This is a genomic window from Pseudomonas defluvii (assembly GCF_001695625.1).
Lineage (GTDB): Bacteria > Pseudomonadota > Gammaproteobacteria > Pseudomonadales > Pseudomonadaceae > Aquipseudomonas > Aquipseudomonas defluvii.
In genome coordinates, this window is sequence record NZ_MBPN01000019.1 from 1 (window position 1) to 55,531 (window position 55,531).

General features: G+C 60.0%; 59 protein-coding genes and 1 tRNA gene (1 of these 60 cut by a window edge). 27 read left to right on the plus strand and 33 right to left on the minus strand.

What is annotated here, in order from left to right; all coding sequences use genetic code 11:
- Positions 1 to 984, plus strand: a 984-nt coding sequence (locus EKA13_RS07525; RefSeq protein ID WP_065758768.1) for an NAD(P)/FAD-dependent oxidoreductase, incomplete at its 5' end; no start/stop codon positions are given.
- A gap of 74 nt (positions 985 to 1,058) precedes the next feature.
- On the plus strand, positions 1,059 to 1,685 hold the full coding sequence (locus EKA13_RS07530) for a helix-turn-helix transcriptional regulator (RefSeq protein ID WP_065758769.1): 627 nt from the start codon (positions 1,059 to 1,061) through the stop codon (positions 1,683 to 1,685).
- Positions 1,686 to 1,714: 29 nt separating this feature from the next.
- Here the strand turns inward: EKA13_RS07530 and EKA13_RS07535 are convergent, their stop codons facing one another.
- From EKA13_RS07535 to EKA13_RS07560, 6 genes are all read right to left on the minus strand, one after another.
- Positions 1,715 to 2,494, minus strand: a complete 780-nt coding sequence (locus EKA13_RS07535) for an ABC transporter substrate-binding protein (RefSeq protein WP_065758770.1) — start codon at positions 2,492 to 2,494, stop codon at positions 1,715 to 1,717.
- Positions 2,495 to 2,678: 184 nt separating this feature from the next.
- The gene (gene moaE, locus EKA13_RS07540) at positions 2,679 to 3,137 is read right to left on the minus strand and encodes a molybdopterin synthase catalytic subunit MoaE (protein ID WP_065758771.1); all 459 of its coding nucleotides are present in this window, start codon (positions 3,135 to 3,137) and stop codon (positions 2,679 to 2,681) included.
- Between the two features lie 2 nt (positions 3,138 to 3,139).
- A complete protein-coding gene (locus tag EKA13_RS07545) occupies positions 3,140 to 3,385 on the minus strand; it encodes a MoaD/ThiS family protein (protein WP_065758772.1) in 246 nt (81 codons plus the stop codon).
- Entirely contained in the window at positions 3,382 to 3,855 is a 474-nt protein-coding gene (moaC, locus tag EKA13_RS07550; RefSeq protein ID WP_065758833.1) for a cyclic pyranopterin monophosphate synthase MoaC, read from the minus strand. The genes EKA13_RS07545 and moaC overlap by 4 nt, the downstream gene beginning before the upstream one ends.
- Positions 3,856 to 3,960: 105 nt before the next feature.
- The gene (locus tag EKA13_RS07555) at positions 3,961 to 5,355 is read right to left on the minus strand and encodes a PhoH family protein (RefSeq protein ID WP_065758773.1); all 1,395 of its coding nucleotides are present in this window, start codon (positions 5,353 to 5,355) and stop codon (positions 3,961 to 3,963) included.
- A gap of 328 nt (positions 5,356 to 5,683) precedes the next feature.
- Positions 5,684 to 6,814 carry a polysaccharide deacetylase family protein gene (locus tag EKA13_RS07560; protein WP_065758774.1) on the minus strand — a complete coding sequence of 377 codons (1,131 nt, stop codon included), beginning with the start codon at positions 6,812 to 6,814 and terminating at the stop codon, positions 5,684 to 5,686.
- A gap of 116 nt (positions 6,815 to 6,930) precedes the next feature.
- Between EKA13_RS07560 and yaaA the strand changes: the two genes are divergently transcribed.
- From yaaA to EKA13_RS07575, 3 genes are all read left to right on the plus strand, one after another.
- Positions 6,931 to 7,710 (plus strand): peroxide stress protein YaaA, encoded by a 780-nt coding sequence (yaaA, locus tag EKA13_RS07565; RefSeq protein WP_065758775.1) that lies wholly within the window; start codon positions 6,931 to 6,933, stop codon positions 7,708 to 7,710.
- 87 nt (positions 7,711 to 7,797) lie between these two features.
- Positions 7,798 to 8,262, plus strand: coding sequence for a multidrug transporter (locus EKA13_RS07570; RefSeq protein ID WP_065758776.1), 465 nt, complete (start codon positions 7,798 to 7,800; stop codon positions 8,260 to 8,262).
- A gap of 71 nt (positions 8,263 to 8,333) precedes the next feature.
- Complete coding sequence (locus EKA13_RS07575; protein WP_065758777.1) at positions 8,334 to 9,158, plus strand: SDR family oxidoreductase; 825 nt, start codon at positions 8,334 to 8,336, stop codon at positions 9,156 to 9,158.
- 35 nt (positions 9,159 to 9,193) lie between these two features.
- Here EKA13_RS07575 and EKA13_RS07580 read toward each other — a convergent pair whose 3' ends face one another.
- Genes EKA13_RS07580 through EKA13_RS07595 form a run of 4 tightly spaced genes read right to left on the minus strand, consistent with a single transcriptional unit; the run spans position 9,194 to position 13,973 of the window.
- Positions 9,194 to 10,063 (minus strand): efflux RND transporter periplasmic adaptor subunit, encoded by an 870-nt coding sequence (locus tag EKA13_RS07580; RefSeq protein ID WP_065758778.1) that lies wholly within the window; start codon positions 10,061 to 10,063, stop codon positions 9,194 to 9,196.
- A 10-nt stretch (positions 10,064 to 10,073) separates the two neighbouring features.
- Positions 10,074 to 10,274 carry a DUF1656 domain-containing protein gene (locus tag EKA13_RS07585; RefSeq protein WP_065758779.1) on the minus strand — a complete coding sequence of 67 codons (201 nt, stop codon included), beginning with the start codon at positions 10,272 to 10,274 and terminating at the stop codon, positions 10,074 to 10,076.
- Positions 10,264 to 12,450 carry an FUSC family protein gene (locus EKA13_RS07590; protein ID WP_065758780.1) on the minus strand — a complete coding sequence of 729 codons (2,187 nt, stop codon included), beginning with the start codon at positions 12,448 to 12,450 and terminating at the stop codon, positions 10,264 to 10,266. The genes EKA13_RS07585 and EKA13_RS07590 overlap by 11 nt, the downstream gene beginning before the upstream one ends.
- Complete coding sequence (locus tag EKA13_RS07595; RefSeq protein WP_065758781.1) at positions 12,447 to 13,973, minus strand: efflux transporter outer membrane subunit; 1,527 nt, start codon at positions 13,971 to 13,973, stop codon at positions 12,447 to 12,449. The genes EKA13_RS07590 and EKA13_RS07595 overlap by 4 nt, the downstream gene beginning before the upstream one ends.
- Positions 13,974 to 14,160: 187 nt before the next feature.
- Between EKA13_RS07595 and EKA13_RS07600 the strand changes: the two genes are divergently transcribed.
- Together EKA13_RS07600 and EKA13_RS07605 are read left to right on the plus strand one after the other, a co-directional pair.
- Complete coding sequence (locus EKA13_RS07600; protein ID WP_065758782.1) at positions 14,161 to 15,108, plus strand: LysR family transcriptional regulator; 948 nt, start codon at positions 14,161 to 14,163, stop codon at positions 15,106 to 15,108.
- An 84-nt stretch (positions 15,109 to 15,192) separates the two neighbouring features.
- On the plus strand, positions 15,193 to 16,164 hold the full coding sequence (locus EKA13_RS07605; RefSeq protein WP_065758783.1) for a 2-hydroxyacid dehydrogenase: 972 nt from the start codon (positions 15,193 to 15,195) through the stop codon (positions 16,162 to 16,164).
- A 4-nt stretch (positions 16,165 to 16,168) separates the two neighbouring features.
- Here EKA13_RS07605 and EKA13_RS07610 read toward each other — a convergent pair whose 3' ends face one another.
- Entirely contained in the window at positions 16,169 to 17,074 is a 906-nt protein-coding gene (locus EKA13_RS07610; RefSeq protein WP_065758784.1) for a DMT family transporter, read from the minus strand.
- Between the two features lie 135 nt (positions 17,075 to 17,209).
- Between EKA13_RS07610 and EKA13_RS07615 the strand changes: the two genes are divergently transcribed.
- Entirely contained in the window at positions 17,210 to 18,085 is an 876-nt protein-coding gene (locus EKA13_RS07615) for a helix-turn-helix domain-containing protein (protein WP_065758834.1), read from the plus strand.
- 21 nt (positions 18,086 to 18,106) lie between these two features.
- On the opposite strand, the gene EKA13_RS07620 is transcribed toward EKA13_RS07615, so the two are convergent.
- Positions 18,107 to 20,074: a ligand-gated channel protein gene (locus EKA13_RS07620; protein WP_065758785.1), complete on the minus strand. Its 1,968-nt coding sequence runs from the start codon at positions 20,072 to 20,074 to the stop codon at positions 18,107 to 18,109.
- Positions 20,075 to 20,399: 325 nt separating this feature from the next.
- Between EKA13_RS07620 and EKA13_RS07625 the strand changes: the two genes are divergently transcribed.
- Positions 20,400 to 20,804, plus strand: coding sequence for an HPF/RaiA family ribosome-associated protein (locus EKA13_RS07625; protein WP_065758786.1), 405 nt, complete (start codon positions 20,400 to 20,402; stop codon positions 20,802 to 20,804).
- 576 nt (positions 20,805 to 21,380) lie between these two features.
- Here EKA13_RS07625 and EKA13_RS07630 read toward each other — a convergent pair.
- Positions 21,381 to 21,851 carry a phosphate-starvation-inducible protein PsiE gene (locus tag EKA13_RS07630; protein ID WP_065758787.1) on the minus strand — a complete coding sequence of 157 codons (471 nt, stop codon included), beginning with the start codon at positions 21,849 to 21,851 and terminating at the stop codon, positions 21,381 to 21,383.
- Between the two features lie 276 nt (positions 21,852 to 22,127).
- Here EKA13_RS07630 and EKA13_RS07635 point away from each other — a divergent pair, with 276 nt between their 5' ends.
- On the plus strand, positions 22,128 to 22,394 hold the full coding sequence (locus EKA13_RS07635; RefSeq protein WP_065758788.1) for a YebG family protein: 267 nt from the start codon (positions 22,128 to 22,130) through the stop codon (positions 22,392 to 22,394).
- 6 nt (positions 22,395 to 22,400) lie between these two features.
- On the opposite strand, the gene EKA13_RS07640 is transcribed toward EKA13_RS07635, so the two are convergent.
- Entirely contained in the window at positions 22,401 to 23,420 is a 1,020-nt protein-coding gene (locus EKA13_RS07640; RefSeq protein ID WP_065758789.1) for a Leu/Phe/Val dehydrogenase, read from the minus strand.
- Positions 23,421 to 23,539: 119 nt separating this feature from the next.
- Between EKA13_RS07640 and EKA13_RS07645 the strand changes: the two genes are divergently transcribed.
- Positions 23,540 to 24,346, plus strand: a complete 807-nt coding sequence (locus EKA13_RS07645; RefSeq protein ID WP_065758790.1) for a SirB1 family protein — start codon at positions 23,540 to 23,542, stop codon at positions 24,344 to 24,346.
- Between the two features lie 18 nt (positions 24,347 to 24,364).
- On the opposite strand, the gene maiA is transcribed toward EKA13_RS07645, so the two are convergent.
- The 3 genes from maiA to hmgA are packed head-to-tail and all read right to left on the minus strand — an operon-like array spanning position 24,365 to position 27,604.
- A complete protein-coding gene (gene maiA, locus EKA13_RS07650; RefSeq protein ID WP_065758791.1) occupies positions 24,365 to 24,991 on the minus strand; it encodes a maleylacetoacetate isomerase in 627 nt (208 codons plus the stop codon).
- A gap of 15 nt (positions 24,992 to 25,006) precedes the next feature.
- Entirely contained in the window at positions 25,007 to 26,299 is a 1,293-nt protein-coding gene (fahA, locus tag EKA13_RS07655) for a fumarylacetoacetase (protein WP_065758792.1), read from the minus strand.
- Positions 26,300 to 26,302: 3 nt separating this feature from the next.
- A complete protein-coding gene (gene hmgA, locus EKA13_RS07660) occupies positions 26,303 to 27,604 on the minus strand; it encodes a homogentisate 1,2-dioxygenase (protein WP_065758793.1) in 1,302 nt (433 codons plus the stop codon).
- A gap of 172 nt (positions 27,605 to 27,776) precedes the next feature.
- Between hmgA and EKA13_RS07665 the strand changes: the two genes are divergently transcribed.
- Positions 27,777 to 28,556, plus strand: coding sequence for an IclR family transcriptional regulator (locus tag EKA13_RS07665; RefSeq protein WP_065758794.1), 780 nt, complete (start codon positions 27,777 to 27,779; stop codon positions 28,554 to 28,556).
- Here EKA13_RS07665 and EKA13_RS07670 read toward each other — a convergent pair.
- Complete coding sequence (locus EKA13_RS07670) at positions 28,528 to 31,590, minus strand: hypothetical protein (RefSeq protein WP_065758795.1); 3,063 nt, start codon at positions 31,588 to 31,590, stop codon at positions 28,528 to 28,530. The two genes, EKA13_RS07665 and EKA13_RS07670, sit on opposite strands and share 29 nt — an antisense overlap.
- 42 nt (positions 31,591 to 31,632) lie before the next feature.
- Here EKA13_RS07670 and EKA13_RS07675 point away from each other — a divergent pair, with 42 nt between their 5' ends.
- Positions 31,633 to 31,851, plus strand: a complete 219-nt coding sequence (locus EKA13_RS07675; RefSeq protein WP_125862918.1) for a hypothetical protein — start codon at positions 31,633 to 31,635, stop codon at positions 31,849 to 31,851.
- 744 nt (positions 31,852 to 32,595) lie between these two features.
- Here EKA13_RS07675 and EKA13_RS07680 read toward each other — a convergent pair.
- Positions 32,596 to 33,495, minus strand: a complete 900-nt coding sequence (locus tag EKA13_RS07680) for an alpha/beta fold hydrolase (RefSeq protein ID WP_065758797.1) — start codon at positions 33,493 to 33,495, stop codon at positions 32,596 to 32,598.
- A gap of 204 nt (positions 33,496 to 33,699) precedes the next feature.
- A complete protein-coding gene (locus EKA13_RS07685; protein ID WP_065758798.1) occupies positions 33,700 to 34,155 on the minus strand; it encodes a flavodoxin in 456 nt (151 codons plus the stop codon).
- A gap of 146 nt (positions 34,156 to 34,301) precedes the next feature.
- Between EKA13_RS07685 and EKA13_RS07690 the strand changes: the two genes are divergently transcribed.
- Positions 34,302 to 34,760, plus strand: a complete 459-nt coding sequence (locus EKA13_RS07690) for a PAS domain S-box protein (RefSeq protein ID WP_065758799.1) — start codon at positions 34,302 to 34,304, stop codon at positions 34,758 to 34,760.
- A gap of 69 nt (positions 34,761 to 34,829) precedes the next feature.
- Complete coding sequence (locus EKA13_RS07695; protein WP_065758800.1) at positions 34,830 to 35,438, plus strand: hypothetical protein; 609 nt, start codon at positions 34,830 to 34,832, stop codon at positions 35,436 to 35,438.
- Between the two features lie 11 nt (positions 35,439 to 35,449).
- Here the strand turns inward: EKA13_RS07695 and EKA13_RS07700 are convergent, their stop codons facing one another.
- Complete coding sequence (locus EKA13_RS07700; protein ID WP_065758801.1) at positions 35,450 to 36,400, minus strand: MerR family transcriptional regulator; 951 nt, start codon at positions 36,398 to 36,400, stop codon at positions 35,450 to 35,452.
- A gap of 218 nt (positions 36,401 to 36,618) precedes the next feature.
- Here EKA13_RS07700 and EKA13_RS07705 point away from each other — a divergent pair, with 218 nt between their 5' ends.
- The 4 genes from EKA13_RS07705 to EKA13_RS07720 all read left to right on the plus strand — a co-directional run bounded on the left by EKA13_RS07705 (position 36,619) and on the right by EKA13_RS07720 (position 38,644).
- The gene (locus EKA13_RS07705) at positions 36,619 to 37,194 is read left to right on the plus strand and encodes an antibiotic biosynthesis monooxygenase (RefSeq protein ID WP_065758802.1); all 576 of its coding nucleotides are present in this window, start codon (positions 36,619 to 36,621) and stop codon (positions 37,192 to 37,194) included.
- 87 nt (positions 37,195 to 37,281) lie between these two features.
- Positions 37,282 to 37,977 carry a dihydromonapterin reductase gene (gene folM, locus EKA13_RS07710; RefSeq protein ID WP_065758803.1) on the plus strand — a complete coding sequence of 232 codons (696 nt, stop codon included), beginning with the start codon at positions 37,282 to 37,284 and terminating at the stop codon, positions 37,975 to 37,977.
- A 36-nt stretch (positions 37,978 to 38,013) separates the two neighbouring features.
- The gene (locus EKA13_RS07715; RefSeq protein WP_065758804.1) at positions 38,014 to 38,310 is read left to right on the plus strand and encodes a DUF1244 domain-containing protein; all 297 of its coding nucleotides are present in this window, start codon (positions 38,014 to 38,016) and stop codon (positions 38,308 to 38,310) included.
- A complete protein-coding gene (locus EKA13_RS07720) occupies positions 38,303 to 38,644 on the plus strand; it encodes a HopJ type III effector protein (RefSeq protein WP_065758805.1) in 342 nt (113 codons plus the stop codon). Before EKA13_RS07715 ends, EKA13_RS07720 begins: the two co-directional genes overlap by 8 nt.
- 415 nt (positions 38,645 to 39,059) lie before the next feature.
- On the opposite strand, the gene EKA13_RS07725 is transcribed toward EKA13_RS07720, so the two are convergent.
- The 3 genes from EKA13_RS07725 to EKA13_RS07735 all read right to left on the minus strand — a co-directional run bounded on the left by EKA13_RS07725 (position 39,060) and on the right by EKA13_RS07735 (position 40,988).
- On the minus strand, positions 39,060 to 40,004 hold the full coding sequence (locus EKA13_RS07725; RefSeq protein WP_065758806.1) for an alpha/beta hydrolase family protein: 945 nt from the start codon (positions 40,002 to 40,004) through the stop codon (positions 39,060 to 39,062).
- Between the two features lie 38 nt (positions 40,005 to 40,042).
- The gene (locus tag EKA13_RS07730; protein WP_065758807.1) at positions 40,043 to 40,330 is read right to left on the minus strand and encodes a DUF3077 domain-containing protein; all 288 of its coding nucleotides are present in this window, start codon (positions 40,328 to 40,330) and stop codon (positions 40,043 to 40,045) included.
- A 319-nt stretch (positions 40,331 to 40,649) separates the two neighbouring features.
- A complete protein-coding gene (locus tag EKA13_RS07735) occupies positions 40,650 to 40,988 on the minus strand; it encodes a hypothetical protein (protein ID WP_065758808.1) in 339 nt (112 codons plus the stop codon).
- Positions 40,989 to 41,198: 210 nt separating this feature from the next.
- On the opposite strand from EKA13_RS07735, the gene EKA13_RS07740 reads away from it, so the two are divergent.
- Entirely contained in the window at positions 41,199 to 42,794 is a 1,596-nt protein-coding gene (locus EKA13_RS07740) for a sensor domain-containing diguanylate cyclase (protein ID WP_065758809.1), read from the plus strand.
- Here EKA13_RS07740 and chrA read toward each other — a convergent pair.
- Positions 42,777 to 44,141: a chromate efflux transporter gene (chrA, locus tag EKA13_RS07745; protein WP_065758810.1), complete on the minus strand. Its 1,365-nt coding sequence runs from the start codon at positions 44,139 to 44,141 to the stop codon at positions 42,777 to 42,779. The genes EKA13_RS07740 and chrA overlap by 18 nt on opposite strands.
- Positions 44,142 to 44,245: 104 nt before the next feature.
- On the opposite strand from chrA, the gene EKA13_RS07750 reads away from it, so the two are divergent.
- The 4 genes from EKA13_RS07750 to EKA13_RS07765 all read left to right on the plus strand — a co-directional run bounded on the left by EKA13_RS07750 (position 44,246) and on the right by EKA13_RS07765 (position 47,563).
- Positions 44,246 to 45,286, plus strand: coding sequence for a DMT family transporter (locus EKA13_RS07750; protein ID WP_065758811.1), 1,041 nt, complete (start codon positions 44,246 to 44,248; stop codon positions 45,284 to 45,286).
- A gap of 126 nt (positions 45,287 to 45,412) precedes the next feature.
- Positions 45,413 to 46,117, plus strand: coding sequence for a helix-turn-helix transcriptional regulator (locus EKA13_RS07755; protein ID WP_065758812.1), 705 nt, complete (start codon positions 45,413 to 45,415; stop codon positions 46,115 to 46,117).
- A 65-nt stretch (positions 46,118 to 46,182) separates the two neighbouring features.
- Complete coding sequence (locus EKA13_RS07760) at positions 46,183 to 46,485, plus strand: hypothetical protein (RefSeq protein WP_065758813.1); 303 nt, start codon at positions 46,183 to 46,185, stop codon at positions 46,483 to 46,485.
- 211 nt (positions 46,486 to 46,696) lie between these two features.
- A complete protein-coding gene (locus EKA13_RS07765) occupies positions 46,697 to 47,563 on the plus strand; it encodes an isocitrate lyase/PEP mutase family protein (protein ID WP_065758814.1) in 867 nt (288 codons plus the stop codon).
- Positions 47,564 to 47,669: 106 nt separating this feature from the next.
- Here the strand turns inward: EKA13_RS07765 and EKA13_RS07770 are convergent, their stop codons facing one another.
- The 8 genes from EKA13_RS07770 to EKA13_RS07810 form a co-directional block, all read right to left on the minus strand.
- Positions 47,670 to 48,284: a hypothetical protein gene (locus EKA13_RS07770; protein WP_065758815.1), complete on the minus strand. Its 615-nt coding sequence runs from the start codon at positions 48,282 to 48,284 to the stop codon at positions 47,670 to 47,672.
- An 807-nt stretch (positions 48,285 to 49,091) separates the two neighbouring features.
- Complete coding sequence (locus EKA13_RS07775; protein ID WP_065758816.1) at positions 49,092 to 49,598, minus strand: glycine-rich domain-containing protein; 507 nt, start codon at positions 49,596 to 49,598, stop codon at positions 49,092 to 49,094.
- On the minus strand, positions 49,595 to 49,906 hold the full coding sequence (locus EKA13_RS07780; RefSeq protein WP_065758817.1) for a ParE family toxin-like protein: 312 nt from the start codon (positions 49,904 to 49,906) through the stop codon (positions 49,595 to 49,597). The genes EKA13_RS07775 and EKA13_RS07780 overlap by 4 nt, the downstream gene beginning before the upstream one ends.
- A 60-nt stretch (positions 49,907 to 49,966) precedes the next feature.
- Entirely contained in the window at positions 49,967 to 50,590 is a 624-nt protein-coding gene (locus EKA13_RS07785) for a hypothetical protein (RefSeq protein WP_125862919.1), read from the minus strand.
- A 124-nt stretch (positions 50,591 to 50,714) separates the two neighbouring features.
- Entirely contained in the window at positions 50,715 to 51,059 is a 345-nt protein-coding gene (locus EKA13_RS07790) for a hypothetical protein (protein WP_083199765.1), read from the minus strand.
- Positions 51,056 to 51,592, minus strand: a complete 537-nt coding sequence (locus EKA13_RS07795) for a hypothetical protein (RefSeq protein WP_065758819.1) — start codon at positions 51,590 to 51,592, stop codon at positions 51,056 to 51,058. The genes EKA13_RS07790 and EKA13_RS07795 overlap by 4 nt, the downstream gene beginning before the upstream one ends.
- A gap of 538 nt (positions 51,593 to 52,130) precedes the next feature.
- Positions 52,131 to 52,206 (minus strand) — tRNA-Thr (locus tag EKA13_RS07805).
- A gap of 82 nt (positions 52,207 to 52,288) precedes the next feature.
- Positions 52,289 to 52,699: a pilin gene (locus EKA13_RS07810; RefSeq protein WP_065758820.1), complete on the minus strand. Its 411-nt coding sequence runs from the start codon at positions 52,697 to 52,699 to the stop codon at positions 52,289 to 52,291.
- A 212-nt stretch (positions 52,700 to 52,911) separates the two neighbouring features.
- On the opposite strand from EKA13_RS07810, the gene EKA13_RS07815 reads away from it, so the two are divergent.
- The 3 genes in view from EKA13_RS07815 to coaE are tightly spaced (at most 2 nt apart) and all read left to right on the plus strand, a layout consistent with a single transcriptional unit that may run on beyond the window.
- Complete coding sequence (locus tag EKA13_RS07815) at positions 52,912 to 54,075, plus strand: type II secretion system F family protein (RefSeq protein WP_083199766.1); 1,164 nt, start codon at positions 52,912 to 52,914, stop codon at positions 54,073 to 54,075.
- A gap of 2 nt (positions 54,076 to 54,077) precedes the next feature.
- Entirely contained in the window at positions 54,078 to 54,947 is an 870-nt protein-coding gene (locus EKA13_RS07820; RefSeq protein WP_065758822.1) for a prepilin peptidase, read from the plus strand.
- Positions 54,944 to 55,531: the 5' portion of a dephospho-CoA kinase gene (gene coaE, locus EKA13_RS07825; RefSeq protein WP_065758823.1), read on the plus strand. 36 nt of this gene lie beyond the right edge of the window; 588 of the gene's 624 nt are visible here — the first part of the coding sequence; it begins with the start codon at positions 54,944 to 54,946; its stop codon lies beyond the right edge, outside the window. The genes EKA13_RS07820 and coaE overlap by 4 nt, the downstream gene beginning before the upstream one ends.

Below are 55,531 nucleotides of genomic sequence, written 5' to 3' on the forward strand. Positions count from 1 at the left end.
TATGGCACGCCACAAGTACGCGCCCTGACACTCGCCAGCCGGGCATTTTTCGACGCCCCGCCAGCGGGGTTTGCCGAGCATCCGCTATTGACCCCGCGCGGGGAAATGACCGTCGACTTCACCGGTGATGCCGAAGAGCTGCAACGCCAGTACGACAGCGCCAAAGCCTGCGTGCCCGAGGTGCAGTTGCTCAGTGCTGAGCAGGCCTGCGAGCGGCTCCCGGTACTGCGCCGCGACAAGGTGCACGGCGCGCTCTACGACCCAAGCGCCAGCGATATCGACACCGACGCCCTGCATCAGGGTTACCTGCGTGGCATTCGCCGCCAACAGGGCGAAGTGCATAGCGACTGTGAAGTTCAGCTCATAGAACGCAGCGCCGATGGCCTGTGGCAGGTCCAAACCAGTCGTGGCAGTTTCAGCGCCCCGGTGTTGATCAACGCGGCAGGCGCCTGGGCAGACCAGATCGGCGAACTGGCGGGCGCACGGCCGCTGGGCTTGCAACCCAAACGCCGCGCCGCCTTCATCTTCGCCGCCCCGGAAGGCGTGGACAGCCATGACTGGCCGATGCTGGTCAGCCTCGACGAATCCTTCTACATGAAACCCGACGCTGGCATGCTGCTGGGCTCGCCCGCCAATGCCGACCCGGTGGCACCACACGATGTACAGCCGGAAGAGCTGGACATCGCCATGGGCATTTACCAGATCGAAGAAGCCACCACCCTGAGCATTCGCCGCCCTACCCGCACCTGGGCCGGGCTGCGCAGCTTCGTGGCCGACGGCGACCTGATCGCCGGCTTCGACCCTCAAGTACCCGGCCTGTTCTGGGTCGCGGCACAAGGCGGCTATGGCATACAGACCTCGCCCGCCATGGGCCAGGCCAGTGCCGCACTGGTGCGCGGCGAAGCACTGCCCGAGCCACTCAAGAGCTTTGGCCTGACGGCCGCCATGCTCTCGCCTGCGCGCTTGGTTGCAGCCCAAGGGTGACGCGCCACTGCGTTTGCGGCACACTCCCAGCGCCCTTTAGCCAAGGGCGCTGACAACCGCTGGAGCCCGCCTCAATGTCGACACCTCGCCCCGACCCGGCCCTGGACAACTTCCGGGCGATCGCCGATGCCATCGCCACGCTGTTCTTCCCGCATGCCGAAGTGGTCCTGCACGACCTGCGCAGCCAGAAGATCGACTACATCGCCAACAACCTCTCCAAGCGCGAGATCGGTGACGATGCGGCGCTGGAAGACATGTTCGAAGAAGGCACCGACGAAACCAATATCGGCCCTTACGAGAAACTCAACTGGGACGGGCAGAAGATTCGCTCGCTGAGCACGGTGCTGCGCGACGCCAACGGCAGCCCCTTGGCCGTGCTGTGCATCAACTTGAACATTTCCCTGTTCGAGAGCGTCAAGGCCGCCCTGGACCTGTTTCTCTCGCCCAGCAAGTTGATCCCGCAACCCGACGCATTGTTCCGCGATGACTGGCAGGAGCGTATCAATACCTTCCTGAACGGCTGGCTGCGCCAGCGCCAGCTCAGCCTGAACCTGCTGACCCGCGAGCATAAGCGTGAACTGGTGTTTGCCCTGCATGCTGAAGGCGCGTTTCGTGGCAAGAGTGCGGCCAACTATGTGGCCAATGTACTGAACATGGGGCGGGCGACGGTGTACAAACACCTGAAGGAACTCAAGGCCTGAGCAGCATCAGGCCCTGAGTCAGGCGCAGATCAGTCGCCGTAGATATCCGACTTGAAGTACTTGGCCTGGATCTTCTGGTACTCGCCATTGCTGCGGATTTCGTCGATGGCTTTATTGAGTTCGCTGACCAGCTGCGTATTGCCCTTGCGCACGGCAATACCAGCACCTTCGCCAACGTACTTCGGATCTTTCAGCTCAGGCCCGACAAAGGCATAGCCCTCGCCCTTGGGCGTCAACAGAAAGCCTTGCTCCAGCGGGATGGTGTCCGCGAACACACCGTCCAGACGCCCGGAAACCAGGTCCATGAAAATCTCTTCGTTACTGGTGTAGCGAACAATTTCTACACCTTTTGGCGCGAGCACTTCAGAGACATAACGGTCGGTAGTGGTCGCACGCTGTACGCCGATACGTTTGCCCTTGAGGCTCTGGTACTGGTCATCGACCTGGGCACCGGCCTTCATCGCCAGGCGCGCCGAGGTGAAGTAGTACTTGTGGGTGAAGTCCACGGAGCGCTTGCGCTCTTCGGTAATGGTGATAGACGACAGCGCGGCGTCGATCTTGTTGACCTTCAGCGAGGGAATCAGCCCGTCGTACTCTTGCTCGGTCCATTGGCATTTGACCTGCATCTGCGCGCACAGGGCATTACCGATGTCGTAGTCGAAACCGCTGATCTTGCCGTCCGGGGTCTTGAACGCAAACGGCGGGTAGGCGGCTTCGATACCGATACGCAAGGTTTTCTCGGCGGCGAACAGGTTGCTGCTGGCCAACAGGCTCAGGGCCAGACCGGCAATCAGTGTAGTGGTCTTCATGAGGGCTCTCTCGCTCATTATTGGAGGTGTGTTGCAAGACAGAGGAAAGTGACAAGCCTGAAATTATTTTGTACTTATAAATCCATACTGGACTTTTACGTACACAATTTCAACACCTGGATGCGCGCGAGAGACCGAGGCGCAGCATCGCCAGCCACACTGGCGACCACAGCGTTTGTGTCGTTTAGCGACCGTCCTCCCAGCGCTGCGCCGCCGACTGGTCACTGACCCGCCCTTCGACCCAACGCGGCCCTTCGGCAGTGTTTTCCTTTTTCCAGAACGGTGCCCGGGTCTTGAGGTAGTCCATCACGAAGTTGCAGGCATCGAATGCCGCCTGACGATGAGCGCTGGCCACCCCGACGAAGACAATCGGCTCACCGGGCTCCAACGCCCCGATGCGATGCAGTACTTCAAGGCGCAACAACGGCCAGCGTGACTCCGCCTCGGCGATGATCTTGCCGAGCGCCTTTTCGGTCATGCCTGGATAGTGCTCCAGGAACATGCCCGCGACTTCACGCCCCTCGTTGAAGTCGCGCACGTACCCGACGAAACCGACCACGGCGCCGATCCCCACATTGGCCGCATGCAGGGCATTGAGCTCGGCCCCCGGGTCAAAAGCGCCCGCCTGCACCCGAATCGCCATGATCAACCTCCGGTCACGGTTGGAAAAAACGCTACCTCATCGCCATCAGCCAAGGGCTCGCTGAGTGAACAGAGGTCCTGATTACGTGCGCACATGATGTTCTGCTCGGCCAGTACCTCCCAGGCTCCGCCGCGCTGCAGCAGGTGCTGGCGCAGGGCATCGACCGTGGCAAACACGCCCTCGAGCGTTTCGCTCTCCAGCCCCAAGGCTTCCCGGTAACGGGCGAAATACTGCACGTTCAAGCTCATGCATCACCTGCCTGGTAATCACCGCTCTTGCCGCCGCGCTTCTCTAACAGGCGCACGCTGTCGATGGTCATGCCACGGTCGACGGCCTTGCACATGTCATAGATCGTCAACGCGGCCAAACTGGCCGCCGTCAGGGCTTCCATCTCGACGCCGGTTTGCCCGGCCAACTTGCAGCGGGCCAGGATGTGCACCGTGTCGAGGCCTTCAGCACTGAGTTCGACCTTGACGCTGGTGAGCATCAACGGGTGGCACAGCGGGATCAGGTCACTGGTTTTTTTCGCCGCCTGGATCCCGGCAATGCGGGCCACGGCAAACACATCCCCTTTGGGATGATCACCGTCGACAATCATCTGCAGGGTTTGTGGGAGCATGCGTACGCGCGCCTCAGCAACAGCTTCACGCGAGGTCACGGCCTTTTCGGTAACGTCGACCATATTGGCCCGACCTTGAGAATCGAGATGTGTCAGCACAGCCATACTCCTGATCAGCGGACCTTGATTGTAAACCTGCAGGTCAACTTTTCGCACGGGCCATGCGACAAAGTTCGGGCGGCACATGGCCGCCCGAACGAGACGTCACAGATGCGATTCGGCGTATTCGGCCAGAATCGAACGAGGCACCCCTTGCAGGGTGATATGCACACCGTTGGGGAAGTCCTTGAAGCGCTCGGTCAGGTAGGTCAGGCCCGAGCTGGTCGCGGACAGGTAAGGGGTATCGATCTGCGCCAGGTTGCCCAGGCAGATCACCTTGGAACCGGAACCGGCACGGGTGATGATGGTTTTCATCTGGTGCGGGGTCAGGTTCTGGCACTCGTCGATCAGGATCAGGCTTTGCTGGAAGCTGCGACCGCGAATGTAGTTAAGCGACTTGAACTGCAGCGGAACCCGCTCAAGGATGTATTCGACACTGCCATGGGTGCTCTCATCGTCCATGTGCAGCGCTTCGAGGTTGTCAGTGATGGCGCCCAGCCAAGGCTCCATTTTTTCCGCTTCGGTGCCAGGCAGGAAGCCGATCTCCTGGTCGAGCCCCTGCACACTGCGGGTAGCGATGATGCGCCGGTAACGCTTGCTGACCATGGTCTGCTCAATGGCTGCCGCCAAGGCCAGAATGGTCTTGCCGGAACCGGCAGCGCCCGTCAGGTTGACCAAGTGGATGTCCGGGTCAAGCAAGGCGAACAGCGCCAGGCCCTGATGAATGTCACGCGGCTTCAAACCCCAGGCTTCCTGATGCAGCAGCGGCTCCTGGTGCAGGTCGAGCAGCAGCAGTTCGCTGTCCTTGATGCCTTTGATCCAGCCGACAAAGCCCTGTTCGTCAATGATGAACTCGTTGATGTGAACAGCCGGCAGGTTGTCGATCAATTGCACACGGTGCCAGGTGCGCCCGCGCTCCTGACGGGTCTCGACCTTGCTGACCCGATCCCAGAACGACCCCGTCACCGAGTGATAGCCCTTGGACAACAGGGAAACGTCGTCGACCAACTGATCGGTACTGTAGTCCTCGGCCGCGATGCCACAGGCACGGGCCTTGAGGCGCATGTTGATGTCTTTGGTCACCAGCACCACACTCAGTTCCTTGCGCCGGCTCCGCAGCTCAAGCAATTGGTTGATGATGATGTTGTCGTTCAAATGCTCAGGCAGCAGACGGTGCGGCTCAGTGCGCGGCGTCATCAAGATGGACAGGAAGCCTTTCGGGCCACTCTTGCCCCGCTGGATGGGTACGCCCTGCTCAACATCGGCAGGCGAGGCATCGCCCAGGGTCTGATCGATCAAGCGAATGGCCTGACGACATTCTGCGGCTACGGAGTGCTTGCCGTCCTTGAGCTTGTCGAGCTCCTCAAGCACGGTCATCGGGATGGTGACATGGTGCTCCTCGAAGTTCAGTAACGCGTTCGGATCGTGAATCAGAACATTGGTATCGAGCACGTAAAGGATTGGCAGGTTGGAAGAAGTGGTACGTCCTTGATCATCCATACTCGGTCACCTTTGTGGGAGCCTGACGACGCAATACCCAGACGGTGCTGCGCCGCGATGTGACCGCTGATGCTCCCCGGGGCCCGCGTCGTTACGGGTGGGCAGCTACAAACAAAGGATGGCGAGTAAGACGCCACCTGTGTTGCAGGGTTCGGCGGTCTGTCTTTGTAATACCGCAAAACCCATGACGGTAAAAAGCGTTTTTACGCATTCTTGAAGTTTATTTTTCAAGAGGGCAAAAACCGCTTGGCGTAGCCCCCATGCACCGTTAAAGTCAAAAATCCAGTCGACTCAACGGCTGCCTGCAATGTGCGCCCACGCACGCCCCTCAACGGCCTGCCGCGAAGTCCTTACACCCCTCCCAACCGATCCCGCTCTGCGCCGTATGTTGCAGCAGCCAGGTCAGTGACGCCTGCGCCTTGGGCTGGGTGTCATGGAACCGGATCAAGCCCTTGCGCCACAGCAACATCAGGCTCAGTACCCGCTGTGCCGACTGTTCGGCATCCAGTGCGCTCTGGTCCTGGGCATCGATATCCCACAACACCACCTGCATGTGCTGGCTGCTGAAGAACGCCTGCGCGTCGGCACGACGCTGGCCATAGGGGGGGCGAAACTGCGCAACATACTGCTCGGGCAGATCGCTACTGACCCGTGCCTGACTGCGCAGAATAGAGTCCTGCCAGTCCAGCCAATGGCTGTGAGAACGGTACTGCCAGCCTTGAATGCCCACGCACTGCCCGCGGTAAAGCGCCTGCAACGCGGCGACGGAGGTCTTGTCACGGCGTTTCTGCACACTGTCGCCGAGCACAAAGAACGTCGCTGACAGCTTCTGCCGACGCAAATAATCTGTCAGCGCATCACTGGCACCGCCGGCCAACGTAGGGCCACCCTCGAAGGTCAGCAGGAACATCCGGTCGTTCAGCTCGTCACCGTTACGCTCCAGGCTGGAGAAACGCTCGATCTCGCTGCTGGTCTGCGGAAACAACGCAGCCTTGCGCAGCAGTTCATCCAGGTAGCGCTCATGGAACATCCGGCTTGGCTCAACCCACGGGGCATAGAACGAGTCGGCGGCGACCTTGATCTGCCCGGCCTGAGCACGCAAATCCGCCAGGCTTTCAAGGGCATAACAGAACGAGGCGTCCTGCTCGCAGCTCTGTTGGGCCAGGTCATAGTTGCGCCACAACCGCTGCCACAGCCGCTCACGCAGGGCATTGACGGACAACAGGTTGATCTGCCGCAGGCCAAGACGTGCCGTAAGCTCGGCCTGATCCAGCGCCTCACTGTCATGCAGGGCTTTGGCGAACCCCAGAATCTCGGCGCGCGAGGCAACATCGAACAGTGCCGGAGAATTGAGCTGTTCAGGCCAACTGCTGCGATCATAGGTAGCAACCTCGGCAGCACCGGCCATGGCCGTCAACAGACTCAACCATCCCGCCAGCAATAAAAGGGCAATGCGCAAGACAACACTCTCCGTTTTGATCGCCGGCACTATAACGCAGGGACTATCGTGCCCATAGCTGGAGATCGACCGCCCTGCCCCGTAGAATCCGCAGCACGATTGAAGGAGCCTATGACATGCTGACGGTGATTTCCCCCGCCAAGACCCTCGACTACGAAACCCCGCCGGTGACCCAGCGTTTCACCCTGCCGCAGTACCTGGACGACTCACAGGTGCTGATTGCTCAGTTGCGGGACTTCACCCCGGCTCAAATCGCAGCGTTGATGCACCTGTCTGACAAACTGGCCGGGCTCAACGCCGCACGCTTCGGCAGCTGGACGCCCGATTTCACGCCGGCCAATGCCAAGCAGGCACTGCTGGCCTTCAAGGGCGATGTCTACACTGGCCTCGACGCCGAAAGCCTTGGCGAAGACGACTTCAGCTACGCACAGGACCACCTGCGCATGCTCTCGGGCCTGTATGGCCTGCTGCGCCCGCTCGACCTGATGCAGCCGTACCGGCTGGAGATGGGCACCAAGCTGGCCAACGCCCGCGGCAAGGACTTGTATGCCTTCTGGGGTACGCGCATCAGCGAATGGCTGAACCAGGCACTGGCCGATCAAGGCGATGACCTGCTGCTCAACCTGGCCAGCAACGAGTACTTCAGCGCGGTCAAGCGCAGCGCGCTGAATGCCCGTGTGATCAACACCGAATTTCGCGACCAGAAAAACGGCCAGTACAAGATCATCAGTTTCTATGCCAAGAAAGCCCGTGGCCTGATGAGCCGCTTCGTCATCCAGGAACGCATCGACAATCCTGACCGGCTGAAACAGTTCGATGTGCAGGGCTACTACTACAGTGCCGAGCAGTCCAAGCCGGACAACCTGGTGTTCCTGCGCGATCATCCGGTCGACTGAAGGCAATCGCCGGTAAGCCGCCCGCTGCTTGGTCGAGTGCCGTTTTATCGCTACGATGGTGATATCACGCACTCAAGGCAGCCCCCTATGCTTATCGGCGTCGTCCTGATCCTGTCCTGGCTGATCCTGCTGTTACGCTACCCAGCCAAGGCCCTGCCCATCTCCATGGCCGCGGTGTTCGGCCTCGGCCTGGTCGGCCTGTGGGTGCTCTGGCAGGACAACCGTGAGGCGGCTCAACTGGCACACCTGGACATGCGCCTGAGCTACGCGCCCGAGCATTGCCCGGCCGACCGGCCGTTGCAGGTCAAACTGACCAACACCAACCCGCAACCCCTGGTGGAGCTGCGCTGGCGGATTGCCGCGTATGCCCCGGGCGATCAGGTCAATCTGGCGGAAAACACCTACTCGGCGCCGCGTTATCGCGGCCCGGGGGATCTGCAGGCCGGCGCCAGTTGGGAAGCCTGCTTGCCATTACCGCCGCTGCGCTCTGGCTATCGCCCGCAAACGCTGGAGTTTCGCGCCGAACACCTGCAGGGCCGCTTCGCGGATTGAGCCCTGGGGTACGCCTGCCCTCTGCTTGATGACGTATGATCCGAGGCTCATCTACCGCCAAGGATCGTCCTATGCCCACCGTTCTGATCACCGGATGCTCCAGCGGCATTGGTCTCGCCCTGGCCGAAGCGTTCCAGTCAGCAGGCTTCGAGGTCTGGGCCAGCGCGCGCAAACCCGAGGATGTCGCCCGCCTGCAGGCCATCGGGCTTACCGCACGGCAACTGGATGTCAATGATGAAGCCGGCCTTGCAACACTGGCGGCAGAGCTGGAGCAGCGCGGCAACGGCCTCGACGTGTTGATCAACAACGCCGGATACGGTGCCATGGGGCCGCTGCTCGACGGCGGCGTCGAGGCGATACGTCGCCAGTTTGAAACCAACGTATTCGCCTTGGTCGGCGTAACCCGCGCCTTGTTTCCGGCACTGCGACGAGCACGTGGCCTGGTGGTGAACATTGGCAGCGTCTCGGGCGTGCTGGTTACGCCGTTCGCCGGCGCCTACTGCGCCTCCAAAGCGGCCGTGCATGCCTTGAGCGACGCCCTGCGCCTGGAGCTGGCGCCCTTCGGTATACGGGTGATGGAAGTGCAGCCTGGTGCAATTGCTTCCAGCTTTGCCAGCAATGCCGGTCGCGAAGCCGAACAGTTGTTGCACGAAGAATCGCCGTGGTGGCCGCTGCGCGAAGGCATTCGCGCCCGCGCCCGTGCCTCGCAGGACAAACCGACCCCCACCAGTGAGTTTGCCCAAGGCCTGCTGAAGGCAGTGCAGCAAGCAAAGCCCGCACCCTTGGTGCGCCTGGGCAATGGCAGCCGCGCACTCCCCCTGCTACAGGCATTGCTACCCCATGGGCTGCAGCAGTGGGTGCTGAAAAAACGCTTTGGTCTCAACCGCAGCCTCTGAACCCGTCAGGGCATTCGGCGCGCGACCAGCGCAGGTCATTGCGCCTCGGATTTACCCTGTTTGACCACCACCGTGCAGGTGGTACCCGCCGCCAGCAGGAAGCCTTCCGGTACTTCGTCGATGTGGATACGTACCGGTACCCGTTGAGCCAGGCGAACCCAGTTGAACGTCGGGTTGACGTCGGCGATCAACTCGCGGCTTTCCGGGTTGTCACGGTCGTAGATACCCCGCGAAATACTCTCCACATGCCCCTTGAGCACTTCACCACTCATCATCTGCAAGTCGGCCTGGTCACCGACACGCACATGCGGCAACTTGGTTTCCTCGAAGAAGCCGTAGACCCAGAAGGAGTTCTTGTCGACCACGGCCATTTTCGCCTCACCGGTACGCGCATAGTCGCCGCGATGAACGTTGAGGTTGGTGACGTAACCGTCGACAGTGGCCAGGATCCGCGTGCGCTTGAGGTTCAGCTCGGCAGCCGCCAATTGCGCCTGGGCATGCTGGTAATCAGCCATGGCCGAGTTGGCGATGTTGCTGGCGTCATCACGGTTTTCCTTGGAGATCACCAGGTTGTCCATGTCGGCCCGGCGGCTGGCATTGACCTTGCGCATCTCCCAGGTGGCCTTGCGCGAAGCGACGAGCGCTTGGGCCTGCTTGACTGCCAACTCGTAGTGCTCAGGGTCGATCTGCATCAACAGATCGCCCTTCTTCACCAGTTGGTTGTCACGCACCGGCACATCGACCACATAACCGGGTACGTCGGCGGCAACGTTGATGATGTCAGCACGCACCCGACCATCGCGGGTCCAGGGCGTGTTCATGTACTGGACCCAGAGCTGCCGGCCGATCACCACGGCGGTGGCCAGTACAAGCAGGGTGGCGATCAGGCTGAAAAACTTTTTCATCAACAAGGTCTCAACGGTAGACAGTCAGCGCCATGGCGCCAAAAAGGCAGATGAACAGGCACAAGCGCAGCAACGCCGGGTGCCAGAAAAAGCGGTAGCCGTCGTAGCCGGCGATAAAGCGATCCAGGCCCCACGCCAGCAGGGCAGCGATCAGGAACATCAAGGTCATGGTGGGCATGTAAATGCCATGGAAGGCAATTTCACGGGGCATCGGGCAGTCCTTTCACCGGAGCCAGTTCGGCCAGCGGCGATTGCGGGTCAAGCAGGGAGGTACGGATGAAATGCAGGTAACTCTGCACCCGGCGCAAGGCCGACGTGTCGAAGTGCCGGGCAAACGGCTCATCGGTTGCCTGGACGCGGCTGATGGCATGGTCCACCGCAACCAGTGCGCGCTCATGGTTGCTCGCCGAAGGCTGCAGGAACAATCGCGCCAGCGCCCGGCCCATCACCCTGATCGCCTGGCGCCAGGGTTGCGACTCGGCATAACACGGATGCACCGGCAGAACGGCCTGCTCCTTGCGCAACTCGATAATCGAATGCCCCACCTCCAGCACCACGAACATCCAGCGCAGCAGCGAGCTCTGCACCAGTGGCTTGCCGGCCGCCAGACCGTAGGCCTGGTGCAGCAGGTCACGGGTACGGCTCTCGAACGCCGAGCCCAGGCCGCGCAGGCGCCCGGTGATCGCAAACAGCACCTGGCCACGCAGGTCCTGCTCCAGTCGGCTCCACAACCAGCGGCTGTTCGGCGGCAGGATGATCGCCCCGGCCGCAGCGCAGACCAACATGCCGATCACCATGGCGATGTAGTCGTTGATGAAGTTGTAGGGGTTGTAGACCGTCATGTTGTCCGGTACTGAACCGGTGGAAAAGAAGATCAACAGGCCCACCCCGACCCCGAAATAGGCGGGGCGAGACGAGAGGAACGCACCGAGGATGTACACCGGTGCCAGTACCATGCAGAGCAACGGGAAACCATCAATCCAGGGGTACACGAAGAACATTTCGAAGAAGCCGATCAAGGCTCCCAACAAGGTGCCGCATGCCATCTGGAACGACATTCGCTTGGGGTTCGGCGTGGCCGCCGACAGGCCCACGGTAGCTGCCGCGATCAGGGTCATCATCGCCCCGCTGGGCCAGGCCGTGATGATCCAGTAGCTGCCCAGCACCAGCAGGATGAACGAAGCACGTACGCCTGCAGCAAGCGAGACCAGCCAGTTGGTCTGGGCCACATACGGCTCATCCCACTGCTCACGTGCATGGCTGTGATCAGCCAAGGACGCGTGGGTCAGGGCATAGCTGTGCATATCGTCGACAAAACGGTAGAGCAGTTCGTAGGCGGTATGGAAGTCGAGCAGGTCGGCGTCGCTTGGCGAGCTCTCGACAAAGGCCGCGCGCAAACTGCGCACCCGCTCCGGCAAACCCTCCTTGTAGATCGCCAGTTGCTGGGCCAGGCGCGCCGCGTCGGCGTCGGTCAGACCGCGCCCGGCGTAACTGTCGAGCAGTTCGGCGAGCGCATTCAGGCCGGGCTCGATGGCCGTGACGATCTGCAATGGCCCGCGCAGACGCAAGCGCTCAAGCAACTGGTGCAGGGCGTTGAAACGCGTGGTGATGGCCATGAACTCACTGTTCAAGCGGCCCAGGCGACCACTGCGCCGGCGCATGTGCGGGTCTTCAAAAGCGGTGACGCTACGCAGGCTTTCCAGGCCCACCGCTTCGGCGATGAAACGCACGTTGCTGCTCTCGAAACGCTCGCGCTGGCTTTCGCCACGCAAACCTTCGGCAACGAACCCGGCAAACACCCCAAAACGCTGGTACAGGGCGTTGCGCATCGAGGCACTGGCCGATTGCGGCAGGATCGCCGCACTGACCAGGGTCGACACCAGAATACCCAAGGAAATTTCCAGCACCCGCCACACCGCCGCCATGAAAGCGCCGTCGGGATTGGCCAGTGCCGGCAGACCAACCATCGCAGCGGTGTAACCGGCCAGCACAAAGCCATAAGAACGGAAGGTCCGATAACGCATGGCACCCGCCGAGCAGATACCCACCCACACGGCCAGGCTCGGCAGAAACAGCTCTGTGTTCTGCGGGAAGATGGCAATCAACGCCACCATCATCGACGATCCGGCCAAAGTGCCCAGGAAGCGATAAAAACTCTTGGCAAACACATGGCCGCTCTGCGGCTGCATGACGATGAACACGGTGATCATCGCCGTGCGCGGCTGCGGCAGCTCCAGGCGCATGGCCAGCCACAGGGTGAGGAACGCAGCGCACAGGACCTTGAAAATGTAGACCCAGGTGACCCCGTCGCTACGCGCCCATTCAAAGAACCCACGACGCCACTCCAGCGACGCCAGCCAGCGAAACGGAAAGGTCACGGCATTCATTCGGTGTGGCTCGGTTTGTCGAAGATCGCCAAGGTTTTAGGAGTCTTCGGTGCAGCCTGGCGGTCTTCGTCCGGTACGTCGTTACCCGCTCCCAGGCCACCACCCAGCGCCGTCACCAGCTCGGCATGGGCCATCAGGCGCGCCGCCTGGACCTGCTGCTGGATCTGCTGCTGACGGAACAGCAGGGTTTGCGCGTTCAGCACATTGAGGTAGTCGGTCAGGCCACGCTGGAACGCCACCATGGCGATGTCATAGGTCTTCTGCGCCGAGGCCACCGACTCTGCGGCAAAATGCTGCTGCTCGTTCATCGACTCGCGGCGAATCAACTGATCAGAGATCCCCTTGAGCGCTTCGACCACGGTCTGGTTGTAACGGGCCACCGCGATGTCGTAACCGGCCGAAGCCACACCCAGTTGCGAACGCAGGCGGCCACCATCGAACACCGGCAGGCTGATGGCCGGCCCGATGTTGTAGTTGAATTTCTTCCCGGTGAGGAACTCCATGGCCCCGCCACCGGTCGCCATGTAACCCAGGCTGCCGACCAGGTCGACGTTAGGGAAGAAACCGGCATGGGCGACATCAATGCCACGGGCTTGTGCGGCGACCTGCCAGCGGCTGGCAACCACGTCCGGACGCTGACCAACCAGCTCCGCCGGCAAGGCCGATGGCAGCTTGAGTGCAGCACTGAGCGACAGCGTAGGACGCTGCAGTTGTGCGCCCTCGCCCGGCCCTTTGCCTGCCAGCGCGGCCAACTGGTTACGCGCCAGGGCAATTTCTTCATGCAGCGCGTCCAACTGACGGTGGGTTTCCGGCAGTGGCGTCTGCGCCTGGCTGACTTCGAAGTGAGTGCCGATGCCACCGGCCAACCGTCGTTCGGCCAGGGCCAGGATCTGCTCCTGCTGCTCCAGGGTGGCCTTGACGATGTCGTACTGGGCGAAGTACAGCGACAACTGGATGTACACACGCACAATGTTGTTCTGCAGCTCAAGCTGGGCCTGGCGGGCCTGCGCAGCACTCATGTGGGCCATGTCCACGGCCTGCTCGCTGGCATTGCGCTCGCGGCCCCAGAGGTCCAGCGCGTAGCTGAAGCCCAACGCCGCGTTGTTGTCCCAGGTGTTGCTGCCCGACAAGGCGCCAGGGCCATAGAACTGGTCTTCCGGCCAGTTATGACGCTTGATCGTCGAGACCCCGTTGACCTGCAGTTTCTCGGCCGACTCGATGATACCCGCCATGGACTTGGCTTCACGGACACGTGCAGCCGCCATGGCCATGGTAGGGCTGTCCTTGACGGCGAGGGCGATCCAGCGGTCGAGCTGCGGGTCACCATAGGCATGCCACCATTGCTGGTCGGGCCAATGGGCATCGCGAGCGGCCTCGCGGATCGCCTCGTCGGTGGTCAGGGTATTGGCTTGCAGCGTCTTGCTTTCCGGGGCAATGCCCCAGGTTCCGATACAGCCGCTCAAGGTCAAGCTAAAGGCACAGACACTGAGCGCATTCAACGCTCTGATGATGCGACGCGGCACAGCTGCGAATTCCCGACATAGAAGGTGGATGACGCTTGGAGAACGCAATTCTAGGGGGCGACAGCACTGGCGATAAGCGTGTATTACTGCGAATCTTTGTTACGAAAACGGTGATAATCCGGCTTTAGTCTGAAGACCAACACTGTAACTTCGTGTCACAATTTGTCGTCTACTTTGAGAGCGACCCATGGACACCCTGCAAAATATGCGTGCATTCAGTTGTGTGGCCCAGGTTGGCAGTTTTACTGCCGCTGCCGTTCAACTGGATACGACCACCGCGAACGTCTCGCGGGCGGTTTCCAACCTAGAAGCGCACCTGCAAACACGTCTTCTCAACCGCACCACCCGGCGAATCGCCCTGACCGAAGCCGGCAAGCGCTACCTGATGCGCTGCGAGCAGATCCTCACGTATGTCGAGGAAGCCGAAGCCGAGGCCAGCGATGCCCACTCTCGACCGGCTGGCCAGTTGAAAGTGCACTCGATGACAGGCGTAGGGCAGCACTTCGTCATTGATGCCATCTCCCGCTACCGCGAGACCCACCCGGACGTCACCTTTGACCTGACGATGGCCAACCGCGTGCCGGACCTGCTGGATGAAGGCTATGACGTGTCCATCGTACTGGCCAGCGAGCTGCCGGACTCAGGCTTTGTCTCACAGCGCCTGGGGATTACCTACAGCATTTGCTGTGCCTCGCCGGACTACGTGAAACGCAAAGGTGGCGCGCAAAAGCCCTCCGACCTGCTCGGTCACTCTTGCCTGCGCATGGTCAGCCCGGTGATTCCACTGGAAAAGTGGCTGTTCGACGGCCCTGAAGGCCAGGAAGTGGTCAACATCACCCAGGCGCCATTCCAGGTAAACTCGGCCGACGCCATGAAAACCGCCATCCGTAGCGGCATGGGCGTTGGCGTACTGCCGATTTACTCGGCAATCGACGGCCTGCGTGATGGCTCGCTGGTACGGGTGATGCCTGACTACCGCCTGCAGGAGCTGAACCTGTACGCGATCTACCCGTCGCGCCAGTACCTGGATGCCAAGATCAAGACCTGGGTCGAGTACCTGCGCAGCTCTCTGCCGGAAATCCTCGCAGCCCACGAAGCCGACCTGAAGACCCACCAGCTGCGCATCGCGACGTAAAACCTGCAGCACGATCGGGGTCGAGAATGATAGCGTGCTACCCAATAGCCGCTTCATTCTTGACCGCCAGCAGAGATTTCACCGATGAAAAAGACTGTCCTTGCCTTCAGCCGCATCACCCCGCCGATGGTCGAGCGCCTGCAGCAGACGTTCAACGTGATTGTGCCGAACCCCAAGCTCGGCGATATCAGCGCACAATTCAACGAAGCACTGCCCGAGGCCCACGGCCTGATTGGCGCCGGGCGCAAGCTGGGCGAGGCACAACTGGCAACCGCAGCCAAGCTTGAGGTGGTCTCCAGTGTTTCGGTAGGTTACGACAACTATGACCTGGCGTACTTCAACCAACGCGGCATCGCCCTGACCAACACCCCCGATGTGCTGACCGAGAGCACCGCTGACCTGGGCTTTGCCCTGATCATGGGGGCTGCCCGCCGGGTGGCCGAACTGGACGCCTGGACCAAGGCCGGGCAATGGCAGGCCACCGTGGGCCCGGCACACTTTGGCAGCGATGTCTTCGGTAAAACCCTCGGTATCGTCGGCATGGGCAACATTGGTGCCGCCATCGCCCGCCGTGGCCGCCTGGGCTTCAACATGCCTGTGCTGTACAGCGGCAACAGCCGCAAACCGGCACTGGAGCAGGAACTCGGCGCACAATACTGCAGCCTGGAACACCTGCTGGCCGAAGCCGACTTCGTCTGCCTGGTCGTACCGCTCACAGCCCAGACCCAGCACCTGATCGGCCAGCGTGAGCTGCAACTGATGAAGCCCAGTGCCTTCCTGATCAACGTCTCCCGTGGCCCCGTGGTAGACGAAGCGGCACTGGTTCAAGCCCTGCAGAACGGCACCATTCGCGGCGCCGGCCTGGACGTTTATGAGAAGGAACCGCTGAGCGAGTCGCCGCTGTTCCAACTCAAGAATGCCGTTACCCTGCCCCACGTCGGCTCGGCTACTGCCGAAACCCGCGAAGCCATGGCCAACCGCGCCATCGACAACCTGTGCAGCGCCTTGAACGGCGAACGCCCACGTGACCTGGTCAATCCGCAGGTCTGGAAGTAAGCGACTACAGGCGCTGAGCCAGGGTGCCCAAGGGCACCCGAGGCTTGGGCTTGCGGAACACCAGCACGTTACCGAGCATCACCAGCAACAGGCCGAACAACGCCGGCGGCGTCCATTGATAGCCTTCGACGAACGCCGAAACGTTCAGCGCCACCAGCGGGAACAGTACCGTGCAGTACGCAGCACGCTCCGGTCCCATGCGCCCGACCAGGGTCAGGTAAGCGGTAAAGCCGATCACCGAGCCCGGAATCACCAGGTACAGCAGCGAGCCGATGTAACGCGTGTTCCATTCCATCGCGAAGGGAATGCCGCTGATCAGGCAATACACTGCCAGCATCGTGGCCCCGTAGAACATGCCCCACGCGTTGGTGGTCATCGGTTTCAGGCCGGCTTTTTGCTGCAGGCTGGAGAGCATATTGCCCGCCGAGAAGCACAAGGTGCCAAGCAAGGCGAGCGCCAGGCCGGTCAGGGTTTCACGGCTGGCGGCATGCCCCGACAGTTCTGGCCAGAACAACAGCGCCAACCCTGACAACCCCAGCGCACCACCGCCCATGACGTTGGCCGCGATCCGCTGCCCGAAGAACACCCTGGCGTTGAGCGCGTTCCACAGGGTCGCCGTGGAGAACACCACGGCAATCAGGCCACTGGGAATCCACTGACTGGCCGTCAGGAAGCACATGAAGTTCACGCAGAACAGGCACAGCCCCTGCGCCAGACAAAGGCCATGAGCCCGCCGGCTCATCGGTTGCAAACGGCGGCTGAGCAGCAGAATGGCGAACAGCAGCAAGGCGGCCAAGGCAAAGCGGTAGACAATCGATACCGGGATCGCGACCACGCCCAGTTGCAGTTTCAGGGCAATCCAGGTGGTGCCCCAGATCACAACGGTCAACAGGTACAAGAACAGGTTCATGACAAAGCTCCTCTGAACTGAGGTGCAGTGTCTGCCCAGAGCACTGGGCCGGGCTTGCACAAACTTGCGCTTTTCCATCGCCAACTGCTGTGTGCTGCGGTGGACAGCGGTAGGATGGCCACAGAGGTAACCACCATGACACCGCTGGACACCCTGCAAGTCTTCAACGCCCTGCATGATTCACCCAACACCCGCCTGGAACACAGCGCGCAACTGGGTGACGGCATGGTAGCGGCCTTGTGGAACAATCAAGACGACGCACGCGATTATCAGGCGCCCAGCCATCACACCCTGTCGTGCTACATAGACGGCGGCACGGGCACGTTTCGCCGCGAACGGCCCTCTGCCAAGGGAGGCCCGGACAAGCTGTGCATTCTTCCAGCCGGGCATGACTCGAACTGGGTGATCAACGGCAAGATCCGCCTGGTACACCTGTACATCACCCAGGAACAATTCGCCCTGGAGTGCGTGCGCCTGTTGGACCGTGAGCCGCGAGAGCTGCAACTGCAAGAGAACACCTTTCTGGATGATCCCGAGCAGGCCCGACGCTTTCGCCAACTGATCGCCCTGGACTGGGACGAACCTGCCGAGCGCCTGCTGACCAGCAGCCTGGCCCATGAACTGGTCAGCCATGCCCTGCTCAACCAGGTCGGCTTGCGCCAGGGGGTAAGGCTCAAAGGTGGCCTGGCGCCGCACCAACGCCGGCAGTTGGCCGACTTTATCGAGCAGCACCTCGACCAGCCGATCAGCCTGGGTGAACTGGCCACCCTGTGCAACCTGTCCGAGTACCATTTCGCACGCATGTTCCGCACCAGCTTTGGGCTGCCACCGCACCAGTACCTGCTGGCCCGGCGCCTGGCCAAGGCACGCCAACTGCTACGTTTCAGTGACCTGCCCATGCTCCAGGTGGCCCTGCTCTGCGGCTTTGCCAGCGCCAGCCACTTCAGTAACCGCTTCCGTCAGGCCCTCGGCGCGACACCGGGCGAGTACCGTCAGGCACTACGCAGCTAACCCCATATCGTCGCCCTTCGGTCAGAACGACAGGTCCATACCGACGGTGTAGCGACGCCCGTCCAGAACCGTTTGATACTCGGCGTAATCCACTTCCTTGTTGAAAACGTTGTACACACCCGCCAGCAGCTTGAGGTTCTTGGTCACCTTGTAGGTGCCGCCAACATCGACAAAGGTGTAGGACGGCGTGCCATCAGACATCGTGGTACGCCCCAGATAGTCGGAGGTCTTGCCACGGTAGTTCAGGCGCGTCCATGTGCCCAACTGATCGGTGTTCTGCCAGTCCAGGGTGGCGTTGAACATGTGCCGGGGCATCTGGTTCAACGCCTTGCCCTTGAGCGCCCCGCTCTTCTGCTCGGAATCGGTGAAGGTATAGTTGGTCGCCAATGTCAGGCGCTGGGTAATGGCCCAGTCCAGAGTGGCCTCGACGCCACGCATCTGCGCCTCATCGACGTTCACCCGATCACTGATGAACTTGTACGAAGTACCCGCGATCTGGCACTGCCCAGACGCATTGCCCGTGCTGTCGGTGCAACGACGCTGCTCGGTGATCTTGTCCTTGAAGTCGGTGTTGAACACCGTCAGGCCGGTCGAGAAGCCCTCCAGGTTGTCCCAAATGAAACCGATCTCCTGGCTGACGCTTTCCTCCGGCTTCAGTGCCGAATTGCCGACGATAATCGCCGGATCGCCACCACCGCCGGTGATCTGGCCCCAATCGTCAACAGCCGCACGGATGTCCGGCGAACGGTAGCCAGTGGACACCCCCCCCTTGATCGTCCACTGCTCGGTCGGGTGATACACCCCATACAGGCGTGGCGACCAATGCGTGCCGTAGTTCTCGTCACGGTCCATGCGCAAGCCGCCGGTCAGGGCGAACTGATCGGTCAGACGCCACTCGTCTTCAGCGAACAACGCCCAGGACCAGCGGGTAAGCTGATTGAGGGTAGCCGCCGAGGCAAGCTGGTTGCCTTGATCGCTCAGGTCTTCGTACTTGTACTGACCACCGAAGGTCGTGGTGTGCGAGTCACTGTAGAACGACGCCTGGGAGTTGAGCACAGTGTTCTCCAGCTCCATCTTGCGGCCGGGGTTCTCGATTTTCTCCCGCTGCAGGTAGCTGTCGGTGGTGACGCTTTCCCAGCGGCCCGAGTGGCTCACAGAGAAATGCGTACGGTCGTAATCGTTCTGCGAGGAAGAAGAACGCGCCGAGCGGCCCAGGGTGGCATTGCGTTCCTGTTCGGATTTTCCGGCTTCAACGGTGATGTCGTTGTTCGTGTCCGGGGTGAACGACAGTTTGGCCGTGGCACTGTCGGTACTCTGCTCATTGAAGCCGTTGACGATGTGGTCCTCGTCACGGCGTGAGCGCTGCCCATACAACTGCAGGCCCACCAGGTTCTCCACCAAAGGCCCGGAAATGAACGCGCTGGTGCTGGAGTAGTCCCCGGAATCGGAGCGGTCCTGGAACGTCGTCTCGGTGCGAACGCCGCCATACCACTGTGGCGTGACCTTGCGCGTGATGATGTTGATCACACCGCCCATGGCATCGGAACCGTACAACGACGACATTGGCCCACGCACCACCTCGATTCGCTCGATAGCTTCCAGCGGTGGCATCCAGCCCTGCTCGATCCCGGCACCATCACTGTTGGGACGCGTAGCGCGCGAGTCCTGGCGTTTGCCATCTACCAGCATCAAGGTGTATTTCGAGGCCATGCCACGAATACTGATGTCACTGGAACTGCCACCACCGGTTACCACTACACCCGGCACATCACGCAGCGCATCGGTGACATCACGGTAGGACTTGTTCTCGATCTGCTCACGGGAAATGACCGAAATCGACGCCGGGGCATCCTTGATCTGCTGGGAAAAACCGGAGGCGGTCACCACCATGTTGTCCAACTCCAGAGGCAGGCTCTGGGCCGAAGCCTGGGCGGTATAAAGCGAACACAAAGCGAGTGCAAGGCAGGACTTGGTGAAGCTGGGGGACATGGTGAACCTCTCCCTGGAAATGTAAATTTTACGTAAATAGAAACAGGGGGCGAATGATATTTATTCTCACCACCGAGTAAAGCGCCTTTACGCTTTTTTACACTTCCAGTAACAATCCACCCAGCACGCCAGCGATGAGGCCTCTTGATCCAGAGCAAGCCCACGGACCTTCCAAAGCCTGCTTTTTGCGACAAGATATTTTTCTTTCAAAAGGGCTTGAATTGTTTCGCCAACTGCCTGACCTTGTAGTCAAGAGGCGATGACTGCCACGGTCCATACCGGCATCATCGATTCTCTTGCGAGCTAGCTGAATAAGGATTGATCTATGCAAGTCCATGTCAATAGCGACAACCATATTCAAAGCAGCATCCGGCTGGAACAGTGGGTTCGCAGCACCGTCGAACAACAGCTCGACCGCTTCGAAGAGGATCTCACACGCATCGAAGTTCATCTGGGGGACGAAAACGGTACCAAGCCCGGCCCACACGACAAACGTTGCCAGATGGAGGCTCGCCCCAAAGGCCACCAACCGATCTCCGTAACCCACAAGGCCGCTTCGCTTGAGCAGGCGGTGGACGGTGCAGCCGAGAAGCTCAACCACGCGCTGGAACACTTCTACGGCAAACTGCGCAATAAACGTGCAGTGTCTCAGCAAAGCGCCGAAAGCGAACACACCGATCAGTTGCTACAGGAAGACTTCGAGGAAAATCAGCAAGCCCTCAATAGCTGAAGACGGCTAACCCCAGGTTGCTGACGAACCCCCGCTTTTAGCGGGGGTTCTTTTTTTAGCCAACGAAATTCTGGCGCTGATCACTGTGGGAGCGGGTCTTGCCCGCGATACAAACGCCGCGCACTCACTGGCACCCCGCCGCCCCCATCGCAGGCAAGACCTGCTCCAACAGAGAATGCAGCCTGTAGGAGCCGGGCTTGCCCGCGATGCAAACGCCGCGCACTCACGGTCACCGCGCCGAGGCCATCGCAGGCAAGCCAGCTCCAACAGAAAATGCAACCTGTAGGCGCCGGGCTTGCCCGCTATGCAAACGCCGCGCACTCACGGTCACCGCGCCGAGGCCATCGCAGGCAAGCCTGCTCCAACAGAAAATGCAACCTGTAGGAGCGGGTCTTGCCCGCGATGCAGTCGCCGCGCACTCACGGACACCCCGTCGACGCCATCGCAGGCAAGCCTGCTCCAACAGAGAATGCAGCCTGTAGGAGCCGGGCTTGCCCGCGATACAAACGCCGCGCACTCTCGGACACCCCGCCGACGCCATAGCAGGCAGCCTGCTCCAACACAAACCGAGCAGCCCTATTTGGCCTCTTCGATTTCCTTGCCACTGGCGTCAATCGCCTTGGTCGAGGGGTAGCGGGACGAGGCGAAGCGCACCACCAGGATCGAGAACGACAGCAGCAGGATACCGCCGCACACATACAACAGGCCTGCGTCGGGGGCCTTGTGATGCGATACATCGCCGATCAGCAGACGGGTCAAGGCGGTGATCGCCACATACAACAGGAAGCGGATTGGCATGTGGTTGGTCTTGAAATAGATACCGACCATCGCCCCCAATTCCAGGTAGATGAACAACAGCAGGATGTCATCGACACTGACACCGCCCTTGCCCAGCATCTCCAGGAAGGTCACTACAGCGGCGTAAGCCGTGATCGCACCGATACCGAACAACGCCAGGTAATGGAAGGCCTCAACGCACAAGTTACCCAGTGAGTCGGCAGAGCCATGCAGGCTTTTTCGCAGTTTGTCAGCCCAATTGTTATTCACGGTACAGATTCCTTGATACGGCTTGAAGGAGAATGCGGCAAGTACATGACGCTTTATCTGCATGCAGTAAAAAGGCCAGGCACTGGGTTTGAGAAGGCGGCAGATTGCCGCAAGGCACGTGCGCGTGCACCCGTTCAATGCGACCGGGGGCTAAAGACCGAGGCAGGGGCTGCAAAAATGCCACTATTCAAAGCCGAGGGATTGCCTTATCCTCTTTACTGTACAAAAATACAGTATTCGTATTATTCAATTATCGAAAGGCATGTGAGGTGATGAATGGCCGTCGAAGTGGTGTACCGCAGCAGCCGAGACCTGGAGCGCTTGTTCATGGATAAAGCCGAAGCAGACCGTCACGACAAGATGCTCGAGCTGGCTGAACTGCTGGCCGAAGTGCTGAAGAAAGCCGTGCCGTCACTGAGTGAACAGCAGGTTGAGGACGCCGGTATCTACATGGCGAAAAACCGCGACGTCTTCGCCAAGGCCTTCAAGAGCCAACCCGACGCGCTCAGCGAACTGCTGGGTGACGAAAGCCCTGCCGAGTAACCCAACTCAAGGGTATAGCAGCCGCTCGGCCAAGGTTTGCGCAACGCGCGCTGGCGAGCGCTTCTCTGCCTGGGCATGGGCAAAGACCTCTGTCAGCCGCGACGGAATGCGCGCCAGGTGCTCGGTAATGGTCGGCAACTCTTCACCTTGGTGCTTGAGCGCCACATAAATCAGGCCGCCTGAGTTGATGATGTAATCCGGTGCGTACAGGATGCCGCGGTTTTCCAGCTGATCGGCCACCTGCAGGGTGGTCAGTTGATTGTTCGCCGACCCTGCAACGGCAGCACAACGAAGCTGCATTACACTCTGTCCTGTAAGAATCGAACCCAAACCGCAGGGCGCAAAGATATCGCATGGGGTACTGATCAGCGCCTCAGACGCAATCGGATGGGCATTGAACTGCTCCATCGCCAATTGCACCCGCCCAGGATCATGATCGCTGACCAGCAGTTCGGCGCCCGCCGCATGCAACTGCTCCGCCAAGGCGAAGCCCACATTACCCAACCCTTGCACCGCCACACGCAAACCTTCCAGGTTGTCGCTGCCCAAGCGCGCCATTGAAGTCGCACGGATACCGGCAAACACGCCCATGGCCGAATACGGCGAGGGATCACCTGACGCGGTGGTGCTCGTGACATGCTGTGTTGTTTGCGCAATGCAGTCCATGTCCAACGTCGACGTACCGCTGTCGATGGCCGTGATGTACCGCCCCTCGAGTGAGTCGACAAAACGACCGAAAGCCTCAAACAGCGCGGCTCGGTTTTCTACATGCGGGTTTCGAATGATCACCGCTTTGCCCCCACCCAGCGGCAAGCCGGCCAATGCAGCCTTGTAACTCATACCCTGAGCCAGACGAATGGCGTCGATCATCGCACTGTCATCGTCGGGGTAGGCCAGGTAGCGACACCCGCCCATGGCGGGGCCACGCTGCTCATTGTGAATAGCAATCACGGCCTTGAGCCCGGTCGGAGGATCGATACACAGGTGCAGCGAGTGGGTGCGCGTGCTTTGCATCAGCGAAAACATCGACAAGCTCCCGAATTGCTGGGTGCTGATGCAAGTATAGGCACGCTCCGGGCAACTGATAGCGCTACTGGACGAAAGCCACGCAGGGGGCTAAAAAATAAGCGTAAGCGGAGACTTTCATGAACCCACGCAAAGCCTGTCTGGCCTGCCTCGAACGTGACCCTGTCGCGCTGTTTGAAGCGGGGTTGTGGATCGCCGCCGAGCATGACCCCGGCGTGCAACCTGCCGACTGCCTGGCGCAGGTGCAAACGCTGCAACGCGAGGTCAGTGTTGGCCTGCCCATGTTGTCTGTGAACGAACTGGCCCAGCCTCTGCTGCGGCAGCTCTGCGCGCTGGGGTTTCAGCAGGATGAGTATTACCCCTTACGCCCTCAGGCAGCCTTGCTGGACAAGGTGCTGCTGCGCCGTCGCGGCCAGCCGTTGGCCTTGGCACTGTTGAGCCTCGAACTGGCCCGCAGATTGTCCATTCCACTGGAGGGGGTGAACTTTCCGGGATACTTCCTGCTGCGAGTACCGGGCGCCGACCACCTGCTCGACCCGTGTGGTGGACGTCGCCTGTACCCTGCCGACTGTCGCGAACTGCTCGGCCGGCAGTTCGGCCCGCAAATGACCTTGAGCGCAGAACACCTGCTGACCGCCAGCCCACGCCAGATGCTGCAACGCCTTTCACGCAACCTGCGGCAATTGCACACCACCCATGACGACGACCTGGCAGCACTGAAAGATGCTGAACGGGTCGTCGAACTAGGGGCAGCCAATGCCAGTGACTACCTGGCCAGAGCCACGCTCTACCAGCGACTGGATTGCCCACAGGCCGAACGTTTCGACCTGGAGCATGCCTTGTTGCTCAGCGAAGACCCGATCCAGCGTTTACGCCTGACCGAGCGCCTGAGCCACCTGCCCCCCAAAGCGACATCGATTCATTGAGCCTCATCACCTGCCGCGTCATGGGGTATCCGGTTGGTTAGACGGGTGTGCCTGGATGAACGCCGGGTGTTGCGCGGCCAGCGCCGCTACCCGATTGATGCGAGGATAAGCGCCGAGATCGATACTGAACCGCTGCGCGGCATACAACTGGGGAATCAAGTAGACATCCGCCAAGCCCGGTTGCGCGCCGAAGCAGTAGCCACTGTCACCGATCAACTGCTCAACCGCCGCCAGCCCTTGGCTGATCCAGTGGGCGATCCACTGGTTGACCTGCGTTTCGTCATGCCCTAGCTGACGCAGTTGGTTGAGCACACTGACATTGTGCAACGGGTGGATGTCACAACCAATCAGCGCCGCCACCCCACGCACTTGAGCGCGTTGCTCAAGTGCAGCAGGCAGCAGTGCCGGCTGTGGATAACGTTCTTCCAGATACTCGATGATCGCCGGCGACTGTACCAGCAACGCCCCCGAGTCGACCCTCAGGGCCGGTACACGGCCCTGAGGATTGAGCGCCAGAAACGCAGGCTCACGCTGCTCGCCTTTGAGCAGGTTGACCGGCAGGGACTGGAAATCCAGCCCCTTGAGCGCCAGGGCAATCCGTACCCGGTACGACGACGTCGAACGAAAGTAGGTATAGAGTTCCATGCCCTGCCCTCTTTTTTAGTGTGCTGGCAGGATCTTGCCGCGGCACTCACCAAAACCGATGCTGGCAACACCGTCGCGGATGCAACGGGCACGCAGGATGATCTCGTCACCGTCTTCAAGGAAGCGGCGCACTTCGCCGGATGCCAGCTCGATCGGCTCCTTGCCGCCCTGGGTGATCTCCAGCAGGCTGCCGAACTGACCGGGTTTAGCGCCCGACAGGGTGCCAGAACCGAACAGGTCGCCCGATTGCAGCTGGCAACCGTTGACGCTGTGGTGCGCGACCATCTGCGCCACGGTCCAGTACATGCTCAAGGTGTTGCTCAGGGTCAGGCGATGGGCCGGCAGGTTCTGCTCACGCATGCGCTCGGTCACCAGCAGCACTTCCAGCTCGATGTCGAAGGCGCCCAGCGCCTGATCGCGCTTGTCGAGCAGGTAAGGCAGTGGCTGCGGGTCGCCTTCCGGGCGTGCCGGTTGGGCGCAACGGAACGGCTCCAGCGCTTCGGCCGTCACCACCCACGGCGAAACCGTAGAGATGAAGCTCTTGGACAGGAACGGGCCCAGTGGCTGGTACTCCCACGCCTGGATGTCACGCGCCGACCAGTCGTTGAGCAGGCAGAAGCCGGCGATATGCTCAGCTGCTTCGGCCACCGGAATGGCCTCGCCCAACGCGTTGCCCTGGCCGATCCAGATGCCCAGCTCCAGCTCGTAATCAAGCCGTGCGCAAGGGCCGAAGGTCGGCTCGCTCTGCCCGGCAGGCAGGGTTTGGCCCTTCGGCCGACGGACATCCGTACCCGACGGACGAATGGTCGAAGCACGGCCGTGATAACCAATCGGCACATACTTGTAGTTCGGCAGCAAAGGGTTGTCCGGACGGAACAGTTTGCCAACGTTCTTGGCGTGTTCGATGCCTACGTAGAAGTCGGTGTAATCGCCAATCCGGGCAGGCAGGTGCAACTGGCACTCAGCAGCCGGATACAGCAGTGGTCGCAGTGCGGCCTGGTGCTCGCTGTGTTCACCCAACAGCGCCAGCAGACGCTCGCGCAGGGCAACCCGGGCACCACGGCCCAATGCGAAGAACGCATTCAGCGCACCGCCACGGGTAGCCTCGACAGCAGCACGGGCTTGGCCCTCGAACAGGCCCGCGGCCAAAGCGCCTTCCAGGTCGAGGATGGCATCGCCAATGGCAACACCACAGCGTGGCGTCTGGTCGTTACGGCTGAAGATACCCAGGGGCAGGTTCTGCAGCGGGAAATCGCTATGCCCGTTGGCGTGATCGACCCAACTACGGGCAATGGCGGACTGATTCATGGGTTATCTCCGATTCGGGGTGAAGGTGCTCGGCAACGATGCCCAGCAACTATCGTAGTCGGCCTGCAATTGCGGGCATTCCAGTGCATGGCGCGTCGGTCTCAGCATCTGGCTGGTCTCGAACATGAAGGCCATGGTGTTATCGATCTTGTTCGGTGCCAGGTCAGCGGCAATCGCCTTGGCACAGGTTTCAGCATCCGGGCCATGGGCGCTCATGCAGCTGTGCAGCGACGCACCGCCAGGCAGGAAACCTTCGGCCTTGGCGTCATAAGCCCCCTGGATCAGGCCCATGAACTCGTTCATCAGGTTGCGGTGGAACCATGGCGGACGGAAGGTGTTCTCGGCCACCATCCAGCGTGGCGGGAAAATCACGAAGTCGATGTTGGCCATGCCCGGTACGCTGGTCGGCGAGGTCAGTACGGTGAAAATCGATGGGTCCGGGTGGTCGAAGCTGACGGTGCCAATGGTGTTGAAACGGCGCAGGTCGTACTTGTACGGCACGTTGTTGCCATGCCACGCCACCACATCCAGCGGCGAATGCTGCAACACACAGCCCCACAGCTCACCCAGGAACTTCTGCACCAACGGCACAGGGCCCTGGTGCTCTTCGTAATGGGCCACCGGCGCCAGGAAATCACGCGGGTTGGCCAGGCCGTTACTGCCAATCGGGCCAAGGTCCGGGATACGCAGCGGCGCACCGTGGTTCTCGGCGATGTAGCCGCGCGCGGTACCGTCGAGCAGTTCGACACGGAACTTCAAGCCACGCGGCAGCACGGCGATTTCCAGTGGTTCGACCTCCAGCACACCGAGCTCGGTGGCGATACGCAGGCGGCCCTGCTCCGGCACCAGCAACAGTTCGCCGTCGGCGTTGAAGAACACGCGCTCCATCGAGCGATTGGCGCAATAGCTGTAGACGCTCACACCCGCTGGCTTGTCAGCAGCCGAGTTGGCCGCCATGGCGACCCAGCCGTCGATGAAATCGGTCGGCTCGGCGGGGATATCCAGCGGGTTCCAGCGCAGCCGGTTTGGCGTCACCGCGCCCAATGGGCCACCGGCCAACTGACGCTCCAGGCGCTCGAACGCCGGATGCAGGGCCGACGGCCGGATACGGTACATCCAGGTGCGGCGCAGTTCACTGCGGGTCATGGTGAACGCGGTGCCGGAGAACAGTTCGGCGTACAGCCCGTACGGGGCCTTTTGCGGAGAGTTTTGCCCGACAGGCAGGGCGCCCGGCAATGCTTCGCTGGCGAATTCGTTACCGAAACCGCTCTGGTAGCTGAGTGAGGACGTGGAATCGAGGTTCATCGAGACTCCTGGCCATGAGGCCGGTTACGGGCAGTTGGCTGCGAACCGACCAGGCGGTGACAGCACGTCTGCATTATTTTTATCGTAATCACATTACGCATAACGTAATTTGATTGCCAAAGTCCGTCAAGCTATAAAGACGCCCTCCTGTCTCTCCCGGATCGAATGCCCCATGGCCAAAGCCAGCTCCACCGCCGATAGCACCGGCAAACAGAAGGTTCGCTCGGCAGAGGTCGGCACCGACATCCTCAAGGCCCTGGCTGAACTGTCGCCCGCCACGTCACTGTCACGCCTGGCCGAACACGTTCAAATGCCCGCAAGCAAGGTTCACCGCTACCTGCAGGCGTTGATCGCCAGCGGTTTTGCCGAACAGAACCCGGCGACCAACCACTACGGGCTGGGCCGTGAAGCGCTGCGCATCGGCCTGGCCGCACTGGGTGGCATCGATGTATTGAAGGTCGGCGCAATGCCGCTGTCGCAATTACGTGATGAGCTTAATGAAAGCTGCTTTTTGGCCGTATGGGGCAATAAGGGCCCAACCGTGGTCAGCATTGAGCCGGCCGTGCGTGCCGTAACTGTGGTCACGCAGATCGGCTCGGTACTGCCGCTGCTCAGCTCATCCACCGGGCTGGTGTTCGGTGCCTACCTGCCGGAGCGCGAAACCCTCGAGCTGCGCGATCAGGAACTGGCGGCCCTGAAGCAGACCGCCAGTGAGTACGACGCCTTGTTTGCGCAAATCCGTGAACGTGGCCTGCACCATATCCACGGCCTGCTGATGCCCGGCGTCGATGCGCTATCAGCGCCCGTGTTCAACGCGGTCGGCAAGATCGCGGCGGTTATCACCGTGGTCGGCCCGACCTCGATCTTTCATGCCGATGAACAGGGGCCAGCCGCTCAACGGCTGCTGGCCACTGCAAAAACCATTAGCTGGCGAATGGGGCATGACCTTTAGGGAGAGCCTGCGCGCTGGCTTCCAGGCCACCAAGGAACAGTGTCAGCTCTTCCTTGAACACCTTGTAGGTAGGGCTCGCGGCCTTGGGCGCGACGGGTGCTACGAGCTCCTTGCACAAGTTTTTGAGCAACGCCACCTGGGCAGAACTCTGCCCACTCGACGACTTGGAAAGGGCAGCAAGCAAGCGCCCCCATCCCCCTGCCATCGAGAATACCCCCAACCCTGACAACGCAAAGGAAACCAGCGCTGAAGCCCGGTCACCATCACGGTAGGCCAGCGCCCCCCTCGTGAATGCTCGCAACGTAGTAAAGGCCGATATCGTCATTGACGCCGGTGGAAACGGCATCGAAAGAATGGACGCGGTACTGAGCACCACCTCAAACAACAACCGCGATATCCGCTCGGCAACGCTGGTCGTGTCGTGATCGACATCGTCGATGATGCGCAGCGTCATGGCATCGAACTCATCACCAAGATCACTGATCCGGGTGTACTCACCGTAGGCACTGACGATCAGATCGGTGGGGTCACCCGCGCGCGCGATATCGTTAATCAAGGTACCGATGATCCGCTGATCCTTGATCGCCACTCGGCGATAGAAGTAATCACCGAGGCCATACGCCTTCCATTGACTGATCAGGTCTTCCCGACTGCGCAACCAGCGGCCATCAGGGGCATCCGGGGTGTACAGCAGGTCGTCCGCGGCATTGCCCTGCATGTGCCGGAGAATATAGACACCTTCGATACGCTGGCCGCGCAAGGCAAGCTGGTACACACCGTCCTTTTGGTAGGTTCTGTCGCCACCCACCACGGGCGGTTCGAGTTCCAGCAGCGATTCGACCGTCGCCTTCATCCAGCGGCGCTGCGCTGACGAAAGGTTCCCCTGCAACACTTCGCAGAGCGCGGTCCGCGTGATCTGCAGGCGCAGCAAGTGGCCATGCAATGCGCGATACAGGCCGTATTTCGCATCGGTCTTCACCAGTGTCTGCTTGGCCTGCGCGATATAGCGCTCCCCCAACTTTGCCGAACGTATGTAGCTCGCCACACGTCGACGATCAAGCCTCGACAGATCCTGCCCGCGGGTTGAGGCGAACCTGGCGAACTCCTCGAAATTGAAACTGCTGCCGTATCCGCTTATCACCACTTGAGTCAGCGTCATCTCGGCGCCCGCCTCAAGTGTTACCAACACCGTGTCAGGGTCTACCCAGCCACCCGTTGAATTCGAACCGAGCAACGTGTTGAGCCATTGCCCGACTTCATGGTGGGCAAAGCTTCGGAAATGGGGAAGGCTGTAGTTTTTTTCATATTCCTGGCCAAGTGCCTGCAACATGAAGTCCAGGTTGCTCAGCGCCTGACGGTCGTTGGGGGTAGCATCGCGGTACCATTTCGGCGTGACGGCCTGCAGCTCATCCAGCAGACCCTCCACTTTCATTGAGGCAATCTTGGACAGCGCGTCGCTCCATGTGCTTGCCTCCCAAGGCTTCAGCACCATGCTGTTACGTATCCAATGCGTGGTGGAGCGATGCTGTTGCTCAAGATGGCGCCTGAAGCCGGACCGCTCTGCAAAGGCAACCTGGCCGACCAGATAATCACAGCCTGGCGCTGTAGCTGACCACCCAGCCATGGCGTCGCTCAGATGATGCACAGCGTCAAACACCCTGACATCACCCCCTGGCGCACCCGGCGCGTAAACGATATAGCGCCAGTCATCACCCTGGGGATAACGCACATAGAACAGATCCTTCAGTACCACCCCTTGCTCATTGAGCAACACACATCCCACCTCGACACCCAGCGACGCCAACGAGCCGTTGTGCTGACCAAGGCGTTCAAACACCTCAAATGCCGTTGGGTCCATGCCCTGATAACGCGCACTCAGAAACGACAACGACAAGCGCGCCTGCAGGGCGTCGGCCATCGCAGCTGTTCCCTCCTCTGTCAGGTAAAGGGCTCGCACGGCATCGATGTAACCCATGCGCAGATTCAGCTCGGCAATCATCGCAGCAATGAACTGCGCCGAAAGGTCTGGCCCTTGGACAACCTGCACAACGACCTGAGCCTCTTGCCCTTGATAGCCTCCCGAGAGCACCCATTGGCCAAGGCTCAATTGCCGGCTGCCGGTTTGTACATGGCCATCGAGGTCTATTGAGTACGCGACATTGAGCACAACTTGCTCAGCGTCGATGGTCAGCCCCAGGTGCTTTTGCACATATGCCTGGATTTGCAGGCGGGCATAATCCTCATGGCTGGCATGCCCCTCAAGCAACGTATCTACACGCAGTTGGGCATCTTCGAGCGTTTTTTCACGCTGCTCATAAGCGACTTTTTCGTCACCGACCAGAAACCGCAACCAGTCTGGTTGACGGGAAACACGGTACTGCCTGAGGCGATCGGCATGACGCGCCTGAAGCGTTGAAACCAGTATGCGCTGCTGCTCCATCGCAGCCAGCGCTTCCCACACCTGAGGTGCAGGCTGCGAGTGAGCACGTGCGTTCTGCAGGATGTCGAGAAACCACTGTCGCTGAGTACGCTGCAGATCAGCAACGTGTTGTTTGAACACGTCTTCAGCAAAAGGCTGCTCGACAACCGTGAGCGTCTGCCCCTGAAGCAGGGCCTGTTGCGCAGGCGCCAAGTGCTGTAACAGTGGTTGACGCGTTTCAGTTTTTTGCAGGCGCCACGTCACGTCACCCAGCAGCGACTGAAGATCACCATACAGCCCCAGCCCATCCCAGGTGCTGTACAAACACACCACTGTGTCGGCGGGATGCTCGGCAAAATCACCTGATACGAAGGCCTGCGAAAGTGGAGTGGCCTGCCCGCTATCGTCAACCAGCGAAAGTGCCCTGAGCGTCGTACCACTATTAACGATGCTCTCCTTCAACTGCTTGCAACGGGCGGCTCTTTCAGGGCGTCCCTTGGCCCACAAATTAATATCGAGAAAGAACAGATAGGCCAGCAGTTGGTTAAGGGTGTCTGGGCCAAACGCTTCATCGGGGCTTAACGCGCCCGCCCAAAAATCTTGAAGTTGCTCCAACCATGTATCAGCCCACTGGGGAAGCAGTTCGCCAAGCACCTGATGAATAAGGTTTACATCGGCATTGATGGGCTGAGTTGCACCCGCCGCGAAAAGCTGCGGGCCCATTTGCTCAAGCGACAGTGCCTGCTGATCAACCATGGCCTGCAGCGCAAGGTCGATCAGCGGTACGCCCTGTTGAACCCGCAAGGCCTGAAGATCAACATCGCAACCCAACGCAGCCATTCGCACCTGAAACTGTTGACGTATGACCTGCGCTAAAGAAGGGGCCGTGCTTAAAACCGACTGTATCTTCAATACGGTATTGGTCATTTCAAGTAGAAGTTCTTGCACACTGAAGTTCTCCAGTCGTTCAGTGGACAATGTAAACGGTGTAGAGGTATTCATTCGCCATCCTTGTGAATGTGGTTATTAGCGGCCAAGAAACTACCCACAAGAACGTGCAAACCCAAGAGGAGAAAGTGCCTGAAAAGTATCAAAATTAATCAGAACTAATGGATCCAATTAATGCGCCCAGTACTTAAAAGTGTTTTCCTTCAGCGCGCTTATTTACAACCCACTTACTGCCTGTTTTCCGACATAAAAAAACACCCCAAAACAAAACACCAACACGCCGTCTTGCCTGCGGTGAAAGTGCTGCATAACCTAAAACTATTACAGCCTGCGTAAAAGAGAATGTCAGAAACCACTATTTTTCCTGAAAGATCAGCGCCTTATTCTAAGCCCACCTGCCCAGTAGAGCCGCTCAACAAGCAACTCCTGGCAGGCTTGTAGGCTTACTCAATAGCGGAGTACCTACCCAGTTCACCGACGTTGATTTTGAAGCTCCTTGATCTACGTCTTACTTGGCCGCTGCTTTGCAGCGGCCTTTTTTATTCTGTACCGCTGCGGGCTTCAGTCGGCCGCGTCATCGCAGTGAAGCGATGAGCGATCGGTGCCAGAATCAAATCATTTGTGGCAGCGTCACCGGGCCCACACCAACAGGAACATCCTCAACATTCAGGATCAGGCCTGTTTCAGTGGCCGCCCCAGCCGGGAGTAAGCGCGGAACGCCAGGTAGTGATACAGCACCTGGACCGGTGATTCGGTGTGTGGGTAATGCCCAACTCCCGGCAGCAGCACCGTATCGGGCTCCGGCACCAACTGCCGGTAACGCTCAACCACATGGCCTCCGCAAACCGGGTCCACCAGGCCATTGATAAACCGTAGCGGCACACCGCCCACCAGCAACGCCCCGACCCAGCGCTCGCGATAGGTCATGCACTCCAACGGGTAGGTACTGAGCTTGTGCAATACCCGCATGCCACGGTTGGCAACCATCAGGCTCCAGCAGTCATCCAGCGCACTTTCACTGGGACGGGTGCGAGGCCCGTAGATCTTGCTGACGCAATTGACCAGATCATCACGCCGAAACGAGCGTGCCACCAGCCAGCCAAGCCGACTAAGCAGCAGCTTATGAATCAGCAGAGGCCGATGGCACTCGGGGAACAGCGCTGCATTGAGGAACACGCAACTGGCGATCTGCGCCCGCCCTTCATGGTGACGCGCCACCAGCTCCTGAGCGACCGTAGCCCCATAATCATGCCCCAACAGATGCACAGGCTCAGTGACCTGCAGGTGCTCAAGCAACGCCTGCTGGATATCCGCCTGCTCCAGCAGGCTGTAGCTGTAGTGCAGGGGCTTTGAGGAATCGCCAAAACCGAGCATGTCACAGGCAATCACCTGATAGCGCTGTGCCAGAGGCTGCCAGAGATAGTGCCAATCCCAACTGGCGGTTGGAAAGCCATGGAGCAACAGCAGTGGTTCGCCATGGCCGGCGGTCCAGTAACGGAGGGTTTGGCCCCGGAACGAAAAATGATGCCCCCGGGTGCGCCAGACACTTAACGGTATCTCGGCAAGAGGCATCTGCGCAGTCCCCGTGGCGTGGTCGAAGTCCTCTTGAGCAAGGTATTGGCGCTATTCATTGCAATCACCTCGGCACATTCATGTGCGCTGCTGGCAAACAGTCTAGCCAGCTTTGATCAACCCGAGAGTTGCATTGCCAGCCAGCCTATTGACCGTGTGAGTCATTGCGCAAAAAGGTCAGGACAAGGCGACCAACAGCACCGCTCAGCCGCGCAGGGCAGCAGCAAACCCGGCCAACCAGGGTTCGGCATCGGCCTCCGGGGTAACGGTCTCACTGGCATCCAGGCGCAGCATCGGCTGCACTTCCTTCAGGCCCATCTCGGCAAACAATTCGCGTAATTGTTCACCGCCAGCACAGAAGGTATCGCCGTAGCTCGAATCGCCCAGACCGATCACGGCACCTGGCAATCCACGCCAAATTGCCGGCAAGGCATCGCGGATTTCACAGAACAGTGGCATCAGGTTGTCTGGCAATTCGCCCATGCCGGTGGTCGACGTCACGGCCAGAAAAGCCTCTGGGGCAAAACCTTGCAGGTCTTGAAGGGTCGCCCGGCCAGCATGCCAAGCCTCAAAACCAGCGGCTTTGAGCAACGACTCGGCGTGGCGAGCAACTTCGTCGGCAGTACCATAGACCGAACCGGAAAGGATGGCGACTTTCATAGTAGATTCCGAAACTGAGTAAAAACGTAGGATACTAACACCGCAGGCTGGCAAATGGCCCCACGCCAAAGGTGTAGGGCTACGCGCAATCTTCTAGAATCAGCCATCCTGTCAGGTCGTTCTTCCCATTTTGCAGGCCCTTGTCCATGATCAACGCCAAACTGCTGCAACGCATGATTGACGCCTCCACAGACGGCATTGTGGTCGCGGAACAGGAAGGCGACGACACCATCCTGATCTACGTAAACGCCGCCTTCGAGCGTATCACCGGCTATACCGCCAACGATGTGCTCTACCGTGACTGCCGTTTCCTGCAACAGAACGAGCGCGACCAACCGGCACGCGCACGTATCCGCCAAGCCATCAAGGAAGGCCGCCCCTGCCGAGAAATCCTGCACAACTTCCGCAAGGATGGCACCGCCTTCTGGAACGAACTGTCAATCACGCCCGTCTACAATGAAGCCGATCAGCTGAAGTACTTCATTGGCATTCAGAACGATGTCAGCCGCCAGGTGGAAGCCGAACAGCGTGCGGCACAGCTGGAGCAGCAGTTGGCCGAGGCCTTGGCCCGTATCAAGGTACTGGAAAGCGACCAACGGTCGTAAACAAAGCGGGCAGATTGTTGTCAATCAATTTACCGCCTCGCAGACCGATCACGACTTCCGGGTTTGACCATGCAAACAGACGCCCTACTCACCCAGGATGAGCTGGACTTCATTCAGAACATGCAACATTCGCCGCAGTTCGATGTGGCGGATGCGACCGCCAGCCTGCTGCTCAACAGCGACAGCCAACTCAAGAACCTGCTGACCCGCCTGATCGCCCACGAACAGGTCACCCTGCAAGCGCAGTTCGAAAACCACCAGATGAGTTTTCCCCTGCAGTTGGTCGAAGACGAGTTCCACGCCACGCACCTGCAAGTGGGCGCGCCGAGCATCTACGAAGACGGGCCGATGGTACGCCCCTGGCGCCTGACCCTGGACACGCCGGCTGCGCTGGAAGACGACATGGGCCTGAGCACGGATCTATGGGTACGGGAGATATCGTTCAAAGGGGTACTGCTTGAAGTGCGCCAGCCAGAGCCACCTGCGCGATTCTCGCTGTGGTTCAACCCCGGGAGCGCAGAGGCACCCATTGCACTTGAGGGCACCCTGCAACGGCGTGCGGCTGACGGCCTTGCAGCCTATCGCCTGAGCCAGCGCCACCCTGCCGAGACCGAGCGCCTGCGCGAGTACATTCTGCAACAACACCGCCGCGCGCATCCGGATGTGCACGCGGCCTGAAGGCCGCACCTTCAGGTATCGAGGTGCCCCGCCAGATACTGCTGCAGCCGCCTGCGCATCAACCGCCCTTCACTGCCCAGACACGCCACCTGCGAGCCGATCAACAGGTCTTGGGCGAGGTCTGCGGCTTCGCCGGCAAACAACAGCGGGCACTCCAGGCCCAATGCCAGGCGCGCCAGACGCTTGGGCAGGTCAGGGGCCGGCGGATGATTGGAAAACAACACCAGAGCATGAGGCTTGATACGCTCGCACACCAGGCTCAACTCCTCAAGCGGTTGCCCCAGCGACAGCACGCTCACGGCGACCTCGCTGCTGCCCAGCAACAACGCGGCCACCAAAAGCTCCAGCTCACGGCATTGCCCGGGGATTGCCGCCAGCACGACATGGAGCTCTTGCTGCTCACGCGCCAACTGCAAACGTTGCAAGGCGCGGGCCCGCAGGAAACCGTCGAGGAACAGCCACTCGCTAAGCTGGCCAAACACCTCCTGGGCCGTGCGCAGTTCCTGCCACACGGGCATCAGAATGTCCTGGAACACCACCACCAGCGGATAACTGGCAAACACCTGCCCATACACTTGCTCAAGCTGGCGCTCATCGAACGAGCGGACCGCTTGGCGCAACTGAACCTGCCACTGCGCCCAATCGTTCTGCACGCCTTGTGGTGGTGCCTGCAGCGTCTGTGCCTTGATGACCTGGCTCTTGGCAAGCAGGCTACCGACCTTGCTCACCGCCACACCGCGTTCGATCCAGCCGAGGATATTACGGACCTCGTCAATATCGGCCTGGGAATACAGCCGATGCCCACTTTCGGTGCGTGTTGGCTGGATCAACCCATAACGGCGCTCCCAGGCACGCAACGTCACCGGGTTGATACCGGTTAATCGGGACACCTCACGGATAGGAAACAGCTCCTCGTGATCGAGGGCAGTGGAGCTCAGGGAGGGATGAGCGGATTCAGTCATCGCCGGGACAGCCGCATTTTCAGAAGGTGGAGGCCATTCTACTCCGCTATTGCCGCCAAGGCACAAGACCGATCTGAACCCACCCGGCGTAGATCAGCACTGACGCGCCAGCCCATTTACGGAATAATCCTTGCTTGTGTTCAAACGCTGCCCACCACCCCGGGCAGCGTTCCATGGGCGCGGCTACCCGCCGCCTCCATAAAGCCAGGAGATACACGATGTCTACCCCACCCGTTACCTTGATGGTGGCGCGCCGCGTTGCCAATGGCCGCTACCAGGACCTGATCGCCTGGTTACGTGAAGGCGAACAACTGGCCACCGACTTTCCCGGTTATCTGGGTTCGGGCGTGCTGGCCCCGCCGCCGCAAGACGATGAATTCCAGATCATCTTTCGCTTTGCCGACGAAAAAACCCTGCATGCCTGGGAGCACTCGGCCTCACGCACGGCATGGCTCGCCCGCGGCAACGGCCTGTTTCAACAACCGTCGGAACACCGTGTCAGTGGTATCGACGGCTGGTTTGGCAGCAATGCCGCACAGCGCCCACCTCGCTGGAAACAAGCCGTGGCGATCTGGCTGGCGTTCTTCCCGGTATCGCTGGCCTTCAACCTGCTGTTCGGCCACTGGCTCGCCGAGTTGAGCCTGCTGCCACGCGTGCTGCTCAGCACCCTGGCCCTGACGCCGATGATGGTCTACGTCTTCATCCCACTGTCGACCCGTTGCCTGGCCGGTTGGCTCAACGCCAGCAGCACACACCCCGCCACGCCCACGGCCCCCACACTGGAAAGCCGCTAGCCGGCTCAGGGCGCGTGCAACACTGCGCAGTTCGGGTATGCTGGGCACTAACCCTGCGAACACGTAAGAAAAGTTGACCGCCCTTACATGAACAGCCCAATTCTAGTCACCGGAGCCAGCCAACGTGTTGGCCTGGCACTGGCTCTGAGGCTTGCGCAAGCCGGCCATACCGTCGTCAGCGCCAGCCGTAGCAAGAGCCCAGAGGCCGCGCACCCGAACATCATCCAGTTCCAGGCCGACCTGTGCGACGAGCAAGATCGCCTGGCGCTGATCCAGTTCCTGCAAGACAACTTCGACGGCTTGCGCGCTATCATCCACAACGCCTCGCTGTGGCTGGACGACAGCCTGGCCAACCTCAATACCATGTTCAAGTTGCATGTAGAGGCGCCCTACCACCTCAACCTGGCCTTGGGCGAACACCTGCTGAAGCTGGACAAGTCAGACATCATCCATGTCTGCGATGAAACCTCCTCACGCGGCAGCAAAAGCCATATTGGCTATGCCGCAACCAAGGCGGCGCTGCAGAACATGGTGCTGTCCTTTGCAGAAAAGTACGCACCGCGCGTACGCGTCAACGCGATCCTTCCGGGCTTGCTGATCCTCAAGGAAAACAGCGACGAAGAGTACCGCCAGCAAACCCTGAAAAAGGCCCTGCTGGAGTTCGAGCCCGGGGCTCAACCGTTGATCGACGCGGTGCTCTTCCTGCTGGAGAGCCAGTACAGCACGGGCAGCAGCGTGGTGATCAACGGCGGTCGCCACCTGAAAAAAGCCGTATCGCGGTAAACTGACCCACTGCGCCACACCTTCACGAGACTAGCCATGACGCCTCAAGAGCAACTCGAACTCGAAGCGGCGGCCTTTCGCCGCCTGGTCGAACACCTGCGCAAGCGTACCGACGTGCAGAACATCGACCTGATGAACCTCTCCGGCTTCTGCCGTAACTGCCTGTCCAAGTGGTACAAGGCCGCTGCCGACGAGCGCCAGATCGACCTCAGCCTGGATGACGCCCGCGAAGTGGTGTACGGCATGCCTTATGCCGAGTGGAAAAGCCAATACCAGAAAGAAGCCAGCCCAGAACAACAGGCGGCATTTGCCAAAGGAAAAACCCATGACTGACCTGACCACCCTGCGCGCCAGCCTCAACAGCGGCGAACACGTCTTTGCCGACACCCTGGCGTTCATCGCGGCGGGCTACGACTACCAGCCACAGGCGTTCAACAATGGCGGCGTCGAAAACGCAGCCGGGCAGAACGAAGGCTCGTGCAAAACCCTGGGCCTGGCCCTGCTGGAAGGCCTGAGCGACCAGGAAGCCCTGCTGGCGTTCGGCGAACACTACCGCAGCGTAGTGGCTACACCACAAGGCACCGACCACGCCAACATTCGTGCCCTGATCGAACACGGCCTGGCGGGCGTGAAATTCAGCGTACAGCCGCTGAAGCGCAAAGCCTGACCCAAACGGCATCGCCCACAGGGATCTTTGCAGAACACTGCATTTCCTGTTGGAGCAGGCTTGCCTGCGATGGCCCCGGCGCGGTGCCAGTGGATACGAGGCGTCTGCATCGCGGGCAAGCCCGGCTCCTACAATCCCTGTTGGAGCAGGCTTGCCTGCGATGGCGTCAGCGGGGTGCCAGTGGCTGCGCGGAGTCTGCATCGCGGGCAAGCCCGGCTCCTACAATCCCTGTTGGAGCTGGCTTGCCTGCGATGGCCCCGGCGCGGTGCCAGTGGATACGAGGCGCCTGCATCGCGGGCAAGCCCGGCTCCTACAATCCCTGTTGGAGCTGGCTTGCCTGCGATGGCGTCAGCGCGGTACCAGTGGCTGCGCGGAGTCTGCATCGCGGGCAAGCCCGGCTCCTACAGGCTGCATGTCAGGCGTAGGGCGGGACCACCCGCCCCGGTGCGCACGCGGTCAGTTCGCCACGCTTCAACCACCCCAACGCAATCGGCCATAAACGCCCTTCGTAGCGGCTACGAAAAAACGCAAAATGCCCCACCTGCGCCTCGTCGATATCTTCAGGGACAATACGCAGGTGCACCCGTGGGCTGGCCTTGAAATACGCCAGCAATCGCTCAATCGCTGGTACGGTACCAAACGGATCATCGCTCAGGCTGATGGCCAGGGTTTTCGCCGTTACCCGGGCAAAGTGCAACTCGGCCAACGCCTGACCACTGGGCCGCGTTTCATAGCGCGCACTGGATCGGCTCCAGTCACGCACCACGCCAGCCGGCGTGTCTTCCAGCCAGCCCAGCCGCTTGCCCGGAAAATAGCCACACAACCGTGTCAGCAACGGCATCAACACATGCCATTTGCACACCAGTTGCCAACGGCTGGCCGCGGCGTAATCACGCCAGTAGGCAAATTGCGCCCCCACCGTGACCAAATGCCGAATCACCGCCGACGAAGGCGCCAGCCCCGCGGCACACCCACCAAAACTGTGGCCGATGACATCAATGGGCTGACCGGGAAACACACGCATCGCCCGCTGCAGCATCGCCTCGAAATCCAGTACGCCCCAGTCGGACCAGGACGCCTGAAACCCGCGCATCGACGCTGGCCGCGACTCACCGATGCCCCGGTAGTCGTAGACGATCACATCGAAGCCATTGGCAAACAGGTACTCGGCGAAACGGAAGTAGAACCGGCAGCGTACCGAGGTAGCCGCGTTGATGATGACCACCGCCCGCGCGCTATCAGCCTTGCCATGACGCCAGGTAAAACCGCCGAGGCTGAAACCATCGGCGGCCTGCTCACGAAACGCCTCGCCTGAGGCACCGGCAACCGGCGCCGGGTGCTGCTGAAGGATGATCGACATGCGCCCCCCTTTTTATAGTGGGGTCAACGCTAGCACCTTTACGGCGGGTTGAGTGTGCCGATCAGGGCATCCACCACGGCTTTGGCGCTGTCGAGGCTATGGTGCACCAGCCAGGCGCTGTCTCCGGCCAGCACCTGCTCACCCATGGCAGCGGCATACACCGCCGCTCGCGCGGGGGCCAGCAAATCGGAAATGCTGCTCAGCGCATCGGCTATCGGTACACCGTCAACCACGCAGAACAGCGCGCGCTGCTGGTGTGCATCGCCCGTGCAATGGAACACCACACCTTGTGCGGTCGTAATCGGAGGGGAATCGGAGGTGTGCATAGGAACTCCTTGATTAGAGGAGCCGTCACCGCTTGCGGCCAAGCAAGTGAATGGTGGCGACTGTACGCAGGTTGGCCGACCGGGAATCAAGGCACCCGGCACACCCGAAGGTGTCCCGCGCACAGCCGCCATAGCACGACATGCAAGCGCCAAAAAGCGCCTGCATTCGGATGGTGGGCGCTGTGCGCCTTGATTGATTCGACCGGCCAAGGTCGGTCACGGGATTGACCGTGACCGCGCAACCATACCGGCGGCCCCCGGTGCACGCAACAGCAAAGCGTGGCTCTCTGCGCGAAAGCGCTTCACCTGCGCGCGGGCACTAGTTGTGGTAGGTCATCCACCAGGTTTCGCGGCACGTCGAATTGAAGGTCATGTGTGCGGGTGCAACCGTAAACTGGTCGACCGGGCACTCCAGCACTTCATAGATGATCCAGCACTCGGGGCAGGTGTCCGCACTGACCGGCAAGCGGTCTTGTTCAAGGGTGCGCCGAATGACCACACCATTGGTAAACGTCGCGGTCAGGGTGTCTTCCCTGACCTCAAGCCCTTCGTCCACGGTGCTGTTTGAGCTGACGGTGTAGTCGCGAACACACACCGTACTTTCTGCGCCGTGCAGCGCGCGAACATACAGTGCCAAGTGCTGCGTTGCCTCTTTCATGCGATATGCCACCTGGGTAATGCAGGGAATATTGACCCGCACCGCACCTGCTGACAGGCGCGGGCGCTGCCCAGAATGAGCGCGCACAGTGCATGGGTACAAGCACAGATTGCAAAAATGCTCAGCCAACTTAGACAAAAAGCCACGGCCAATCGATTAGGAAATGACGTATGATAATCCCGCCCAAATGCAAATATCGGTTCGTTTTAGATGAGTGGCAAGTCGCTTTTCAAGATTGACCTTCGTGGTTTGATACTGCTTCTCGCTATTGCGACTGCACTTATTACGCTAGGCAACGCGCTCTATTCAAGTTATCGCGTTCAGCGCCAGCAATTGATCGACAACACACTCGAATCAAACCGCATTTATGCGGCGAAACTGGCTGCCAGTACCGATCAGTTTCTGCATTCGGCCCAACAACAACTCGCCTACAGTGCGGGCATGATGAGCAAGCCGGATGGGCTGGGCCGGGCATTCGAAGAAGTTGAACGCTTAAAATCCCAAACCGACAGTTTTAATTCGGTAACCGTTGCCGACGCGACGGGAAAAGTTGTTGCCATCTCACCTGAAACGATTCAGATCGTTGGAAATACGCTAACTTCGGTGAATGCTCAACGCGCACTGACTGAACAGAAGCCCTTTATCAGCCAACCCTTCGTCTCGTTCGCCGGCAACTTGGTGGTGTTCATTTCCCATCCGATTTTTTCCGACCAAGGCGTCTACCTCGGGTTTATCGGCGGCACTATTTACCTCAAGCAAAAGAGCATGCTGCACAGCCTGCTGGGCAGCCACTTCTACACCGACAGCTCCTACATTTACGTCGTCGATGAAAACCGCAAGCTGCTCTACCACCCCGACCCCAACCGGATCGGCGAGGCCGTCGGCCCCAACACGGTGATTGATGCCGTGATTCGTGGCGAAAGCGGAAAAAGCCAGGTCATCAACACCACCGATGTCGAGATGCTGGCCGGCTACGCGCCCATTACCTCGGCGCATTGGGGCATCGTTTCTCAGCAGCCGATCGAGACATCGCTGCTGGCGTTGAACACACTGATGATCAACATGCTCAAGGGCATTCTGCCGGTTGGCTTGCTGGGAATGCTTGCTATCTGGTGGCTGGCACGGCTGATCTCGACGCCGCTGGGGCAACTGGCCGACTGCGCCAAGAACATGGACAGCCCGGAAGCGCAGGGCAAGATCCGCGCGGTAAAATCCTGGTACTTCGAGTCAACCCAGATCAAGCGCGCCTTGCTGTTAGGCATCTCCTTGCTGCAAAGCAAGATCGGCAAGTTGAACAAGGACGCACAAACCGACCCGCTGACGGGCCTGCTCAACCGGCGGGCCATGGCCCAAGTACTGGAAACCTACCGCAGCGAGCAGACAGCCTTCTCCGTCGTGGTGCTCGACATCGATCACTTCAAGCGGGTCAACGACACCTATGGCCATGACACTGGCGACAAGGTTCTGGTGCAACTCTCGAAAATCATGCAGAAGTATTCGCGCGAAGCGGACAGCGTATGTCGCGTGGGTGGCGAAGAGTTTTTGATCCTGCTGCCTGGCACCTCACTTGAAGCCGCCGGCAACTTTGCCGAGCGCCTGCGCGTGGCCGTTGAACAAGCACCCATGGCGCTTGTTGGGCACATCACGATTTCCCTGGGGGTCGCCCACTGGCCGGACGATGCCAAAGAGCTCTCCGAAACCCTGAAGCTGGCGGACGACCGGATGTACCAGGCCAAGCAGTTGGGCCGCAACCGTGTGGTCGCGAGTGCCGTTGAGAGCACCGTTCAGTCATGCGTGCCGCAGTAACTGCACGACCACCCCGGCCAGCCCACACGCCATCAGTACCGGTATCACGCCGCGCTTGAAGCGGAACAGTGCAATTGCGGCCGACACTGCGATCAACGCCGATACCCCATCGAACGCACCGCTGAAGCCTTTGGGCCAGAGCACGTGATAACCGAAGAACAGCGCCAGGTTGAGGATCACCCCGACGACAGCCGCGGTGATGGCGGTCAACGGTGCGGTGAACTTCAGCACGTTGTGCGTCGACTCCACCAGCGGGCCACCCGCCAGAATGAACAGAAACGACGGCAGGAAGGTGAACCAGGTGACCAGGCACGCGGCAACCGCGCCGGCCAGGAACAGGTGCTCGCCGCCCAGCGCCTGCTGCAGGTAAGCGCCCACAAAGGCGACAAAAGCCACCACCATGATCAACGGCCCGGGGGTGGTCTCACCCAGCGCCAGGCCATCGATCATCTGCGTTGGGCTCAACCAGCCATAGTGGCCGACCGCGCCTTGATAAACGTAGGGCAGCACCGCGTAGGCACCACCAAAGGTCAGCAGTGCAGCCTTGGTGAAAAACCAGCCCATCTGGGTCAAGGTACCGCCCCAGCCAAACAGCGCCGTCAACACCCCCATTGGCACTACCCAGAGCACCGCGCCAACAACCAACAGTTGCGCCAGACGCGACCAGCGGAAACGTGCATGTGCGGGTGTAGGGGTTTCATCGTCGATCAGCGCGGGGCCATAGGCGGCCCGACTTGCAGCATGCCCACCGCTGTTACTGAACCTGGCCGGCGCAAAACGACCGCCCAGGTAACCCAACACAGCGGCGCCCAGCACAATCAACGGGAACGGTACATTGAGGGCGAATATCGCGACAAACGACGCCGCAGCAATCGCCCACAGCCAGCTGTTTTTCAGTGCCCGTGAGCCAATACGGTGAGCCGCCTGGATCACGATGGCGGTCACGGCAGGCTTGATGCCATAGAACAACCCGGCCACCACCGGCACGTCACCAAAGGCGATGTAGACCCAGGACAGGCCAATCAAGATAAACAGCGATGGCAGCACGAACAGTACGCCGGCAATCACCCCGCCCCAGGTTCGGTGCATCAGCCAGCCGATGTAGGTGGCCAGTTGCTGAGCTTCGGGGCCGGGCAGCAACATGCAGTAGTTCAGGGCATGCAGGAACCGACGCTCGGAAATCCAGCGCCGCTGCTCGACCAACTCCTGGTGCATGATCGCGATCTGCCCGGCCGGGCCGCCGAAGCTGATAAAGCCCATCTTGAGCCAAAACACGAAGGCGTGCCAAAAACTCACCGGCGGCGGTACGGCTAGGGTGTCGGCAGCCTTCGGGGCGATGTGCGTCATACTGAGGATCCCTGATTGCCCGTATTAAGGCCCGGTAAAGGTATTCATTCGGGTGAGGCCGTATGATGAACGCTTGAACCGCTCAAGTGGAAGGCTCCCCCCGAATGAACGTGAGTGTTTTGTACGCGCTGGCCGCAGCGGCCCTGTTTGGCGCCAGCACACCACTGGCCAAGTTTCTGGGCGTGGGCCTTTCTCCTGTGCTGTTGGCCGGGCTGTTGTACCTGGGTAGCGGCCTGGGCCTGACCCTTGTGCGATGCATTCGAGACCGAGGCTGGCACAGCAGCGGCCTGACAGCCCCTGAATGGCCATGGCTGCTCGCCGCCATCGCATTCGGCGGCGTGCTTGGGCCGATTGCGCTGATGTTCGGCCTGACACGTACCTCAGGGGCGACCGCCTCCCTGATGCTCAATCTGGAGTCTGTACTGACCGCCCTGCTGGCCTGGGTCGTGTTCAAGGAGAACGCTGACCGTCGAATCGTGCTCGGCATGATCGTCATCGTTCTGGGGGGCTGTGTACTCTCCTGGCCTCAGGAAAGCACATCGGCCCATGACTGGACCGGCCCGCTGGCCGTGGCGTTCGCCTGCCTGTGCTGGGCCATTGATAACAACCTGACGCGCAAAGTCTCAGCGTCCGATGCTGTGTTCATCGCAGGCCTCAAAGGCTTGAGCGCGGGTGTGGTGAACTGCACGCTGGCATTGGCTATCGGCGCCCAACTGCCGGCAATCAGCACACTGCTGCCTACCTTGCTGGTGGGCTTTCTTGGCTATGGCGTCAGCCTGGTGTTGTTCGTACTGGCCCTGCGTGGGCTCGGCAGCGCACGTACCGGCGCCTATTTCTCAACAGCGCCCTTTCTGGGCGCGGCCCTCTCGATCCTGATGCTTGGGGAGTCGGTGTCATGGCTGTTCTGGATCGCCGCCGCGCTGATGGCGCTGGGTGTCTGGATACACCTGACCGAGAACCATGCACACGAGCATCAACATGAACCGCTGGTGCACAGCCATCGACATACCCATGACGAGCATCACCAACATGAACACGACTTCGAATGGGATGGCACTGAACCCCACAACCACCTGCACCACCACGCACCGATCCGACACAGCCACCCGCACTTTCCCGATATCCATCACCGGCACAAGCATTGAGGGTGAGCCTGGCTGTTGATGGGGTCGCCTGGGGTGCGAGGATCGGCGTACCCCCGACACTCGATACCTGAGAGACTAAAGCGCCGGGCAAGCTCGCCCAAGATCACACCATGGACCGGATGCTACATGCGCAAGTCAGATCGACTGTTTCAGGTGGTCAACCTGATCCGAGTGCATCAACCCATTACCGCAGACGCATTGGCCGAGCGCATTGGCGTCTCAGCCCGCACCATTTATCGGTACATCGATGACCTGTCTGTCAGTGGCATTCCCCTCTATGGGGTTGCTGGCGCGGGGTACTCACTGCGTGAAGGCTTTGAACTGCCGCCTCTGACCCTCACCCGCACTGAACTCGATGCGCTGATGCTTGGCGTTGAGATGCTCTCCACTGCCGCGGGTACTGAACTCGCCACCTCTGCCAGGACGCTTCTGAGCAAAATCACCGCGGCGTTGCCATCGGCCGATGTACCGCCCCCGCTCTCCAGCATTCGGGCGCTGCGCGTCAGGCCCACCACAGCGCACCAGTGCCACCTGGATGAACTGAACCGGGCTATTCAACAAGCGAGCGCGGTACGTTTTTCCTATGTCAGCCTGAACGAGGCAACTTCGGACCGGACGGTGTTTCCCTTGGGGCTGTTCTATTGGGGAGGCAAGTGGACGGTGGGCACCTGGTGCGTGTCCAGGCAGGCCTACCGAGACTTCCGGATCGACCGGATGCACAACCTGCAGATCATGACGGACGGTCAAAAGCTTGGGGCAGAATGGAACCTGCGCGCCTACATGCAGTTCCAGTCCGCGCAATGGGCGGCACATCCGGCGATGAAGCACTGACAGTACGCTGTCAGTAGGCCTGCGTGACACTGGTCGCTCTTCTTACTGCACCTGGAGAGCACCCTATGACACAGAACAGCCATGTACTTGAACTCGCGATCTTTACCGTCAAGGAAGGTTTTGAACAGCAGATGCCCGAGCTTCGAGTAGTGCTTCGCGAAGCCCTGAAGCACTTTGATGGCTTGATTGAATACACCGGCTACTGCCCTGCCCCTCAAGGCCGGGTTTTCGTCGACCTTGCCAAGTGGGACAGCCTTGAGAGCGCACACACCGTTGCACAGGCCTTCGAACGCGGAGACGCCAGATTCGCACCGTATGCCCACGCCATTGAAGCGATTACCTTCATGGGGCACTTTCATCCGGAGTGATCGCCTCTTCTCACATTGGCATCTAAGGCGCACCATTACGCAGCAATAGGCGGATTTCCGCCATCATAGTTCTGGAAAGTGGCGTGTTTCCTCCATTCAAGTGCCGGGAACACCGCCCCAACAACCGTAACATCTGCATTACAACCTTCGGGTACAGGTCTTGCAAAATGTGAACAGTAAAAGACCAGACAACGACTCACGGGATCAGACCATGCAAAAAACCTGTCACCATGAGCTGCGCAATGCCTTTCGTGCCCTGCTTGCCAGCCATGCCTGTTACCACACTGCCTCAGTGTTCGACCCGTTGTCGGCGCGTATTGCCGCCGACCTCGGTTTTGAAGTCGGCATCCTCGGCGGCTCGGTCGCGTCCCTGCAAGTGCTCGCCGCCCCGGACATCGCCCTGATCACCCTCAGCGAGTTTGCCGAACAAGCCACACGCATCGGCCGTGTGGCCCGCCTGCCCGTGATCGCCGACGCCGACCACGGCTACGGCAATGCCCTCAATGCCATGCGTACCGTCATCGAGCTGGAACGCTCCGGCGTCGCCGCACTGACCCTTGAAGACACCCTGCTGCCAGCCCAATTCGGCCGCAAGTCCTACGACCTGATCAGCGTCGAGGAAGGCGTCGGCAAACTGCGCGCCGCCCTGGAAGTACGCGACGACAGCGCCCTGGCAATCATCGCCCGCACCCATGCCGGTGTGCAGCCGCTGACCGACGTCATCCACCGCACCCGCGCCTATCAGGACGCAGGCGCCGATGGCATCTGCCTGGTCGGGGTGAAGGACTTTGAACACCTGGAGGCCATCGCAGAAGGCCTGAGCGTGCCACTGATGCTGGTCACCTACGGCAACCCGGAACTGCGCGACGACAGCCGCCTGGCCAAACTGGGCGTGCGCATCGTGGTAGACGGCCATGCTGCCTACTTCGCGGCAATCAAAGCCACCTACGACAGCCTTCGCGAGCAGCGCGGCATCCCTGTCGAAAACGCGCTAAACGCCTCGGAACTGGTAACCAAGTACACCGCCCCGAACGACTACATCGCCTGGGCGCGGGAATACATGAACGTGAAGGAGTAACGCGCCAGCTTGGGGCGAGATTCGACCCAGGCCCGCCACGAAAAAATCGTCGCCGCGCTTATGGCAGCGCTTTAAACAAGCGCAGCCTGGGCCAGGCACTGAAACACTAAGCGGTATGAGGTCGTGGGAGCGATGCGACCATTTGATCAAAAGCCTCTAGCGCATACCTTCCATCAAGGCTTTTCAAGGCCGGCATTTCTGAAGGAAAACCGAATTGCACTCGGCCTAAAAGTACCTTTTCGATGGCTGAGTACCAGTTCAAAAGAGCGGTTTGGAGGCGCACGTGTAGCTCGAAATTACGCCGTCGGCGGGTGGTGTCTGCGTTAGCTCGTTCGCGCGCGAGCTGCGGATCGATGCTGCCAACAATGTAACAGTCAGCGAAGCCAATCCGCCTTTGGGCTACCGTTTCTCGTGTAGCCGCCAACTCCAATCGCCAGTCGTGTTCGCTGGCCTCGCCGACCTGCCAGAGGCTCCAAATGTAGTGGAGCTTGAGGGGGTCGCTGTCGCACAAAGCCCACGAAGACATTGCTTCCGTGGCGAGCGCTGCCTGCCAGCGATCTACGTTTCGCTCAGCCCAGAACGCTGCGGCTCCGACGGGGTCTTGCAGTCGATTCGGCTCGTCCTTGAAACGTCCATTTTCAGGAACGACATATTGCCCTCCATGCTTTGAGCACCAAGTGGTTTTCCCGCTGGCGCTGATACCGTCGACAACTACGATCATCGTTCTGACTACTCCGCAAAATTCATCCTGCTCCTGCAAGCCTACAGGCATCAATGTGGCTTGTGCCGGCATCCCTTCATGTAGCGTTTCGTACTCGCGGGCGTGCAAGGCTGGGCACACACCATGTATTGGCTTTGCAGGGCTGGGTAGATGACTTAGCCGTATGGACACCGATCCGGAGACCAGCAGAAACAACAAAGCCCGCACTGGGCGGGCTTTGTTGGGTGTTTCGTGCCCTGTGGGGCTGATCGAAACGGCTGAATGGTGCCGGAGACAGGAATTGTATCAATGCTCAACCGAATGAATTAAATCAGTATTATTCTTCAGGTTAGAAGTCTCTATCTCTAAAATTATCCTCAGCCGATCTCCGGGGTGAGAACCACCGTGAAAAAGCCCTGACGAGATGATGGAAGGCGCTGAAGGGTTCTGCGACCCATGCCCCAAAGCCAGCCTTAGTCGCTTCTCGCGGATGGCACCTACCCATAGCTGCCTTCATGGAGGGCAGTTCACGGCCAGAAGCGGTCACCCACAACCACTTTTGGAGCAAATATCAGGATAATCCATCGCGATTGATGCGCGTGAAAGTATGACAGGCAGAGGAAAAGGCCATCCCCCACAGCCTGTCATACCTGTGCGCTTACTTAGATTTCGCTGGTGGATAGTTGCCGCGATCACCGCCGGATTTGTTGCCTGTGGTGCTTGGCAGATTAGGAACTACCGGACGAGGTGTGTGTTGGGGGCTCGGGCGGCTTGGTTTTTTCGGTTGTTTGCTCATAATCATCGTTTCCTAAATGAGTTGAATAGGGATTACTTGCAAGCACCTTCTACGCGGCAGGCGCAACTGGTCGGTGCATGGCACTTATGGTCGTCACCACAACGCATGGCCTGAGTCTCGTCACCGCCCCCCGGATACGCACCAAAGTGCTTTTCATACAGTGTGACTGTATGGGCAAAGGCATTCTTCAGCTCTTGGTAATCGTCCTGGCCGTAGATGCCGAAGTAGGGGTAATGGTCAATAAAGCGACCGAACACCTGCTGGCAGTCTTCGCGGTAGGCGCGAGTATCCAATATGTGGGCATGCCAGAGGGTATCCACCGTCTTGCTGGGCACCAGTGCAACCGATGGGTAGAGGCTCTTTAGTGTTAGAAAGCGGCGGTACTCCTCTTCGGCCATATCCCATTCAGCCGTTGACATTTCTGCCTCCGAGGATTCGGTGTACTTGTGCTTCAAACGCTTGAAGTCCAGGCGGCTGACGCTCATGTCTAGGCCGTTTGCCGCCAGCAGTGGCTTGTTCAGCGATACGATTGCATTCATGTGTGTTTCTCCTGTGATTGAAGGTTGCAGGCCTTGATAGCTCGCCTTCGCTTCAGCTCACGCTCGAAACATTGACGGCTGACCAGCGCGCAAGGTGCGTAGCCGGTAGCTGTGATTTGATATAGCAAACGCCAGTCACTGCCGAGCTTGAAGCGCAGCAAACCTTCACGACAGCGCACGCGCTTGCCGCCCAAAGCGGTAAAGGGCGTTCCCGATAAAAGAGCTTGATCAATGCCCAGGGCTCTGGCCTGGTGACAGGCGCTGATCTGGTGTTGGCAGCAGGAGAGAATGGATTGAATGGTGTGCATGACTGGCTCCGTGTGTGATGACGGAGCCAGTCTCGGTGTGTGGATTCCACAACCAATAGGTCAGCGAAGGAAATCCAACAAATCATCAAATTCCTTCGCGTCCTGGTATTCGCTGATAATGAGATCGCGGTACTTCAGTAGCAGGACATTATCTGTCACCACTCTACTGGCTCTCTCATAGGCCAGCCCCAGCTCACCGTTGAGGTAGTGCGCCATCATGCTGTCACCCACCGACAGCGCAGCTGTCTGGCTTGCCAGAGCTTTCAATAGATTACCTTGGTGTGGGCCAAGTCCCATTTGTGGCAATGCATCCGCAAATGGATTGGTCAGCTTTTCTTTGGAAAGATCCACATTGGCTAATCGATCAAGCAGAATGATCATCTCTTGGCGCAACAGCCCAAGACCTGCAACGGACTGGCGATCTAGGAATAGCTGCCTGGCCCAGTCCACATAAGCCTGTCGCTCCGAGCGATCCCTGATGAGCATGATCGCAATTTTTGGCACACCGAACAGGCCCTGCAATACGATTGCATTCCAGATCAACACCTCATCGGCAGGATTCAGGTACCAACGTTCACGACTACCTGTAGCTCCAGGCCCATCCGGTCTGCTGCGCTCCATCATTATTAGTGGTGGCAGTGTTTCTTTCAGCGCCCCGCGCCCCTTTATGGTCTTACTCGCCAACGCGTCAACCAGCGTATTAAGCGCGATTCTAAGAGCCCCGTACTGCTTTTGGGATAGAGGGGCCGATAGCGGCGGGCAAAGCAGTCGCTCCAGAACCTCTGTATGCTCAGGCCACTGGTTCAAATTAGAGCGCACAGGATTGATTCAACAATGTTTCTACTGCTGGCAGTTGCTCTGCGTCTTCTGAGTAGACTGCGATGCGTGCAGCTTGAGCGTACCAGTCGCTCTGAGCGCAGAGATCACTACTGCGTCGAAACTCATCGAGCACACCACGGCAGTAACCCGCGCGCAGTGCTCCAGAGGTTGAGGTTGTAAGACCAGCAACGAGACGCTGCTCATCGCGCTTTGAATAGATCTTTAGCAGTTCCTGGCAACTGATGATCAGATGCTTTGCATCATCATTAGCCAAGGCATAAGGAGTAGTAGCGCTGCCAAGCAGCAGGAAAAATGCAAGGTTCAAGGCTTTCAAACGGTGACTTCCTTTTCAACTGTGGTGATCGCGGGTTCGACACGTAAAGTAGTGATTGGCCGCGAGTTTTCAGAGGTTGCGGTAGGGGCCGCTAGATAAAGTGCCAGAAGGGTTAAACCCAATGCAGTAAGCTCCGTGACAGGGTCCGCAACAGTACTCAACAGATCAACCGGAGTCCCCAGCTGTTGCTCAACACCAGTAGCAAAGCCGAAAATACTGAGCCCTACACACACCAGCCGCCCTTGAAAAGTCAGCAATCGGCTTATCCCTCCCCAAAGACCAATTGCAAAGTGCCGACAGTAACGAATGTGCCGCCGAAGCAACAATGCGAAAAGCAGCATAAAGCCCCACTCAGCCCATGAGACGTCAGCTAGGCCCTCCCCATACTCGAAAATCTGTGGGGCTTGGCCTCCCAGCGATAACAGGCCCAACAGCCAAATTAAGGCTTTGATTAGCCAGCCAAACAGCAAGCAAAGACCTTTAGTCAGGTTGCTATCAAGCTTCCCGGCCAGCGAGAGTTCAGGGGATTGCATTGGGACTCCTTGTCGGTGGATAAGCTTCGGGCAGCTATCAGTCAGGGTATTGCAGAGGAAGTCAGTCAAGCCTCGAGGCAATAGATCACCCCCTGTACTTTATTCGATTTGTGCGGGAACGTCCGAAAAGGGTTGAAAGCTGTCAGTCGCGACCGGCCGCTAACGACCCATATGCGACATTCGTCGATTGAACAACGGGGCCGTTGAACGTAAGAGACGTGAAGCCTAGATGGAGAGCTACCCGCTTTGATAGATAGGTATAGACCATGGCGGCATTAGCAACGGAAGAGTATTCCGCAGGGCGCTGTTGACCGTGTTCTCGGACATCAGCTCCCAAGAGCGGGCGTCACCGGTAAACACGAGGTCAAAGTACCCCGTGATCGCATAAGTCTGTTCGAGCAATGCCACATCGTGGGGGTATAGGGCCACAAGGTGGGCTCGCCCGCCATCTTCGTCCCTGCCATAACGAAAAAACCCGCCAAAAGGCGGGTTTTTCGGGGGTTCCAGAGATTTTTGTAGCCTTCACTGAAACCTGAACTGGTGCCGGAGACAGGAATCGAACCTGCGACCTTCGCGTTACGAGTGCGCTGCTCTACCGACTGAGCTACACCGGCGTGACAGCAACGCTACCACTGCCGCGACGGTTACGCAAATCACTGTTTAATAACAGCTATTGCTCCCTGTTCTGCCAGCCGCTCAAGGCGTGCTGCAACCGGCGGGGGCGTAGTCTTTGGCGACGGTGGTGGTGCAGTTCCAGCCGGTGGCCGAGCGGGTCAGGCTGATGGTTTTGTCCAGCACTGGTGCTGGTGCATCGAGCAGGCTGCAGACGATGCTGCCGGTGCCCGCCACTGCGCTGCCCACGGCGGTAATCGCGCAGTTGGCGGTACGCTCCTGGCCACCAATGGCGGCGACGTTGGCAACGTCTGCGCCTTGGTTCAAGCGCACTTCGAGGGCGGTCTTGAGGGCGGAGATTTCCGCCAGCCCGGCAGTGGCCTTGGTTCGCGCCTGGTGGTTGGTGTACATGGGTAAGGCGATGGTCGCCAGGATGCCGATGATCGCCACGACGATCATCAGCTCAATTAATGTGATGCCACGCTGCCCGTTCATGGACGTTCTCCCTGTTTGGACCGAATCGGTTGCCGGGGTGCTCTGCCGGCAGCCGCGCAGTAGGCCCGAATAGACACCTTTTGTCACCCTGCCAGACGCTATCCCTGATCCGGCCTCGACTACTCTAGAGGCTGGGATGTGAACGCACACCCCCTACAGCAGCTCAAGCTGTAACCAATTTTGAACCTGTTCAGCGCAACAAGGATGTCGCGATGACCAACAGAATCACACGCCCCAGGGCACAGCGCCTGCGACGAAACGCGCACAGGCGTTCAGTCGATACACAGGCCCGATACACATCGGGGCGGGTAGCCGAGTTGCTCACCTTGCACCTCGGCAACCCCATCAGTTCAGCGGAGCTGGCCCGTTTTACCCGGCAACTGGCGACCTTGCTCAAGGCCGGCGTCGCACTGCTGCAAGCCTTCGACATGCTGGCCGAAAGCTGCAGTAACGTGCACCTGCGCCGCCTGCTGCTGGCGCTTAAACAGGCGATTGCTGCCGGCAGCAGCCTGGCCGACGCGCTGCGTAAGCATCCGCGTTGTTTCGATGCGTTGTACTGCAACCTGATTGCGGTCGGTGAGCACTCGGGCAGCCTGGATACGCTGCTGGACCAGGTAGCGAACCTTCAGGAAAAGCGCCAGGCGCTGCAAGCCCGGGTGAAAAAGGCCATGACCTATCCCGTACTGGTACTGCTGGTCGGCTTTGGGGTGTCGGCGGTGTTGCTGCTTGAGGTGGTGCCGCAGTTCCAGTCACTGTTCGCAGGCTTCGGCGCAGAGCTTCCGCTGTTTACGCGCCAGGTCATTGGCGTGTCCCAATGGTTGAGCGATCACATAGGCGGGTTGCTGCTGATGGCTGGGGCTGGGCTGTTGGCCGGGCACTGGGCCTGGCGCCGCAAGCCGGCGTTCAAGCTGTGGGCATTGCACCATGCGCTGAAGCTGCCACTGGCTGGCCCTCTGCTGCAACAGGTCGCCTTGGCACGCTTCGCGCGCACGCTGGCGACTTCCTTTTCTGCTGGCGTGCCACTCGTCGAAGCGTTGAACTCGGTGGCAGCAGCCTGCGGCAATCCGCTGTTCGAGCAGGCGGTGCATCGGCTTCGCCAAGAGGTCGCGAATGGCCTGCCACTGAGTACAGCCATGAACGCCAGCCATCTGTTTCCCAGCCTTGCGGTGCAGTTGTGCGTGGTAGGCGAGACATCCGGCAGGTTGGACGATATGCTCGATAAAACTGCCAGCCATTATGAAACGACCATCGACCAGATGCTCGATACCCTGGCCAGCCTGCTGGAGCCCTTGATTGTATTGATCCTGGGGGTACTGGTGGGGGGCTTGGTAATCGCAATGTATCTGCCAATCTTTCAGTTGGGCGACGTGATCTGAACATGAACCTCATGGATACGCTGGCCAGCCAGCCCCTGGTCTACCTCAGCACCACCCTGTTGCTGGGGCTGGTCGTAGGTAGTTTCCTCAACGTAGTGGTCCACCGCTTGCCGATCATGCTGGAACGGCAATGGCACGAGGAGGCGCGTGAAGTCCTTGAGCTGCCGACACAGCCAGCTGAGCGCTACGACCTGTTCCTGCCCGCTTCACATTGCCCCCATTGCCAGCACCGCATCCGCGCCTGGGAGAACGTGCCACTGCTGAGCTACCTGTTTTTACGGGGGCGCTGCTCAAGCTGTCGAACACCTATCAGTTGTCGTTACCCGTTGGTTGAACTGGGGTGCGCGACCCTGACCGGGTTTGTCGCCTGGCACTTTGGTTTCACCCTGCAGGCGGCAGCCTTCATGGTGCTGAGCTGGGGGTTGCTGGCCTTGAGCCTGATCGATATCGAGCATCAGCTGTTGCCCGACGCGCTGGTACTGCCATTGCTCTGGCTGGGGTTGGTGTGCAACGCCTTTGGGTTGTTCGTACCGCTGGAAAACGCGTTCTGGGGCGCCATCGCTGGCTACCTTAGCCTGTGGACGGTGTATTGGTTGTTCCGCGTGGTGACCGGCAAGGAGGGCATGGGTTACGGCGACTTCAAGCTACTGGCCATGCTGGGTGCCTGGGGCGGCTGGCAGATCCTGCCCCTGACGCTGGTGCTGTCATCGTTGATCGGTGCCGTGCTTGGCCTGATCATGTTGCGCCTGAGCGGCAAACTCAGCAGCACGCCGATCCCCTTCGGGCCCTATCTGGCAATTGCAGGCTGGATCGCACTGCTCTGGGGTGGTCAAATAACCACTTCCTATTTGCAGCTTGCTGGATTCCGATGACAACACCTGCCTTCACCCCCTGGATTCTCGGCCTGACCGGCGGTATTGGCAGTGGCAAAAGCGCCGCTGCACAGCGCTTCGTCGAACTGGGTGTGCACCTGGTAGACGCCGATCAAGCAGCACGCTGGGTGGTCGAGCCCGGGCGCCCTGCCCTGGCCAGCATTGTCGAGCGCTTCGGCCCTGGCGTGCTGCAAGCCGATGGCCAACTGGACCGTGCAGCACTGCGCCAGTTGATCTTCGCCGACCCGGAGCAACGCCGCTGGCTGGAGGCTTTGCTGCACCCGCTGATCGGCCAGGAAATCTTCAGCTACCTGGCCAAGGCCGAATCACCTTATGCCGTGTTCGTCTCGCCCTTGATGATCGAGTCCGGCCAGTTCAAGCGCACCCAGCGCTTGCTGGTGATTGATGCGCCGCAAGCCCTGCAGGTCGAGCGCACGCTGTTGCGCGACCAGACCAACCCCGAGCAGGTCCAGGCCATTCTCAAGGCCCAGACCAGCCGTGAAGAACGCCTGCGCCACGCCCACGACGTAGTGGTCAACGACCGCGATCTGAGCTGGCTGCATTCGGAGGTCGACCGCCTGCAT

Coding starts and splice junctions, on each gene's coding strand:
- EKA13_RS07715 (WP_065758804.1), top strand. CDS start 38,014: ATGACGCCTCAAGAGCAACTCGAACTCGAAGCGGCGGCCTTTCGCCGC.
- EKA13_RS07705 (WP_065758802.1), top strand. CDS start 36,619: ATGTCTACCCCACCCGTTACCTTGATGGTGGCGCGCCGCGTTGCCAAT.
- EKA13_RS07580 (WP_065758778.1), bottom strand. CDS start 10,063: ATGAAAAAGTTTTTCAGCCTGATCGCCACCCTGCTTGTACTGGCCACC.
- EKA13_RS07740 (WP_065758809.1), top strand. CDS start 41,199: ATGAGTGGCAAGTCGCTTTTCAAGATTGACCTTCGTGGTTTGATACTG.
- EKA13_RS07530 (WP_065758769.1), top strand. CDS start 1,059: ATGTCGACACCTCGCCCCGACCCGGCCCTGGACAACTTCCGGGCGATC.
- EKA13_RS07635 (WP_065758788.1), top strand. CDS start 22,128: ATGGCCGTCGAAGTGGTGTACCGCAGCAGCCGAGACCTGGAGCGCTTG.
- EKA13_RS07820 (WP_065758822.1), top strand. CDS start 54,078: ATGAACCTCATGGATACGCTGGCCAGCCAGCCCCTGGTCTACCTCAGC.
- EKA13_RS07535 (WP_065758770.1), bottom strand. CDS start 2,494: ATGAAGACCACTACACTGATTGCCGGTCTGGCCCTGAGCCTGTTGGCC.
- EKA13_RS07685 (WP_065758798.1), bottom strand. CDS start 34,155: ATGAAAGTCGCCATCCTTTCCGGTTCGGTCTATGGTACTGCCGACGAA.
- moaE (WP_065758771.1), bottom strand. CDS start 3,137: ATGGCGATTCGGGTGCAGGCGGGCGCTTTTGACCCGGGGGCCGAGCTC.
- EKA13_RS07545 (WP_065758772.1), bottom strand. CDS start 3,385: ATGAGCTTGAACGTGCAGTATTTCGCCCGTTACCGGGAAGCCTTGGGG.
- EKA13_RS07700 (WP_065758801.1), bottom strand. CDS start 36,400: ATGACTGAATCCGCTCATCCCTCCCTGAGCTCCACTGCCCTCGATCAC.
- yaaA (WP_065758775.1), top strand. CDS start 6,931: ATGCTGACGGTGATTTCCCCCGCCAAGACCCTCGACTACGAAACCCCG.
- EKA13_RS07625 (WP_065758786.1), top strand. CDS start 20,400: ATGCAAGTCCATGTCAATAGCGACAACCATATTCAAAGCAGCATCCGG.
- EKA13_RS07770 (WP_065758815.1), bottom strand. CDS start 48,284: ATGATCGTAGTTGTCGACGGTATCAGCGCCAGCGGGAAAACCACTTGG.
- EKA13_RS07720 (WP_065758805.1), top strand. CDS start 38,303: ATGACTGACCTGACCACCCTGCGCGCCAGCCTCAACAGCGGCGAACAC.
- EKA13_RS07575 (WP_065758777.1), top strand. CDS start 8,334: ATGCCCACCGTTCTGATCACCGGATGCTCCAGCGGCATTGGTCTCGCC.
- maiA (WP_065758791.1), bottom strand. CDS start 24,991: ATGGAACTCTATACCTACTTTCGTTCGACGTCGTCGTACCGGGTACGG.
- hmgA (WP_065758793.1), bottom strand. CDS start 27,604: ATGAACCTCGATTCCACGTCCTCACTCAGCTACCAGAGCGGTTTCGGT.
- EKA13_RS07680 (WP_065758797.1), bottom strand. CDS start 33,495: ATGCCTCTTGCCGAGATACCGTTAAGTGTCTGGCGCACCCGGGGGCAT.
- EKA13_RS07605 (WP_065758783.1), top strand. CDS start 15,193: ATGAAAAAGACTGTCCTTGCCTTCAGCCGCATCACCCCGCCGATGGTC.
- EKA13_RS07765 (WP_065758814.1), top strand. CDS start 46,697: ATGCAAAAAACCTGTCACCATGAGCTGCGCAATGCCTTTCGTGCCCTG.
- EKA13_RS07610 (WP_065758784.1), bottom strand. CDS start 17,074: ATGAACCTGTTCTTGTACCTGTTGACCGTTGTGATCTGGGGCACCACC.
- EKA13_RS07760 (WP_065758813.1), top strand. CDS start 46,183: ATGACACAGAACAGCCATGTACTTGAACTCGCGATCTTTACCGTCAAG.
- EKA13_RS07590 (WP_065758780.1), bottom strand. CDS start 12,450: ATGAATGCCGTGACCTTTCCGTTTCGCTGGCTGGCGTCGCTGGAGTGG.
- EKA13_RS07795 (WP_065758819.1), bottom strand. CDS start 51,592: ATGCAATCCCCTGAACTCTCGCTGGCCGGGAAGCTTGATAGCAACCTG.
- EKA13_RS07815 (WP_083199766.1), top strand. CDS start 52,912: ATGACCAACAGAATCACACGCCCCAGGGCACAGCGCCTGCGACGAAAC.
- EKA13_RS07555 (WP_065758773.1), bottom strand. CDS start 5,355: ATGGATGATCAAGGACGTACCACTTCTTCCAACCTGCCAATCCTTTAC.
- EKA13_RS07810 (WP_065758820.1), bottom strand. CDS start 52,699: ATGAACGGGCAGCGTGGCATCACATTAATTGAGCTGATGATCGTCGTG.
- EKA13_RS07750 (WP_065758811.1), top strand. CDS start 44,246: ATGAACGTGAGTGTTTTGTACGCGCTGGCCGCAGCGGCCCTGTTTGGC.
- EKA13_RS07755 (WP_065758812.1), top strand. CDS start 45,413: ATGCGCAAGTCAGATCGACTGTTTCAGGTGGTCAACCTGATCCGAGTG.
- EKA13_RS07600 (WP_065758782.1), top strand. CDS start 14,161: ATGGACACCCTGCAAAATATGCGTGCATTCAGTTGTGTGGCCCAGGTT.
- EKA13_RS07735 (WP_065758808.1), bottom strand. CDS start 40,988: ATGAAAGAGGCAACGCAGCACTTGGCACTGTATGTTCGCGCGCTGCAC.
- EKA13_RS07775 (WP_065758816.1), bottom strand. CDS start 49,598: ATGAATGCAATCGTATCGCTGAACAAGCCACTGCTGGCGGCAAACGGC.
- EKA13_RS07585 (WP_065758779.1), bottom strand. CDS start 10,274: ATGCCCCGTGAAATTGCCTTCCATGGCATTTACATGCCCACCATGACC.
- EKA13_RS07695 (WP_065758800.1), top strand. CDS start 34,830: ATGCAAACAGACGCCCTACTCACCCAGGATGAGCTGGACTTCATTCAG.
- EKA13_RS07730 (WP_065758807.1), bottom strand. CDS start 40,330: ATGCACACCTCCGATTCCCCTCCGATTACGACCGCACAAGGTGTGGTG.
- EKA13_RS07665 (WP_065758794.1), top strand. CDS start 27,777: ATGGCCAAAGCCAGCTCCACCGCCGATAGCACCGGCAAACAGAAGGTT.
- EKA13_RS07570 (WP_065758776.1), top strand. CDS start 7,798: ATGCTTATCGGCGTCGTCCTGATCCTGTCCTGGCTGATCCTGCTGTTA.
- fahA (WP_065758792.1), bottom strand. CDS start 26,299: ATGAATCAGTCCGCCATTGCCCGTAGTTGGGTCGATCACGCCAACGGG.
- EKA13_RS07620 (WP_065758785.1), bottom strand. CDS start 20,074: ATGTCCCCCAGCTTCACCAAGTCCTGCCTTGCACTCGCTTTGTGTTCG.
- EKA13_RS07725 (WP_065758806.1), bottom strand. CDS start 40,004: ATGTCGATCATCCTTCAGCAGCACCCGGCGCCGGTTGCCGGTGCCTCA.
- EKA13_RS07615 (WP_065758834.1), top strand. CDS start 17,210: ATGACACCGCTGGACACCCTGCAAGTCTTCAACGCCCTGCATGATTCA.
- folM (WP_065758803.1), top strand. CDS start 37,282: ATGAACAGCCCAATTCTAGTCACCGGAGCCAGCCAACGTGTTGGCCTG.
- chrA (WP_065758810.1), bottom strand. CDS start 44,141: ATGACGCACATCGCCCCGAAGGCTGCCGACACCCTAGCCGTACCGCCG.
- EKA13_RS07640 (WP_065758789.1), bottom strand. CDS start 23,420: ATGTTTTCGCTGATGCAAAGCACGCGCACCCACTCGCTGCACCTGTGT.
- EKA13_RS07780 (WP_065758817.1), bottom strand. CDS start 49,906: ATGCACACCATTCAATCCATTCTCTCCTGCTGCCAACACCAGATCAGC.
- EKA13_RS07645 (WP_065758790.1), top strand. CDS start 23,540: ATGAACCCACGCAAAGCCTGTCTGGCCTGCCTCGAACGTGACCCTGTC.
- EKA13_RS07675 (WP_125862918.1), top strand. CDS start 31,633: ATGAATAAGGTTTACATCGGCATTGATGGGCTGAGTTGCACCCGCCGC.
- EKA13_RS07690 (WP_065758799.1), top strand. CDS start 34,302: ATGATCAACGCCAAACTGCTGCAACGCATGATTGACGCCTCCACAGAC.